The organism is Janthinobacterium amylolyticum (assembly GCF_051380655.1).
Classification (GTDB): domain Bacteria; phylum Pseudomonadota; class Gammaproteobacteria; order Burkholderiales; family Burkholderiaceae_D; genus Janthinobacterium.
Genome location: NZ_JBNYXL010000008.1, coordinates 113,311 through 168,705, shown reverse-complemented (window position 1 = coordinate 168,705; position 55,395 = coordinate 113,311). Strand labels below are relative to the sequence as shown.

Annotated in this window: 54 protein-coding genes and 2 tRNA genes (2 of these 56 cut by a window edge); 36 read left to right on the top strand and 20 right to left on the bottom strand. The window is 63.9% G+C overall.

The annotated features are described in order from the left end of the window. The 10 genes from ACQ4WR_RS18275 to ACQ4WR_RS18230 form a co-directional block, all read left to right on the top strand. Positions 1-858, top strand: the 3' end of a protein-coding gene (locus ACQ4WR_RS18275) for an EAL domain-containing response regulator (RefSeq protein ID WP_102299268.1). The gene continues 1,347 nt to the left of window position 1, outside the view; 858 of the gene's 2,205 nt are visible here — the last part of the coding sequence; its start codon lies beyond the left edge, outside the window; its stop codon occupies positions 856-858. Positions 859-897: 39 nt separating this feature from the next. Beyond that, entirely contained in the window at positions 898-2,688 is a 1,791-nt protein-coding gene (locus ACQ4WR_RS18270; protein WP_436488995.1) for a DUF885 domain-containing protein, read from the top strand. 224 nt (positions 2,689-2,912) lie between these two features. Further along, entirely contained in the window at positions 2,913-3,779 is an 867-nt protein-coding gene (locus ACQ4WR_RS18265) for an urease accessory protein UreD (RefSeq protein WP_436488993.1), read from the top strand. A gap of 30 nt (positions 3,780-3,809) precedes the next feature. Then, positions 3,810-4,112 carry an urease subunit gamma gene (locus ACQ4WR_RS18260; RefSeq protein ID WP_102294313.1) on the top strand — a complete coding sequence of 101 codons (303 nt, stop codon included), beginning with the start codon at positions 3,810-3,812 and terminating at the stop codon, positions 4,110-4,112. Positions 4,113-4,205: 93 nt separating this feature from the next. After that, positions 4,206-4,535 (top strand): urease subunit beta, encoded by a 330-nt coding sequence (locus tag ACQ4WR_RS18255; protein ID WP_102294314.1) that lies wholly within the window; start codon positions 4,206-4,208, stop codon positions 4,533-4,535. Between the two features lies 1 nt (position 4,536). Further along, entirely contained in the window at positions 4,537-6,237 is a 1,701-nt protein-coding gene (ureC, locus tag ACQ4WR_RS18250; RefSeq protein ID WP_436488990.1) for an urease subunit alpha, read from the top strand. 13 nt (positions 6,238-6,250) lie between these two features. Beyond that, positions 6,251-6,775: an urease accessory protein UreE gene (ureE, locus tag ACQ4WR_RS18245; RefSeq protein ID WP_102294316.1), complete on the top strand. Its 525-nt coding sequence runs from the start codon at positions 6,251-6,253 to the stop codon at positions 6,773-6,775. Next, positions 6,775-7,455 carry an urease accessory protein UreF gene (locus ACQ4WR_RS18240; protein WP_436488988.1) on the top strand — a complete coding sequence of 227 codons (681 nt, stop codon included), beginning with the start codon at positions 6,775-6,777 and terminating at the stop codon, positions 7,453-7,455. Before ureE ends, ACQ4WR_RS18240 begins: the two co-directional genes overlap by 1 nt. A gap of 22 nt (positions 7,456-7,477) precedes the next feature. Continuing rightward, entirely contained in the window at positions 7,478-8,116 is a 639-nt protein-coding gene (gene ureG, locus ACQ4WR_RS18235) for an urease accessory protein UreG (RefSeq protein WP_102294318.1), read from the top strand. Then, entirely contained in the window at positions 8,113-8,673 is a 561-nt protein-coding gene (locus ACQ4WR_RS18230; protein WP_436488986.1) for a HupE/UreJ family protein, read from the top strand. The genes ureG and ACQ4WR_RS18230 overlap by 4 nt, the downstream gene beginning before the upstream one ends. Here ACQ4WR_RS18230 and ACQ4WR_RS18225 read toward each other — a convergent pair. Continuing rightward, complete coding sequence (locus ACQ4WR_RS18225) at positions 8,670-9,281, bottom strand: 1-acyl-sn-glycerol-3-phosphate acyltransferase (RefSeq protein ID WP_436488984.1); 612 nt, start codon at positions 9,279-9,281, stop codon at positions 8,670-8,672. The genes ACQ4WR_RS18230 and ACQ4WR_RS18225 overlap by 4 nt on opposite strands. A 251-nt stretch (positions 9,282-9,532) precedes the next feature. On the opposite strand from ACQ4WR_RS18225, the gene ACQ4WR_RS18220 reads away from it, so the two are divergent. Further along, a complete protein-coding gene (locus tag ACQ4WR_RS18220) occupies positions 9,533-9,766 on the top strand; it encodes a hypothetical protein (RefSeq protein ID WP_146012369.1) in 234 nt (77 codons plus the stop codon). Positions 9,767-10,080: 314 nt separating this feature from the next. On the opposite strand, the gene ACQ4WR_RS18215 is transcribed toward ACQ4WR_RS18220, so the two are convergent. The 3 genes from ACQ4WR_RS18215 to ACQ4WR_RS18205 form a co-directional block, all read right to left on the bottom strand. Next, complete coding sequence (locus ACQ4WR_RS18215) at positions 10,081-11,145, bottom strand: alkene reductase (protein ID WP_436488982.1); 1,065 nt, start codon at positions 11,143-11,145, stop codon at positions 10,081-10,083. A gap of 49 nt (positions 11,146-11,194) precedes the next feature. Beyond that, positions 11,195-11,491 carry an ArsR/SmtB family transcription factor gene (locus ACQ4WR_RS18210; protein ID WP_436488980.1) on the bottom strand — a complete coding sequence of 99 codons (297 nt, stop codon included), beginning with the start codon at positions 11,489-11,491 and terminating at the stop codon, positions 11,195-11,197. Between the two features lie 160 nt (positions 11,492-11,651). Then, on the bottom strand, positions 11,652-12,011 hold the full coding sequence (locus ACQ4WR_RS18205) for a DUF1304 domain-containing protein (protein WP_102294324.1): 360 nt from the start codon (positions 12,009-12,011) through the stop codon (positions 11,652-11,654). A gap of 213 nt (positions 12,012-12,224) precedes the next feature. Between ACQ4WR_RS18205 and sugE the strand changes: the two genes are divergently transcribed. Further along, the gene (gene sugE / locus ACQ4WR_RS18200) at positions 12,225-12,545 is read left to right on the top strand and encodes a quaternary ammonium compound efflux SMR transporter SugE (protein WP_034783172.1); all 321 of its coding nucleotides are present in this window, start codon (positions 12,225-12,227) and stop codon (positions 12,543-12,545) included. Positions 12,546-12,658: 113 nt separating this feature from the next. Next, on the top strand, positions 12,659-12,988 hold the full coding sequence (locus ACQ4WR_RS18195) for an SMR family transporter (protein WP_070280339.1): 330 nt from the start codon (positions 12,659-12,661) through the stop codon (positions 12,986-12,988). Here ACQ4WR_RS18195 and ACQ4WR_RS18190 read toward each other — a convergent pair whose 3' ends face one another. Next, positions 12,989-13,951, bottom strand: a complete 963-nt coding sequence (locus ACQ4WR_RS18190; protein ID WP_436488977.1) for a M14 family metallopeptidase — start codon at positions 13,949-13,951, stop codon at positions 12,989-12,991. Positions 13,952-14,090: 139 nt separating this feature from the next. On the opposite strand from ACQ4WR_RS18190, the gene ACQ4WR_RS18185 reads away from it, so the two are divergent. Continuing rightward, positions 14,091-15,203 carry an acyltransferase family protein gene (locus ACQ4WR_RS18185; RefSeq protein ID WP_436488975.1) on the top strand — a complete coding sequence of 371 codons (1,113 nt, stop codon included), beginning with the start codon at positions 14,091-14,093 and terminating at the stop codon, positions 15,201-15,203. A 16-nt stretch (positions 15,204-15,219) separates the two neighbouring features. Here the strand turns inward: ACQ4WR_RS18185 and ACQ4WR_RS18180 are convergent, their stop codons facing one another. Next, positions 15,220-15,684 (bottom strand): hypothetical protein, encoded by a 465-nt coding sequence (locus tag ACQ4WR_RS18180; RefSeq protein WP_102294326.1) that lies wholly within the window; start codon positions 15,682-15,684, stop codon positions 15,220-15,222. 136 nt (positions 15,685-15,820) lie between these two features. Here ACQ4WR_RS18180 and ACQ4WR_RS18175 point away from each other — a divergent pair. From ACQ4WR_RS18175 to ACQ4WR_RS18120, 12 genes are all read left to right on the top strand, one after another. Continuing rightward, a tRNA-Val gene (locus tag ACQ4WR_RS18175) sits at positions 15,821-15,897 on the top strand. An 88-nt stretch (positions 15,898-15,985) separates the two neighbouring features. After that, positions 15,986-16,062, top strand: a tRNA-Val gene (locus tag ACQ4WR_RS18170). A gap of 213 nt (positions 16,063-16,275) precedes the next feature. Then, positions 16,276-18,183 carry a threonine--tRNA ligase gene (gene thrS, locus ACQ4WR_RS18165; RefSeq protein WP_436488973.1) on the top strand — a complete coding sequence of 636 codons (1,908 nt, stop codon included), beginning with the start codon at positions 16,276-16,278 and terminating at the stop codon, positions 18,181-18,183. Between the two features lie 12 nt (positions 18,184-18,195). Next, the gene (gene infC / locus ACQ4WR_RS18160) at positions 18,196-18,756 is read left to right on the top strand and encodes a translation initiation factor IF-3 (protein ID WP_374755240.1); all 561 of its coding nucleotides are present in this window, start codon (positions 18,196-18,198) and stop codon (positions 18,754-18,756) included. A 227-nt stretch (positions 18,757-18,983) separates the two neighbouring features. After that, complete coding sequence (gene rpmI, locus ACQ4WR_RS18155) at positions 18,984-19,181, top strand: 50S ribosomal protein L35 (protein ID WP_038493025.1); 198 nt, start codon at positions 18,984-18,986, stop codon at positions 19,179-19,181. A 26-nt stretch (positions 19,182-19,207) separates the two neighbouring features. Beyond that, a complete protein-coding gene (rplT, locus tag ACQ4WR_RS18150; protein WP_010399214.1) occupies positions 19,208-19,567 on the top strand; it encodes a 50S ribosomal protein L20 in 360 nt (119 codons plus the stop codon). Between the two features lie 144 nt (positions 19,568-19,711). Beyond that, entirely contained in the window at positions 19,712-20,728 is a 1,017-nt protein-coding gene (gene pheS, locus ACQ4WR_RS18145; RefSeq protein WP_092794222.1) for a phenylalanine--tRNA ligase subunit alpha, read from the top strand. A 78-nt stretch (positions 20,729-20,806) separates the two neighbouring features. Then, positions 20,807-23,233: a phenylalanine--tRNA ligase subunit beta gene (gene pheT / locus ACQ4WR_RS18140; protein WP_436488971.1), complete on the top strand. Its 2,427-nt coding sequence runs from the start codon at positions 20,807-20,809 to the stop codon at positions 23,231-23,233. 170 nt (positions 23,234-23,403) lie between these two features. Beyond that, positions 23,404-23,751, top strand: a complete 348-nt coding sequence (locus ACQ4WR_RS18135; RefSeq protein ID WP_010399205.1) for an integration host factor subunit alpha — start codon at positions 23,404-23,406, stop codon at positions 23,749-23,751. A gap of 10 nt (positions 23,752-23,761) precedes the next feature. After that, entirely contained in the window at positions 23,762-24,166 is a 405-nt protein-coding gene (locus ACQ4WR_RS18130) for a MerR family transcriptional regulator (protein WP_102294328.1), read from the top strand. 202 nt (positions 24,167-24,368) lie between these two features. Then, on the top strand, positions 24,369-25,001 hold the full coding sequence (locus tag ACQ4WR_RS18125) for a response regulator (RefSeq protein WP_034783185.1): 633 nt from the start codon (positions 24,369-24,371) through the stop codon (positions 24,999-25,001). Between the two features lie 152 nt (positions 25,002-25,153). After that, positions 25,154-26,569 (top strand): sensor histidine kinase, encoded by a 1,416-nt coding sequence (locus ACQ4WR_RS18120; RefSeq protein ID WP_436488969.1) that lies wholly within the window; start codon positions 25,154-25,156, stop codon positions 26,567-26,569. Between the two features lie 85 nt (positions 26,570-26,654). Here ACQ4WR_RS18120 and ACQ4WR_RS18115 read toward each other — a convergent pair whose 3' ends face one another. Continuing rightward, a complete protein-coding gene (locus ACQ4WR_RS18115; RefSeq protein ID WP_436488967.1) occupies positions 26,655-27,464 on the bottom strand; it encodes a Crp/Fnr family transcriptional regulator in 810 nt (269 codons plus the stop codon). A gap of 232 nt (positions 27,465-27,696) precedes the next feature. Then, the gene (locus ACQ4WR_RS18110; RefSeq protein ID WP_436488966.1) at positions 27,697-29,754 is read right to left on the bottom strand and encodes a methyl-accepting chemotaxis protein; all 2,058 of its coding nucleotides are present in this window, start codon (positions 29,752-29,754) and stop codon (positions 27,697-27,699) included. Between the two features lie 185 nt (positions 29,755-29,939). On the opposite strand from ACQ4WR_RS18110, the gene ACQ4WR_RS18105 reads away from it, so the two are divergent. Then, positions 29,940-31,628 (top strand): peptide chain release factor 3, encoded by a 1,689-nt coding sequence (locus ACQ4WR_RS18105; RefSeq protein WP_102298464.1) that lies wholly within the window; start codon positions 29,940-29,942, stop codon positions 31,626-31,628. Positions 31,629-31,872: 244 nt separating this feature from the next. Here the strand turns inward: ACQ4WR_RS18105 and ACQ4WR_RS18100 are convergent, their stop codons facing one another. After that, a complete protein-coding gene (locus tag ACQ4WR_RS18100; RefSeq protein ID WP_436488964.1) occupies positions 31,873-33,765 on the bottom strand; it encodes a putative bifunctional diguanylate cyclase/phosphodiesterase in 1,893 nt (630 codons plus the stop codon). 606 nt (positions 33,766-34,371) lie between these two features. Here ACQ4WR_RS18100 and rnk point away from each other — a divergent pair. After that, positions 34,372-34,779 carry a nucleoside diphosphate kinase regulator gene (gene rnk, locus ACQ4WR_RS18095; RefSeq protein ID WP_436488962.1) on the top strand — a complete coding sequence of 136 codons (408 nt, stop codon included), beginning with the start codon at positions 34,372-34,374 and terminating at the stop codon, positions 34,777-34,779. Positions 34,780-34,839: 60 nt separating this feature from the next. Here the strand turns inward: rnk and ACQ4WR_RS18090 are convergent, their stop codons facing one another. The 3 genes from ACQ4WR_RS18090 to ACQ4WR_RS18080 form a co-directional block, all read right to left on the bottom strand. After that, positions 34,840-35,865, bottom strand: coding sequence for a transporter (locus ACQ4WR_RS18090; protein ID WP_102298456.1), 1,026 nt, complete (start codon positions 35,863-35,865; stop codon positions 34,840-34,842). Between the two features lie 121 nt (positions 35,866-35,986). After that, positions 35,987-36,682 carry a YXWGXW repeat-containing protein gene (locus ACQ4WR_RS18085; protein ID WP_102298462.1) on the bottom strand — a complete coding sequence of 232 codons (696 nt, stop codon included), beginning with the start codon at positions 36,680-36,682 and terminating at the stop codon, positions 35,987-35,989. Between the two features lie 199 nt (positions 36,683-36,881). Beyond that, a complete protein-coding gene (locus ACQ4WR_RS18080) occupies positions 36,882-37,130 on the bottom strand; it encodes a hypothetical protein (RefSeq protein WP_102298455.1) in 249 nt (82 codons plus the stop codon). A 326-nt stretch (positions 37,131-37,456) separates the two neighbouring features. Between ACQ4WR_RS18080 and ACQ4WR_RS18075 the strand changes: the two genes are divergently transcribed. The 5 genes from ACQ4WR_RS18075 to ACQ4WR_RS18055 all read left to right on the top strand — a co-directional run bounded on the left by ACQ4WR_RS18075 (position 37,457) and on the right by ACQ4WR_RS18055 (position 44,266). After that, positions 37,457-39,781, top strand: a complete 2,325-nt coding sequence (locus tag ACQ4WR_RS18075; protein ID WP_436488959.1) for a coiled-coil domain-containing protein — start codon at positions 37,457-37,459, stop codon at positions 39,779-39,781. A 23-nt stretch (positions 39,782-39,804) separates the two neighbouring features. Continuing rightward, complete coding sequence (locus tag ACQ4WR_RS18070; RefSeq protein WP_436488957.1) at positions 39,805-42,123, top strand: SUMF1/EgtB/PvdO family nonheme iron enzyme; 2,319 nt, start codon at positions 39,805-39,807, stop codon at positions 42,121-42,123. 62 nt (positions 42,124-42,185) lie between these two features. Continuing rightward, on the top strand, positions 42,186-42,905 hold the full coding sequence (locus tag ACQ4WR_RS18065) for an SIMPL domain-containing protein (RefSeq protein ID WP_436488955.1): 720 nt from the start codon (positions 42,186-42,188) through the stop codon (positions 42,903-42,905). Positions 42,906-42,983: 78 nt separating this feature from the next. Continuing rightward, positions 42,984-43,382, top strand: coding sequence for an OsmC family protein (locus tag ACQ4WR_RS18060; RefSeq protein ID WP_436488954.1), 399 nt, complete (start codon positions 42,984-42,986; stop codon positions 43,380-43,382). Continuing rightward, positions 43,379-44,266, top strand: coding sequence for a pirin family protein (locus ACQ4WR_RS18055; protein WP_436488952.1), 888 nt, complete (start codon positions 43,379-43,381; stop codon positions 44,264-44,266). Before ACQ4WR_RS18060 ends, ACQ4WR_RS18055 begins: the two co-directional genes overlap by 4 nt. A 9-nt stretch (positions 44,267-44,275) precedes the next feature. Here the strand turns inward: ACQ4WR_RS18055 and ACQ4WR_RS18050 are convergent, their stop codons facing one another. The 5 genes from ACQ4WR_RS18050 to ACQ4WR_RS18030 all read right to left on the bottom strand — a co-directional run bounded on the left by ACQ4WR_RS18050 (position 44,276) and on the right by ACQ4WR_RS18030 (position 51,218). Next, on the bottom strand, positions 44,276-46,756 hold the full coding sequence (locus tag ACQ4WR_RS18050; RefSeq protein ID WP_436488950.1) for a TonB-dependent siderophore receptor: 2,481 nt from the start codon (positions 46,754-46,756) through the stop codon (positions 44,276-44,278). Positions 46,757-46,869: 113 nt separating this feature from the next. Next, on the bottom strand, positions 46,870-47,856 hold the full coding sequence (locus ACQ4WR_RS18045) for a FecR domain-containing protein (protein ID WP_436488948.1): 987 nt from the start codon (positions 47,854-47,856) through the stop codon (positions 46,870-46,872). Then, positions 47,832-48,350, bottom strand: coding sequence for a sigma-70 family RNA polymerase sigma factor (locus ACQ4WR_RS18040; RefSeq protein WP_436488946.1), 519 nt, complete (start codon positions 48,348-48,350; stop codon positions 47,832-47,834). The genes ACQ4WR_RS18045 and ACQ4WR_RS18040 overlap by 25 nt, the downstream gene beginning before the upstream one ends. 108 nt (positions 48,351-48,458) lie before the next feature. Continuing rightward, positions 48,459-49,058, bottom strand: a complete 600-nt coding sequence (locus tag ACQ4WR_RS18035) for a metal-dependent hydrolase (RefSeq protein WP_436488944.1) — start codon at positions 49,056-49,058, stop codon at positions 48,459-48,461. A 465-nt stretch (positions 49,059-49,523) separates the two neighbouring features. Then, the gene (locus tag ACQ4WR_RS18030) at positions 49,524-51,218 is read right to left on the bottom strand and encodes an FHA domain-containing protein (RefSeq protein WP_436488942.1); all 1,695 of its coding nucleotides are present in this window, start codon (positions 51,216-51,218) and stop codon (positions 49,524-49,526) included. Positions 51,219-51,596: 378 nt separating this feature from the next. On the opposite strand from ACQ4WR_RS18030, the gene ACQ4WR_RS18025 reads away from it, so the two are divergent. Continuing rightward, a complete protein-coding gene (locus tag ACQ4WR_RS18025) occupies positions 51,597-52,028 on the top strand; it encodes a DUF2177 family protein (protein WP_102299388.1) in 432 nt (143 codons plus the stop codon). Here ACQ4WR_RS18025 and ACQ4WR_RS18020 read toward each other — a convergent pair. The 3 genes from ACQ4WR_RS18020 to ACQ4WR_RS18010 form a co-directional block, all read right to left on the bottom strand. Beyond that, on the bottom strand, positions 52,018-52,947 hold the full coding sequence (locus tag ACQ4WR_RS18020) for a PP2C family protein-serine/threonine phosphatase (RefSeq protein WP_436488939.1): 930 nt from the start codon (positions 52,945-52,947) through the stop codon (positions 52,018-52,020). The two genes, ACQ4WR_RS18025 and ACQ4WR_RS18020, sit on opposite strands and share 11 nt — an antisense overlap. A 140-nt stretch (positions 52,948-53,087) precedes the next feature. Next, positions 53,088-53,537: a glycine zipper 2TM domain-containing protein gene (locus ACQ4WR_RS18015; protein ID WP_102299394.1), complete on the bottom strand. Its 450-nt coding sequence runs from the start codon at positions 53,535-53,537 to the stop codon at positions 53,088-53,090. Between the two features lie 128 nt (positions 53,538-53,665). After that, positions 53,666-54,196, bottom strand: a complete 531-nt coding sequence (locus tag ACQ4WR_RS18010) for a GNAT family N-acetyltransferase (protein WP_436488938.1) — start codon at positions 54,194-54,196, stop codon at positions 53,666-53,668. 174 nt (positions 54,197-54,370) lie between these two features. Here ACQ4WR_RS18010 and ACQ4WR_RS18005 point away from each other — a divergent pair, with 174 nt between their 5' ends. Together ACQ4WR_RS18005 and ACQ4WR_RS18000 are read left to right on the top strand one after the other, a co-directional pair. After that, positions 54,371-54,724: a hypothetical protein gene (locus ACQ4WR_RS18005; protein WP_436488937.1), complete on the top strand. Its 354-nt coding sequence runs from the start codon at positions 54,371-54,373 to the stop codon at positions 54,722-54,724. Between the two features lie 15 nt (positions 54,725-54,739). Then, positions 54,740-55,395, top strand: partial view of a M20/M25/M40 family metallo-hydrolase gene (locus tag ACQ4WR_RS18000; protein WP_436488935.1) — the 5' portion only. 424 nt of this gene lie beyond the right edge of the window; 656 of the gene's 1,080 nt are visible here — the first part of the coding sequence; the start codon lies at positions 54,740-54,742; the stop codon falls past the right edge of the window.

Sequence of the window (55,395 nt, the reverse complement as noted above, 5' to 3'; positions counted from 1 at the left end):
CTGGTGCGCGCCAAGGAAATGGGGCGCGACCATTACGCGTTTTTCACCGAGCGCATGGGCAGCGACATCCGCGCCCGCCTGGCCATGCAGCAGCAGCTGCGCGGCGCCATCGCCCGCGATGAATTCGAAGTGCATTACCAGCCGCAGATGTGCTTGCGCACGGGCGCCATGCTGGGCGCCGAAGCCCTGCTGCGCTGGGATAATCCCGTGCTGGGCAAGGTGCCGCCCGGCCTGTTCATCGCCCTGGCCGAGGAATATGGTTCCATCACGGCCATCGGCGAGTGGGTGCTGGAAAGCGTCTGCGCGCAGATCCGCGCCTGGCACGATGCGGGCCTGGGCAGCATCAAGGTGGCCGTCAACCTGTCCGGCAAGCAGTTCGCGCAGGACCGCACGGTGCCGTTCGTCGAGGCGGCCTTGCGCAAGTACGGCATTGCGCCCGCCTGCCTTGGCATCGAGATCACGGAAAGCACGGTGATGGGCGATCCGGACAAGGCCGTGGCGGCCCTCACGCGCCTGAAGGATATCGGCGTCGGCATTTCGCTCGACGACTTCGGCACCGGCTATTCCAGCCTCGGCTACCTGAAGCGCTTCCCCATCGACGTGCTGAAAATCGACAAGTCCTTCGTCGATGATGTGACCACCAGCAGCAGCGACGCCGCCATCGCCCGCTCCGTCATCTCGCTGGCGCATAATCTGAACATGCGCGTGATCGCCGAGGGCGTGGAAACGCGCGCCCAGGTCGACTTTTTGACGGAGCATGGCTGCGACGAGATGCAGGGCTATTACTTCAGCCGCCCCGTGCCGGCTCCCGCCTTCACGGCGCTGCTGCGCGAAAAAAGGATGCTGGCGCTGGCGTGAGCGGGTATGCTGGCTCTTTTTCTTTTGAGCAACTGCCCCGTGAAAAAACTCCTCCCCGCCCTGTTTGGCGTGTTTGGCGCCTGTGTGTTGCTGCATGGCGCCGGCGCCGCCGCGCCCGTTACTGCGTCCGCTCCTGCTCCCGCGCCTGCCGCCACGCCACCCGCCGCCAACCGTGCCATCGGTGCCAGCGCGCAGTTCCAGCAGATTTACAGCGCCGAATGGCAGTGGCGCCAGCAGCAGAAGGCGCAGGCCGGCCTGCCGCGCGTGGACGCCGCCACGCAGGAGGCGCGCCGCGCCTACTGGCAGCGGATGCTGGCGCAGCTCGATGCGCTCGACTCGGCCAGCCTGGCCGGCGAGGATGGCGTCAACTTTGCCGTCTACCGCGCGCAGGTGGCTGCCTTGCTGGCCGAGCAGCAGTTCCGCGAATACGAGCGGCCTCTGAATGCCGATACGGCGTTCTGGAACGAGCTGGCGTACGCGGCCCGCAAGCCGCGCCGCACCAGCGCCGATTACCGCGCCTACATCGCGCTGCTGAATGACGTGCCGCGCTATTTCGGCGAACAGACGGAGAACATGCGGGCCGGCCTGCGGCGCGGCTTCACACCGCCGCGCGTGACCTTGGCGGGGCGCGAGCGGGCGCTGGCCGAGGTGGCCGAAGCAGCCGATGCGCGCGCCACCCTGTACTACCAGCCGTTGCGCCAGCTGCCCGCCGGCATGCCGGCGCAGGAGCAGGCGGCCTTGCGCGCCGCCGCCGTGCAAGCCATCCGCGAGTCCGTCATGCCCGCGTTCGGCGAACTGCTGACCTTCATGCGCGACGTGTATATTCCAGGCGCGGGCACGACCCTGGCGGCCGAGCGCCTGCCCGACGGCAAGGCGTATTACCAGTCGAAGATCACGGAATTTACCACCACGGCCATGAGCGCGGCGCAGATCCACGCCATCGGCCTGCAAGAAATGGCGAAGATCCGCGCCGAGATGGACGCGACCATCGCACAGACGGGCTTCAAGGGCGACTTTGCCGCGTTCCTGCAGTTTTTGCGCAGCGATCCGCAGTTCTATGCGCGCACGCCGGACGAACTGCTGATGCGCTCGGCCTGGGTGGCGAAGAAATTCGACGCCAAGGCGGCGCAGTATTTCGGCTACCTGCCGCGCCAGCGCTTTGCCATCATTCCCGTGCCGGACGAGCAGGCGCCCCATTACACGTCGGGGCGCGGCGGGCCGGGCGTGTATCTGGTCAACACGCATGACCTGCCGTCGCGGCCCTTGTACAGCATGCCGGCGCTGACCCTGCATGAATCGGCGCCCGGCCATGCCTTCCAGATGCCGGTGGCGCTGGAGCAGAAGGGCCGCCCGGCCTTCCGCCGCGCGTATATTTCAGCGTATGGCGAAGGCTGGGCCCTGTACTGCGAGCGCCTGGGCGCGGAAATGGGCATCTACGAGACGGCGTATGAAACCTTCGGCATGCTCAGCTACCAGGCCTGGCGCGCGGCGCGCCTGGTGGTCGACACGGGCATCCATGCGCAGGGCTGGACGCGCGCCCAGGCGCAGGCCTACCTGCACGCAAACACGGCCCTGTCGGCGCATGAAATCGAGACGGAAGTGGACCGCTATATCTCCTGGCCGGGCCAGGCGTTGTCGTACTACCTGGGCGAGATGGCCATCCTGAATGGCCGCCGCAAGGCGGAAACGGCGCTGGGCGAACAGTTCGACATCCGCGCCTTCCACGACATGGTGCTGGAAATGGGGTCGGTGCCGCTGCCCGTGCTGGAGCGGCGTATCGACAGCTTCATCGCCGACGGCGGCAAGAGCCCGTATCTGGCGGCGCCGTGATGGCGTAGCACGCCCCCGCCGCAGCCGGTGCACCAGCGTGGTGCGCCGGCGGCGCGCTTGCCCCCGCTTGTCACGCGCATGTGACTTTACAGTGCACGATTCTCACTTTCCCTTGCCCTGGCGGTGCGGCGCAGCGGCAAACGCTGGTCGCCATCGTGCAACTGTACCTGCCGTAATTGGCACGCTTCCTGCTTTGGTAATCGTTATTTACACGATTGCAGTGCATGCCAGACAGCCCTCATTTCGCAACGCCCCTTGATACCGGCGCGCACAGCGCCTGGCAGGCGCATTTGCGCCTGGGCTTTGCCCTGCACGATGGCGTCAGCCGCCTGGTCGAACGCACGCACAGCGGCCCGCTGCGCGTGCAAAAGCCCCTGTATCCGGAAGGCGCTGCCGTCTGCCACGCCATCATCATCCACCCGCCGGGCGGCGTGGTGGGCGGCGACCAGCTGGCCGTCGATGCCACCGTCGGCGATGGCGCGCACGCTTTCCTTACGTCGCCGGGCGCGGCCAAGTGGTACCGCGCCAACGGCCACGTCTCTGGCCAGCACATCGTGCTGCGCGCAGGCAGCGGCGCGGCCATCGAGTGGCTGCCGCAGGAGAGCATCTTCTTCGACCAGGCCTGCGTGCGCCTGCGCCACGCGGTGGAACTGGCGCCGGACGCCAGCTACATCGGCTGCGACATCGTCTGCCTGGGCCGCAGCGCCTCGGGCGAGACTTTCAACAGCGGCAGCATCAGCCAGCAGGTGCAGGTTCGCCGCGGCGGCAAACTGCTGTGGTGGGAAGAGGGCGTGCTGGCGGCCGGCGGCGCGCTGATGGCCAGCCCGCTGGGCCTGGCGGGCCACACGGTGTGCGCCACCCTGATCGCCGTCGGCACGCCCGTTTCGGCCGACGTGCTGGCGGCCGTGCGCGGGATCGATGTGCCGGCCGGCGCCATGTTTGGCGCCACGCAGATGAAATCCCTGGTGGTGGTGCGTTTGCTGTGCGGCGACAGCGAGGCGGCGCGCCGCGTCATGCTGGCCGCCTGGCAGCTGCTGCGTCCCGCCATGCTGGGGCGCGACGCCGTGGTGCCGCGCAGCTGGAATACCTGACCTCACAAGGAAAGCATCACAAGGAAAAACATGGACCTGACTCCCCGCGAAAAAGACAAACTGCTGATTTTTACCGCCGCCCTGCTGGCCGAACGGCGCCTGGCGCGCGGCTTGAAACTGAACTATCCGGAAGCCGTGGCCCTGATCAGCGCGGCCATCATGGAAGGCGCGCGCGATGGCAAGTCGGTGGCGCAGCTGATGTCGGACGGTACGCAGATACTCTCGCGTGCCGACGTCATGGACGGCATCGCCGAAATGATCCCCGACATCCAGGTGGAAGCGACCTTCCCCGATGGCAGCAAGCTGGTGACCGTGCACCACCCGATACCGTAAGTTGATTGCAGGGCAGGGCGCCATCCGCGCCTTGCCCGCGTGGCGCCGGCGATCCGCCGGCCAGTGTAGAGCGCTTTGACGAAGGAAACCATCATGACACCAGGCGAATACAGATTGGAAGAAGGCGAAATCAGCATCAATGCGGGCCGCGCCACGGCCACCGTGGTGGTGGCCAACCGGGGCGACCGGCCGATCCAGGTGGGCTCGCATTTCCATTTTTTCGAGGTCAACCCGGCGCTGTCGTTCGAGCGCTGGCGCGCCTATGGCATGCGCCTCAATATCACGGCCGGCACGGCCGTGCGCTTCGAGCCGGGCCAGCAGCGCACGGTGGAACTGGTGGCGCTGGCGGGCGAGCGCAAGGTCTTCGGCTTCAATGGCGAAGTGATGGGCGAACTGCAAGACACTCCACCGCGAAAGGATTGAGATGGCCAGTATTCCCCGCAGCGCGTATGCCGAAATGTTCGGCCCCACCAGGGGCGACCGCATCCGCCTGGCCGACACCGAATTGTTCATCGAGATCGAGCATGACTATGCGATCTACGGCGAAGAGGTGAAGTTCGGCGGCGGCAAGGTGATCCGCGACGGCATGGGCCAGTCGCAGCGCTGCGCGGCCGAGGTGATGGACACCGTCATCACGAACGCCGTCATCCTCGACCACTGGGGCATCGTGAAAGCCGATATCGGCCTGAAAAATGGCCTGATCTTCGGCATCGGCAAGGCGGGCAATCCGGACATCCAGCCTGGCGTCACGCTGGCCATCGGCGGCGCCACCGAGATCATTGCCGGCGAAGGCATGATCGTCACGGCGGGCGGCGTCGACACGCACATCCACTTCATTTGCCCGCAGCAGATCGAGGAAGCCCTGATGAGCGGCGTGACCACCATGCTGGGCGGCGGCACGGGGCCGGCCGTCGGCACGGCCGCCACCACCTGCACGCCGGGACCATGGCATCTGCACGCCATGCTGGCGGCCGCCGACGCCTTTCCCATGAACCTGGGCTTCATGGGCAAAGGTAATGTGAGCCTGCCGCTGCCGCTGGAAGAGCAGGTGCGCGCCGGTGCCATCGGCCTCAAATTGCACGAGGACTGGGGCAGCACGCCGGCCGCCATCGACAATTGCCTGTCCGTTGCCGACCGCATGGATATCCAGGTGGCGCTGCACAGCGATACCCTCAACGAGGGCGGCTTCCTGGAGCATACCCTGGCCGCCTTCAAGGACCGCACCATCCACACTTTTCATACGGAAGGGGCGGGCGGCGGCCATGCGCCGGACATCATCGCCGCCGTCGGCCAGGCCAACGTGCTGCCCTCGTCGACCAACCCCACGCGCCCGTTCACCGTCAACACGCTCGACGAGCACCTGGACATGCTGATGGTGTGCCACCACCTGGACCCGGCGATCGCCGAAGACGTGGCCTTTGCGGAGTCGCGCATCCGCCGCGAAACCATCGCCGCCGAAGATATCCTGCACGATATCGGCGCCATCTCGATGATGTCGTCCGACTCGCAAGCCATGGGCCGCGTCGGCGAAGTGATCATGCGCACCTGGCAGACGGCGCACAAGATGAAGGTGCAGCGCGGCGCGCTGGCGCCCGACACGGCGCGCAGCGACAACTTCCGCGCCAAGCGCTACATCGCCAAGTACACGATCAACCCGGCCATCACGCACGGGATATCGCACGTTGTCGGCTCCATCGAAGCGGGCAAGATCGCCGACATCGTGCTGTGGAAGCCTGCCTTTTTCGGCGTCAAGCCATCGATGATCTTAAAAGGCGGCATGATCGCCGCCGCGCAGATGGGCGACCCGAACGCCTCGATTCCCACGCCGCAGCCCGTGCACTACCGCATGATGTTCGGCGCCTTTGGCGGCGGCCTGAAAAAGTCGTTTACGTTTGTCTCGCAGGCCGCTTACGACCTCGATATCGGACACCAGCTGAAACTGAACAAATCCGTCATCGCCGTGAAAAACATGCGCGGCTTGCGCAAGCACGACATGATCCACAACAGCGCCACGCCGAACATGGAAGTGGATCCGGAAACCTACGCCGTGCGCGCGGACGGCCAGTTGCTGGTGTGCGAAGCGGCCAGCGTGCTGCCGATGGCGCAGCGCTATTTTCTATTCTAGGCAGGAGACAAGCATGCTCACTTTACATACCAAGCTGGGAGCGGACGATGAGCGCATCCCGTTTGCACAACTGGTGCTGCCCTACGACCAGCGCGAAAAGTGCCGGCTGCGCGCCGTGCTGTCGAACGGCGATGACGTGGCCGTATTCACCGTGCGCGGCACGGTGCTGCGCGACGGCGAGCGCATGACGGGCCCCGATGGCCAGGTGGTGCGGATCGTCGCCGCGCGCGAACCGACCTACCTGGTGCGCTGCGCGGATGCGCACACCCTGCTGCGCTGCGCTTTCCACCTGGGCAACCGCCATACGCAGGCGCAGGTGGGCGATGGCTTTTTGCGCATCCGCAAGGACGTGGTGCTCAAGGAAATGCTGGAAGGCTTGCAGGCCACCGTGACGGAGGAAAGCGCGCCGTTCGAGCCGGAGGCGGGCGCGTATGGCGGCGGCCATGGCCACCACGACGGCCACGGCCAGCACTTGCTGGCGCCCGTGCCGCTGCGGCAGAAAATCCACCGTCCCGGCGATGTGCCAGGCGCTGCGTGATGCAGGCGTCGGCCCTGCTGCATCTGCTGCAGTTCGCCAGCCCGGCCCTGCCGATCGGCGCCTACAGCTATTCGCAGGGGCTGGAAGCGGCGCTCGAGTCTAGCCTGGTGCATGACGCGGCCACGGCGCGCGCGTGGATCGCCGAGCATCTGGCGCAGGTGGTGGCGCGCTGGGAAGCGCCGCTGTGCTGGCGCTTGATGCAGGCGTTTGAAGAACAGGACCTGCGCGCCGTGGAACGCTGGAGCGAGCGTTTCATCGCCTCGCGCGACACGGCGGAATTTCGCGCAGAAACCATCCAGATGGGCTATTCGCTGACCAAGTTGCTGGCCGAACTGGGCGTGGCAGACGGCGTGCTGATCGACATGCTGCAAGGGCAGCCGGAAGTGGCCTTGCCCACGGCGTATGCCTGCGCCGTGGCGGCGCTGGCCATTCCGCGCGAGGAAGCGCTGCTGGCCATGCTGTTCGCCTGGGCGGAAAACCAGGTGCTGGTGTGCGTGAAATCCGTGCCGCTGGGGCAGGTGGCGGGCCAGCGCCTGCTGCTGTCCTTGCGGCCCGAACTGGAGGCGGCGGCCCTGACGGCGCAAACGCTGGCAGACGACGAGATGGGCAACTGGGCGCCCGGCCTGTCGCTGCTGTCGATGCGGCACGAAGTGCAGTACAGCCGCCTGTACCGTTCCTGAATCATTCTATGAGAGAACAACAATGACATCGATTACCTCCAATCCGCTGCGCGTGGGCATCGGCGGCCCCGTCGGCTCGGGCAAGACGGCCTTGTGCGAAATGCTGTGCAAGGGCATGCGCGAGCGCTACGACATGGCCGTCATCACGAACGACATCTACACCAAGGAAGACATGGAAATCCTGCTGCGCGCGGATGCCTTGCCGGCCGAGCGCCTGATGGGCGTGGAGACGGGCGGCTGCCCGCACACGGCCATCCGCGAGGACGCCTCCATCAACCTGGAAGCGATCGCGCGCATGCAGGCCGATTTTCCCGAGCTTGACTTGATCCTGGTCGAATCGGGCGGGGATAACCTGGCGGCCACCTTCAGCCCGGAATTGTCGGACCTGACGATTTACGTGATCGACGTGGCCGGCGGCGAAAAGATCCCGCGCAAGGGCGGCCCCGGCATCACGCGCTCCGATTTGCTGATTATCAACAAGACGGACCTGGCACCATACGTGGGCGCCAACCTGGACATCATGGCGCAGGACGCCAAACGCATGCGCGGGGAGCGGCCCTTTGTCTTCACCAACCTGCGCAGCGGCGACGGCGTGCAGGTGGTCATTGATTTCATCCGCGAGCAAGGTTTGCTCGATCAACCAGGCAAGGAGCTGCAATGAGCGCAACACCGATGAAGAAAACCGCCGCCGTGGCCGCACTGTGCCTGCTGGCCGCGCCCGCCATGGCCCATCCCGGCCATGGCGAGAGCGCGGGCTTCCTGGCCGGCCTGGCCCATCCGTTCACGGGCATCGACCATTTGCTGGCCATGCTGGGCGTGGGTCTGTGGGGCGGCCAGCAGCGCCATGGCCTGGCGCAGCCGGCCACGTTCCTGGGCATGATGCTGTTCGGTGCGCTGGCCGGCATGGCGGGATTGACGGTACCCGGGTTGGAAACGGGCATCGCCGCCACGGTGGCGCTGATGGGACTGGCCATCGCGCTGGCGCTGGCCTTGCCGAACTGGCTGGGCATGGGACTGGTGGGCCTGTTTGCGCTGGCGCATGGCAATGCGCACGGCCAGGAGTTGCCGGCCGTCTCGGCCGCGTGCGGCTTCATGCTGGCCTCGGCCATTCTGCTGTTTGCGGGGCGGTTTATCGGCCAGGTCCTGGCCGAGCGCATGCTGCGCGTGGCCGGCGTGGCCTTGACGGCCGCCGGCGTGGTGCTGATGGGAATGAATTAAGGGGCGGGGCGCTTGTCGGACAACACGATGGGCGCCGCGTTTTCCGGGTGCAAGCCCTGGTGGCCCGCATACACGGCGGCAATGGCGGCCATGTCGGCATCCTTGTCGCCCGTCAGGTACAGGTGGTCGACGACGCCCAGCACCTTGTTCGGGTAGTCGATATAGACCAGCAGCAAGGGCACCTTGGCCGCCACGGCCAGGTGATAAAAGCCGCTTTTCCAGTTGGGGCGGTAGCTGCGCGTGGCTTCCGGCGTGATGGCCAGCCAGTACCAGTCGGCCGCCAGCATGCGTTCGGCCTGGCGCTGTATCGTGCCGCTGGTGGTGCTGCGGTCGACGGGTTCGCCGCCCAGGTAGCGCAGCACCTTGCCCAGCGGGCCGCGGAACAGCGAATCCTTGGCCAGCCAGCGGAACGGCAGCGCCAGCGCCCATTTGCCGAACAGGCCGATCGGAAAGTCCCAGTTCGAGGTGTGCGGGTAGACGACGGCGATGCCGCGCGGTCCCGGCAAAGGGCGAAAGCGCATGCGCCAGCCGAACAGATGCAGCACCCGCAGCGCACAGCGCTGGTGCCAGGTCGGCAAATCGCTTGCTTGTACAAATAAATCGTCCATTGATACCCTTCAGTGACACTGTTCTTGATGGGATGGCGCTGGTGGCCATTTTCCGTGAGGCAAAAATTTCTGCGCAGGCATTCTATACGGGGTGGGCGGTGGCGACAAGCAGCCAAGGCCGCTGGCCATGCGGGGCCGAGGCGGATGCTGCCGCCATTTTAACCATGCTTTGACCCGTACTCGGGCACTAAATGCGCGTCATGTGGTCAAAACTTGATGCAGTGTTGATCCACCAGACATGGAGCCATGGCATGAAAAACAACATCGAACAGCACACCGATCAATTAAATGGGGACAATGTCAGGACAGACAAGGCGACAGCCGAGCTGGTCGAGCGTGGCGTTGCTTTCCATCACACCCTGGGACGGACGGTGGCCACGGCTTACCTGCGCGAACATGCCGTGCCGTCCGACGTGATTTACCGTGTTTTCAGCGGGTCGCAGGCGCGCCGGCCGGCGCGGCCGGCACGGCGCCGATGGCGATAGTGGTACTGGCATGTCGGAACAACCGCATGACGGAAAAACGCGCCCGATCAAGAAGCGGGCAAGGCGAAAAAACGGCGGGCGCCACGGTTGTCACGCAGTGTTGCGCTGAACGCGTTGCGCCCGCCGTCGGAGTGGGCTGCTCAGTACGTGCAGGGCTGTGCGTACCGCCGTGCCCCGGTCCGGGGCGGGCGCTTGAAGGCGCCTGATAAAACCGTGGCGGGCGACTGGGTCGTGGTTGAGAAGCGCAACCGTGCACCGGCACAGTGAGCATGGCAAACCGCGACCCGCGTCGGGCTGCAGGTTTTGATCCGTGTTTACGCTTGTGCCGCCAGCGCCGGGTAATCCGTGTAGCCGGTGGCATCGGGCGCGTACAGGGTGTCGGCGTTCAGCGAATTCAAGGGCGCGTCCTTGCGCAGGCGGATCGGCAAGTCCGGATTGGCGATGAACCACAGGCCAAAGGCCACGGCATCGGCTTCGCCCTTGGCCAGCAAGGCTTCGGCCGCCGCCTTGTCCATTTTTTCATTCGCGATGTAGACGCCGCCGAATTCCTGTTTCAAATACGGGCCGAGGCGGTCGTCGCCAAGCGCTTCGCGCGCGCAGATGAAGGCGATGCCGCGCTTGCCCAGTTCGCGGGCCACGTAGCCAAAGGTGGCGCGCGGATCGGAATCGCCCATGTCGTGCGAATCGCGGCGCGGCGCCAGATGCATGCCGACCTTGTCCGCGCCCCACACGGCTATGCAGGCATCCGTCACTTCCAGCATCAAGCGGGCGCGGTTTTCAACCGGGCCGCCGTAGTTGTCGGTGCGCTGGTTGGTGCTGTCTTGCAGGAACTGGTCGAGCAAATAGCCGTTGGCGCCGTGGATTTCCACGCCATCGAAGCCGGCTTTTTTCGCATTCTCGGCGCCCAGGCGGTAAGCGGCCACGATGCCGGGAATTTCTTCCGTGTCCAGCGCGCGTGGCGTGACGAATTCCTGTTTCGGGCGCACCAGGCTCACATGGCCGGCCGGCTTGATGGCACTGGGTGCCACGGGCAAGTCGCCGTCGAGGAACAGGGGCGCGGAAATGCGGCCGACGTGCCACAGTTGCAGCACGATCAGGCCGCCGGCGTCGTGCACTGCCTTCGTGATGTGTTTCCAGCCTTCCACCTGTTCATCGGACCAGATGCCTGGCGTGTCGGCATAGCCCACGCCTTGTGGCGTGACGGCCGTCGCTTCCGAAATGATCATGCCGGCCGAGGCCCGCTGCGTGTAGTACTCGGCCATCAGGGCGTTGGGCACGCGGCCCGGGTTGCCGGCGCGCGAACGCGTCAGCGGCGCCATGATGATGCGGTTTTTCAGTTGCAGGCTGCCGATGGTGATGGGGTCGAATAAGGTTGCCATGGTTGTCCTTGTGTGTGCGGATGAGACGGGTGGTTGTGACGGAATAGACTTACAAACCTTGTTGCATGTGATCGAGGAAAGCCTGGATGGTGTCTTCATTGCGCTTGAAGAAACTCCATTGCCCGACTTTTCTGGCGGAAATCAAACCAGCCTTTTGCAAGCTGGCCAGGTGGGCGGAGACTGTCGATTGCGACAGCCCCAGCTTGCGGTCGATCAGTCCCGCACAGACGCCGAAGTCGAGCGGATGGTCCTGCTGTGCGAAGTGCAGCTGCGGTTCCTTCAGCCATTGCAGGATCTGCCGCCGCACGGGATTGGCCAGCGCCTTGTGGATGGCGTCGATATCCATGGTGTTTCTCCTGATCGATGTTCGTCTGTAGGCGATATATGTATCGTCTTTTTTGAATTTCAATATCGAGATATTACGATATAAGAAAAAAACCTGCAGGCCGCGTGAATTTCACAGTGAGAGCGGGAATGGGGCGGCCGCCAGGGCCGCCCGGCAGGGATCAGGCGAAGTGGAACAGCAGCAGGGCGATCACGGCGGGCACCGTTTGCAGGTACAGGATGCGCGTCATGACGGTGGCCGCGCCCCACAGGCCGGCCACGGCGATGCACGCGAGGCCGAACACGGTGAAGGCGTGCGCGATGGCGGCATCCGGATAAAAAAAGCCCAGTGCCAGCGCGGCGACGAGGAAACCGTTGTAGCAACCCTGGTTGGACATCGCAGGGCGCACGATGTCCGCTTTTTCCTTGCTCAGGCCAAATACCTTGCGTCCGCGAGAGTTGAAGAGAACGGTTTCCAGCAGCACGATATACACGTGCAGCAACAGGATGATGGCGGTAAGGGCTTGGGCCAGGATAAGCATCGTCGCTCCAGAGTGTGTATGGAAACAGCAATTATGCTGCCTTTGGCGTGTTTGTCGGCAACTTTTGATTAGAGCGCTGGTACTAGCGAAAGATGTGCTTCCGGCAAGGGTTTCCGGCCGATGGTATACTTGCGCTTTTGCTCCTGTGGGGACGACCCCGCTCGATGATGGGGCTGTCTGGCGGGGACGACCCTGCCGCCTCAGGAGAAGAAGATGGCGTGGATCATTTTGGTATTGGCGGGTTTGCTGGAAATCGGCTGGGCCATCGGCCTCAAGTACAGTGCCGGATTTACCCGCCTCGTGCCATCCGTGCTGACGGCCATTTCCATGCTGGGCAGCGTGGTGATGCTGGGCCTGGCACTGCGCACCCTGCCGCTGGGGACCGCGTACGCGATCTGGACGGGCATCGGCACCGTCGGTACGGCCATTTTCGGCATCATGGTGCTGGGAGAGCCGGCCAGTGCCGCGCGTATCGCCTGCATCGCGCTGATCGTCTCCGGCATCCTGGGCTTGAAATTGCTCAGCCCGCAATAAACGTATTGGCTGACGCGCCCTGCGCCGTCGCGTTGCCTGCCCGGGCGGGCGGCGCACGGGCAGGGCGCGGTTGTCTCCGCCCTCTTTGAAAGGATGCAAGCATGAGCCTTGCCATGACCTATTTCTACCTGGCCATTGCCATCATCGCCGAAGTCATCGCCACCAGCGCCTTGAAGGCGTCCGAGGGTTTCAGCCGCTTGTGGCCCAGCGTCATCACGGTGATCGGCTACAGCATCGCCTTCTGGTGCTTGTCGCTGACCTTGAAGGTCATTCCTACTGGCATCGTGTACGCGATCTGGTCCGGTGTCGGCATCGTGCTCATTTCCGCCGTCGGCTGGTTCTGGTTCAAGCAAAGCCTCGATACGCCGGCGCTGATCGGCCTGGGCCTGATCATTGCCGGCGTGCTGGTGATTAACCTGTTTTCAAAGTCCGTCGGGCATTGATCAAAAGCTGCTGGCCACCCGCGCCAGGTAATACCACTCGGCATTGGCTTGCGCGTTGACGTCCGGGAAGAGGATGTAGGCGTCGAATTCGGCCGTCACGGGCGTGCCTTCCGCGCGCACGCCGATCTGCTCGCCCTCTTGCACCTTGTCAAAGCTGGACCAGGTCTTGATGAAGCGGTCATCCGCGTGCAGCTTGTCATGCACCACCACCATGTTCAGCGCTTCCATGTCGGCGTCGGCGATGGCTTCCGGCTGCGGCGCATCGATGAAGCCGAGGAAGGCGAGGGTGTTCATGATGGCGCGGTAGGCCACGTCCGGCGCGGCAGGGTCCGCATGCTGGCCGCATTCCAGGGTCAGCGCGTAGCCGCCCGTGGAGCGCATGTATTCGGTCGTGCCCACGCCGTAGCGCAAGACCATGCCGACCTGGTCGCTGCTGCCCAGCCGGCGCTGCACGCCGGCGCCATACGTTTGCAGCCAGCCATCGACGAAGCGGCGCACGCCCAGGCGGCGTGCCAGCGCGCGTTCCTTTTCTTCATGTTGAAATGGTTGCAGCGGGCCGTCGTTGTTGCGCGGGCCCACCATGACGAAAGGCTGGCTGTCGGCATTGAACGAGTGCAAGTCGAGCAGCACGTCATGCTGGCCCAGCAGCGGGCACAGCCAGTTGGCGATGCGGTCTTCGAAGTCCTGTGGATTGTCGTTCGGGAACAGGTTGCGGTTCAGGTTGCGGTCGCCGCTGCGCACGCCCTTGGCGTAGGCCAGGGGGTTGGTAATGGGCACAAAAGTGACGCTGCCGGCCACGATGGAGAGGGCGCCGCTGTCGAGTTCAGCCATCACGCGTTGAATACCCTTGGTGCCGCAGGTTTCATTGCCGTGCACGGCGCCGGTGACGATCAGGCGGGGGCCGCTGCCCTGGCCCGTGTAGTTGATGGACTTGAAGGGGAGTGCGCTGCTCATGCTGGACATATCCTATGCTGTATCAGGGAAGGGAAAGCGGGGTCGGCATATTTTAGCGGGATTCGCCACAGGCTCCCGTAAAAATGTGCGCAGGGCCGCGCCCGGCATGGCATGATCGGCGCCACCGTTGTTTTTCCTAGCCGATGCCATGCCCAGTACCTCCCATCCTTCCCGCCTGTACGGCCTCGATACCTTGCGTGCGCTGGCCATCGTGCTCGTGTTCATGAACCATTATTTGCTGTTCGTCAGCGATGGCGGCGCGTTTGGTTTCTGGGGTGAGATCGGCTGGACGGGCGTGGACCTGTTCTTTGCCCTTAGCGGCTACCTGATCGGCAACCAGATTTTTGCGGCCCTGCGCAGCGAGCACGGCTTTTCCTTGCCGCGTTTCTATGCGCGTCGCTTCCTGCGCACCCTGCCCAATTTTTATGTGGTGCTGGCCCTGTATTATCTGTGGCCCACGTTTCGCGGCGACAGCGCGCTGCTGCCGCTGTGGAAATTCCTGACGTTTACGCAAAACATCAATTTGACGCCGGGCACGGCGTTCTCGCATGCCTGGTCCTTGTGCGTGGAAGAGCAATTCTATGTGTTGCTGCCAGCCGTGGCCCTGGCGATCGCCGCCTGCCGCCGGTCCCTGCTATGGGCCTGGGTGGCCGTGGCCGCCAGCTTGATCACCGGCATGCTGGTGCGCGCCTACCTGTGGGATGAATATGTGCAGGTGCCGCGCGGCGGCCTCGGCTATTACAAGTACATCTACTATGCCTCGTGGTGCCGTTTCGACGAGCTGGTGGCGGGCGTGGCGCTGGCGCTGCTGAAAAATTACCACCCAGGCCCCTGGTCGCGCCTGACGTCGCATGGCAACCGTACCTTGCTGGCGGGAATGGCCGGCACGGCGCTGATGTTTTATGTGTTTCTCACCGATCATTATGGCTACTGGGTAACGGTGTTCGGCTACCCGGCCCTGGCTGCCAGTTTTACTTTATTGCTGATTGCGGCCCTCAGTCCCGGCAGTGCTCTATATACATTGCGGGTGCCCGGCGCGGCCAGTCTGGCCCTGTGGTCGTATGCGATCTATCTGCTGCACAAGCAGCTGTGCATTCTGCTGCGGCCGCTGTTGCAGGATATGGGCTACGGGCCGGACAGTGTGCCGGCGATGCTGGCGATGATTATCCTCAGCATCGCCACGGGATGGCTTTTATATAGAGTGGTGGAAACGCCGTTCATGGCTTTGCGGGCGCGCTATGTTCCCGCCAATCACGCCTGATCGACACAGCGATCAATTACATGTCGATCACATCGAGTCCCCGTGGCGTGCCCACCAGTAATTCCAGTATCGCATGCACGCGCAAATTCGTTTCTTCGTGTTCCGTGTTGAAGATCAGGGTGCGCAGGCCGGGTACGGCTTCCGTGATGTGGTCGCTGGCGTAGGCGTTGATCAATAACAAGACCAGGTCGGTGGCCCCCGCGCCCGGCTGGCGCCGCAACCGGTCGTGGATCACGTTCAGCAGCGCGCGCTGCATGCGCGGCGTGGGATTGGTGATGTAGGCGAAGACGCTCGGCGTGTTGGCGATGGCCGCGCAGATGCGCCGCTCGATCTCGTCCGGCTTCACGTCGGAGGCGATATCGAAATAAGCGGCTTCCCAGCGCGTGCGCGCATATGGGTGTCCGGGCGGGAAGGAGTCGGCCGTTTCAAAACCGCAGATGCGGCTCAGGGTTTTCAGCCAGGCTAATATGGTGGAGTTCATGCCCCGATTCTAGCGGCATTCCGCGCGCGCAGGGCCGTCTCCATATAAAGGCGGCTGACGCCCGGAGAATGATTAAAGTTTCCTGCAAAAGAGCCCTTGTCATTCTGGGAAAGCCTCTCTATAATGCTGGTCTTCGGGGCGGTTAGTTCAGCTGGTTAGAATACTTGGTCGACATCCAAGGGGTCGGGGATTCGAATTCCTCACCGCCCACCAGAATTTAGCAGTAAGTGGTTTTCAAGAGTTTCAAGCTGGCGCAAGCCGCAAGCGACCATGTGAAATAAAATGGTCAAACAAGTTTTACGGGCGGTTAGTTCAGCTGGTTAGAATACTTGGTCGACATCCAAGGGGTCGGGGATTCGAATTCCTCACCGCCCACCAGAATGCAGTTAGAGAGAAAGGTAAAACCGGTTATGACACCGCGAACTACTACCAAGCTTTGGGAGTGACGCTAGTCGAACGGGTTTCCTTTGTCTCAAAAAAGTGAAAAACGCGGCTAGTCCGCGTTTTTTTGCGTCTGCGTTTTCCTTTCAGTTTTTCAGTCCACACCACATTGCAGTTTTACCTGGCGCCAGCGCCGATATGGAGATCAATATGCTTACAATCCGACTTCCCGATGGTTCCGCCCGTCAATTTGACGGCCCGGTCACCGTGGCCCAGGTTGCGGCCAATATTGGTGCCGGCCTGGCCAAGGCTGCCCTGGCCGGCAAGGTCGATGGCAAGCTGGTCGATACTTCCTATCTGGTCGAGCAAGATGCCGAACTGGCGATTGTGACGGACAAGGATGCCGATGGCCTGGAAGTGATCCGCCACTCGACGGCCCACTTGCTGGCGTATGCCGTCAAGGAATTGTTCCCGGAAGCGCAAGTGACCATCGGTCCCGTGATCGACAACGGTTTTTACTATGACTTCGCCTACAAGCGTCCGTTCACGCCGGAAGATCTGGTGGCGATCGAAAAGAAAATGGCCGAGCTGGCCAAGAAGGACGAGCAAGTCACGCGCAAGGTGGTCGCACGCGACGAAGCCATCGAGTACTTCAAGGGTATCGGCGAAGCCTACAAGGCGGAGCTGATCGGCTCGATTCCCGCCGACCAGGAAGTGTCGCTGTATTCCGAAGGCAAGTTCACGGACTTGTGCCGTGGCCCGCACGTACCGTCGACGGGCAAGCTGAAGGTGTTCAAGCTGATGAAGCTGGCTGGCGCCTACTGGCGCGGCGACTCGAAAAACGAGATGTTGCAGCGTATCTATGGCACGGCTTGGGCGAAAAAGGAAGATCAGGAACTGTACTTGCACAACCTGGAAGAGGCGGAAAAGCGCGATCACCGCAAGTTGGGCAAGCAGCTCGATTTCTTCCATTTCCAGGAAGAAGCGCCGGGCCTGATCTTCTGGCATCCGAAAGGCTGGTCGATCTGGCAACAGGTCGAGCAATACATGCGCAATGTGTACCAGGTCAACGGCTATCAGGAAGTCAAGGCGCCGCAAATCCTCGATCGCGGCCTGTGGGAAAAAACCGGTCACTGGGATAACTACCGTGAAAACATGTTCATCACGGAATCGGAAAACCGCGCCTATGCGTTGAAGCCGATGAATTGCCCTGGCCATATCCAGATTTTCAACAATGGCATGCGCAGCTACCGCGACTTGCCATTGCGCTACGGCGAATTCGGCCAGTGCCACCGCAATGAGCCGTCGGGCGCCTTGCACGGCATGATGCGCGTGCGCGGCTTTACGCAGGATGATGGCCACATCTTCTGCCTGGAAGAGCAGATCGCCGGCGAAGTGACGGCCTTCCACCAGCAGGCAATGGATGTGTACACGGCATTCGGCTTCACGAATATCGATGTGAAACTGGCCTTGCGCCCGGATAACCGCATCGGTACGGAAGAGTCCTGGGATTTCGCCGAGGAATCCCTGCGTTCGGCTCTGCGTGCCTGTGGCGTGGAATGGACGGAGTTGCCGGGCGAGGGCGCGTTCTACGGTCCGAAGATCGAGTACCACCTGAAGGATAGCCTGGGCCGCGCATGGCAAGTGGGTACCGTGCAGATCGATCCGTCGATGCCGGGTCGCCTGGGCGCGGAATACGTGGCCGTGGACAATACGCGCCAGGTGCCGATCATGCTGCACCGCGCGATCGTCGGTTCGCTGGAACGTTTCATCGGCATCCTGATCGAACACTATGCGGGCGCCATGCCGTTGTGGTTGTCGCCGGTGCAGGTGTCGGTGTTGAATATTTCCGACGCTCAAGCCGATTATGTACAAGAAGTAACAACAAAACTGCGCAAAGCGGGGCTGCGCGTACAGGCTGATTTGCGTAACGAGAAGATTACCTATAAAATACGTGAACATTCCGTACAAAAATTGCCTTACATCTTAGTGATTGGCGACAAAGAACGGGATGCCAATACAGTGGCCGTGCGGGCGCGGGGCAATGTCGATCTGGGCGTGATGTCCGTCGATGCCCTGATAGAGCGACTCAAACATGAAGTCGACACCAAGGCCTGACGAGGAAACTCGCTGCACGACCGTTCTACAAGATTTTTAAAGGAAATTACAATAGCTACTGACAAGTCACATCGCATCAATGGCGAAATCACTGCCCCTGAAATGCGTTTAAGCGGGGTCGATAACGAGCCACTCGGTATCGTAAGTTTGGCTGAAGCCTTCCGCCTGGCGGAAGAGGCAAACGTCGACCTGGTGGAAATTGCGCCTACCGCGCAGCCACCGGTGTGCCGTTTGATGGACTACGGCAAATTTAAGTATTCGGAGCAGAAGAAAGCTCACGAAGCCAAATTGAAGCAAAAGATCATCCTCGTGAAGGAAGTCAAATTCCGTCCGGGGACTGATGATGGTGACTACAATATCAAGTTGCGTAATCTCATCAAGTTCCTCGAGGATGGCGATAAAACCAAAATCACGCTGCGTTTCCGCGGCCGTGAGATGGCGCATCAGGATATTGGCTTCCGCATGCTGGAACGTCTGAAAGCCGATCTGGAGCCGTACGGCCAGGTCGAGCAGTTCCCGAAGATGGAAGGCCGCCAAATGATCATGGTTCTTTCGCCTAAGAAGAAGAAGTAAGATACAATAGCGTTTTACTGTGGGTGGAAACTGCGCGTGCCAGCATTAGCGCGGCGTCAAACCCCAGGCAGAATTTGCGCGGCCCGGTCAGCAATGCCCGGGCCGCGTGAACTGTAGTGGACTCGCATCCGCTGCACAACATGTGAAAGCAGGCATCTAAGCGCAGCGTCGTGTTGCCACCTGCAATCCTGTTATAAATGGAGCTGTCCGTAAGAGGACAGATTGCTATGCCTAAAATGAAGACCAAAAGCTCCGCGAAAAAACGTTTTCGCGTGCGTCCAGGTGGAACAGTCAAGTCGGGTCACGCGTTCAAACGCCACATCCTGACCAAGAAAACCACCAAAAACAAACGTCAGTTGCGCGGTACCCGTAACATCAACGCATCGGATGTCACCTCCGTCATGCGCATGATGCCGACTGCTTAATCTCACACTCAATTTAAGGAGTTACTATGCCTAGAGTAAAACGTGGGGTTACAGCTCGTGCCCGTCATAAGAAGATTCTTGTTCAAGCTAAAGGCTACCGTGGTCGCCGCAGCCGTGTATACCGTGTTGCCAAGCAAGCAGTTATGCGCGCTGGCCAATACGCTTACCGCGATCGCCGCAACAAGAAGCGCGTTTTCCGCCGCCTGTGGATCGCCCGTATCAACGCTGCTTCCCGTGAGCATGGCGTAACGTACAGCGTATTCATGAACGGCTTGAAAAAAGCAAATATCGAACTGGACCGTAAAGTCCTGGCCGATATGGCTGTGATGGACAAGCCAGCATTCGCTGCGATTGTCAACGCAGTTAAAGCAAAAATCGCTGCGTAAGCACGGTCATTGCACAACGTCATCCGTAGGGTGACGTCATAAAGAGCGGGGCAGGGGTGTGAACCTTATGCCCCGTTTCCGTTTTTGATTGTTGGACTTTTGATAAGCAAGTCCAGAATTGATGTCCAAAACAGGAAATGCCGCATGAACTCCCTAGAAGAACTCGTCGTCTCGGCCCAGGCTGACTTTATCGCCGCCGCAGACGCTGCCGCACTTGAAAACGCCAAAGCCCGCTACCTGGGCAAGACTGGCCAGATTACTGAAATGATGAAGGGCCTGGGCAAGCTGGACCCGGACGCGCGCAAGGCGCAGGGCGCCCTGATCAATGCCGTCAAAGTGCAGATCGAAGACGCGCTGACGGCGCGCCGTGACGCACTGGCCGATGCCCAGATGCAAGGCCGTTTGAACGCCGAAGCGATCGACGTGACCTTGCCAGGCCGTGGCCGCATGCCTGGCGGCATCCATCCCGTGATGCGCACGTGGGAGCGGGTCGAGGAAATATTCCGTTCGATCGGTTTTGACGTGGCCGACGGCCCCGAGATCGAAAACGACTGGACCAATTTCACGGCATTGAACAGCCCGGAAAACCATCCAGCCCGTTCCATGCAAGACACGTTCTACATCGATGGCAACGATACCGATGGCAAGCCCTTGCTGCTGCGCACGCACACCAGCCCCATGCAGGTACGCTATGCGCGCACGCACACGCCGCCGATCAAGGTCATCGCGCCGGGCCGCACTTACCGCGTCGACAGCGATGCCACCCATTCGCCGATGTTCCACCAGGTCGAAGGCCTGTGGATCGCCGAAGACATCAGCTTTGCCGACCTGAAGGGCATCTACCTGAACTTCGTCAAGGCCTTCTTTGAAACGGACGACCTGCAGGTGCGCTTCCGTCCGTCGTACTTCCCGTTCACGGAACCGTCGGCCGAGATCGACATCGCCTTTGGCTCCGGTCCGTTGAAGGGCCGCTGGCTGGAAGTGTCGGGCGCCGGCCAGGTGCATCCGACCGTGGTGAAGAACTTCGGCCTGGATCCCGAGAAATTCATCGGCTTTGCTTTCGGCTCCGGCCTGGAACGCCTGACGATGCTGCGTTACGGCATCAACGACCTGCGCCTGTTCTATGAAGGCGACCTGCGTTTCCTGAAGCAGTTCAACTAAGCATTGTTCTGTTTGATTCATGGCGCTTGAGCGCCTGTGCGCTCGCGCTGTGAGCTTTGACCCTTTGAAGGCTTGATTATGCAATTTTCCGAAAACTGGCTCCGTACCATGGTCGATCCGAAGATGACTTCGGACGAACTGGCCCATCTGCTGACCATGTCCGGTCTCGAAGTCGAGGACGTCGATCCTGTCGCGCCCCCGTTCTCGAACGTGGTGGTGGGCCTGGTCCTGGAGATGGAGAAACATCCGAACGCGGACCGCCTGAACGTGTGCCAGGTCGATGTCGGCACCGGCACCATGCTCAACATCGTTTGCGGCGCGCCCAACGTGCGCCCCGGCTTGAAAGTCGTGTGCGCCATGGCTGGCGCCGTGCTGCCGCCTGGCGCCGATGGCAAGCCGTTTGAAATCAAGGTAGGCCAGCTGCGCGGCGTCGAGTCGCAAGGCATGCTGTGCTCCGCGCGCGAACTGAAATTGTCGGAAGAAAACGCCGGCCTGATGGAATTGCCGGACGACGCGCCGATCGGCCAGAATTTCCGCGACTACTTTGCCCTCAACGACTTGAAATTCACCATCAAGCTGACGCCGAACAAGGCGGACTGCCTGTCCGTGCTGGGCGTGGCGCGCGAAGTGTCGGCCTTGACGGGCGTGCCCCTGAATGCGCCGCAATTTGGCACCGTGCCGGTGACCAGCGATGAAATCCTGCCCGTCAAAGTGAGCGCGCCCGACCTGTGCGGCCGTTTCACGGGCCGCGTCATCCGCGGCCTGAACGCCAGGGCGGCCACGCCGGACTGGATGAAGCAGCGCCTCGAGCGCAGCGGCCAGCGTCCGCTGTCGGCCCTGGTCGACATTTCCAACTATGTCATGCTGGAACTGGGCCGTCCCAGCCACGTGTTTGACCTGGCCAAGATCCATGGCAGCCTCGACGTGCGTTGGGGCAAGGCTGGCGAATCCGTCAAGCTGTTGAATGGCAACACCGTCGCCGTCGACGAGTGGATCGGCGTCATTGCCGACGAGCAGGAAATCGAATCGCTGGCCGGCATCATGGGCGGCGACGCCAGCTCGGTATCGGACGATACGGACAGCATCTACCTGGAAGCGGCATTCTGGTGGCCGAACGCCATTCAAGGCCGCGCGCGCCGCTTGAATTTCTCCACCGATGCGGCGCACCGTTTTGAACGCGGCGTCGATTTCGCCACCACCGTCGAGCATATCGAGCGCATCACGGCATTGATCGTGGAAATCTGCGGCACGCCGGCGACCACCGTCGGCCCCGTCGACGACCACGTGGTGAACCTGCCGCAGCGCCAGCCTGTGTCGATGCGCACGGCGCGCGCGCAAAAAGTCATCGGCGTGCCGCTCAATGACGAGCTGATCGCCGACATCTTCACGCGCCTGGCGCTGCCGTTCACGCTGCTTGACGGCGTGTTTTCCGTGACCTCGCCCAGCTACCGTTTCGACATCGAGATCGAGGAAGACCTGATCGAGGAAGTGGCGCGCGTGTACGGCTTTGAAAACATCCCGACCTTGCCGCCCGTGGCCGCGAACGTGATGCAGATCGCGCCGGAAAATACCCGCTCGCTGTTTGCGGTGCGTCATGTACTGGCCGACCTGGGCTTCCAGGAAGTGGTTAACATGAGCTTTGTCGATACGGCATGGGAACGCGATTTCTCGGGCAACAGCAAGCCGATCAAATTGCAGAATCCGATCGCCAGCCAGATGAGCGTGATGCGCTCCTCGCTGATCGGCAGCCTGATCGCCAACGTGCGCTACAACCTGAACCGCAAGACGAACCGCGTACGCATCTTCGAAGTGGGCGCCATCTTCCAGCGCGACGACAGCGTGGAAAACGGCCCCTTGTCGGTGGCCGGCTACGCGCAGCCAAAGCGCGTCGCTGCCATGGCCTACGGCGCCGTGGCGGACGAGCAGTGGGGCCAGCCATCGCGCACGGTCGACTTCTTCGACGTCAAGGCGGACCTGGAAGCGCTGTTCGCGCCGCTGGTCCTGCGTTTCACCAAGGCCGAGCATCCGGCCCTGCATCCGGGCCGTTCGGCCAACGTGGAGCTCGATGGCAAGGTCATCGGTTTCATCGGCGAATTGCACCCGCGCTGGATGCAAAAATACGACTTGCCGCTGGCCCCCGTGCTGTTCGAAGTCGACGCCGCCGCCCTGACGCAGCGCATCGTGCCCGCGTACCAGGAAATCTCGAAATTCCCTGGCGCCAGCCGCGACCTGGCCGTGGTCGTCAAGCAATCGGTGGCCGTGCAGGATCTGCTCGACAGCTTCCACGCGGCAGCCGAGGCCAGCCCGGCAGCGCGTATCGTGCAAGCCATTGTTTTATTTGATGAATATCGTGGAAAAGGTCTGGAAGCGGATGAAAAAAGCCTTGCTTTCCGGATTAGCTTGCAAGATACTCAAAACACCCTGCAAGACGATGTCGTCGATGGCCTGATGGCTGTCCTGATCGATGCCGCCAAGCAGGGCCACGACGCGAAACTGCGTTCGTAATTACCGGATTGGCCGTCGCCCAGCGCGACGGCCTTTCCGTCGTCAACCGTAGACGAGCTTGCCATTTGGCGGGCCCGGGCGCACATAAAAGGCAGGGCAGGAAAATTAATAATAGCGACGTTGATTCCGCCGTACTGCAATCCGCACTGGCCGCCGATCTGCATCGGGCCATGCTGGTTGCCAAAGTGCGCCAGGAAGCGGAAAAAGATTTACCCACCTTGACCAAGGCGGAGCTGGCCGAACTGCTGTTCGAGCAAGTGGGCCTGAACAAGCGCGAAGCGAAGGATATGGTCGAGACGTTCTTTGACGAAATCCGCAATGCGCTCGAGCGGGGCGAAGCCGTCAAGTTGTCGGGCTTCGGCAATTTCCAGTTGCGCGACAAGCCGCAACGACCGGGCCGCAACCCGAAAACAGGCGAAGAAATTCCCATCACGGCACGCCGTGTCGTGACCTTTCATGCCAGCCAGAAGCTGAAGAGCATGGTCGAAGAGACCAGTCCGCTGGCCCGTGCTGCCTGAGTGAGTGGCGATGAACGAGCGCATCAGTAAAACTGAATTGATCGCCTTGCCGCCCATTCCGGCCAAGCGCTACTTCACGATCGGCGAGGTGAGCGAGCTGTGCGGCGTCAAGCCCCATGTGCTGCGCTACTGGGAACAGGAATTTTCCCAGCTCAAGCCCGTGAAGCGGCGCGGCAACCGCCGCTATTACCAGCACCATGAAGTGCTGCTGATACGGCGCATCCGCGAACTGCTGTATGAGCAGGGTTTTACCATCAGCGGTGCGCGCAACAAGCTCGACAGCCGTGGCGCGGCGCATGCCGTGATCGACGAGTTGCCGCTGCTGCCAGCCATGCCCACGCTGCCGCAGGAAGCGCCGCTGGACCGCGCATGGATACGTAATGAATTAATAGCGATTTTAAACTTGCTAAAATAAGATTTGCACCAATATAGGTCGGGTTGTCCCGATATGGACAGACTATACTGACATGGCTGCCGCTCTGGCGCACTACGCGTGCCGTGCGCGCGCCATATTTTGAATATAATGTTAATGTTGCGTTTTTGTTAGTAACGCTGAACCGGAGCAGCGTTCAGGTTCCGGTAGTCTTTCCCAGGCCAGGAAAATTTAAGGGGAAACAATGATACGCGTTGCCATTTGTGATGATCACCAAATAGTACGAGCTGGATTCAAACAGATTTTTTCGTCGTCAAGCGATTTCAGTGTGGTGGCGGAAGCCGGTACGGGGCGCGAGGCGCTCGATATCGCCCGCCGCGAAATATGTGACGTGCTGCTGCTCGACATCGCCATGCCCGATCAAAGCGGCATCGATACCTTGCGCACCATCCGCCAGGGCCAGCCGGAATTGCCCGTGCTGATCCTCAGCGGCTATCCGGCGCAGCAGTACGCGCTGAACCTGTTCAAGATGGGCGCAAACGGCTATCTGAACAAGGAATGCGAGGCGGACGAGCTGATGACGGCCGTGCGCACCGTGTTCCAGGGCCGCCGCTATGTCAGCTCCACCGTGGGCGAACTGCTGGCGCAGTCGTTCGACCGCGACACGAATGCGGCGCTGCATACGGAATTGTCGGACCGCGAGTTCCAGGTCTTCCTGCGCCTGGCGCGCGGCGCCACCGTGTCCGACATCGGCGTGGCCTTGTCGCTGAGCATCAAGACCGTGAGTACCTACCGTACGCGCATCATGGAAAAAATGGGCTTGCAATCCAACAGCGACTTGACCTATTACGCAATGAAAAACAATTTGCTTGACTAGCGCTGCGGTGCGATCATGGAACCATGATCGCTCAGCTAAGCTGGCCAGGCACGACTTGATGTTGTGCAGTGCAGCAGTTTGTGGCGAGGACTATAATTGGCCGGCGCTGGCCCTCTCTGCCGCGCCGAACCTTGCTAAGGATGCACATCAGGATGTATTTCACCGCTGACCCGGCCCCGAATCACCGCCTGCCCCTGTACAAGACGATCCTGTGCGTGACGTGCGCCTTGCTGCTTGTACTCAATGGCTTCAGCCTCTTCCATAATCTGCAGTCGCTGAAGGGCACCAATGCCTTGCTCAGCCAGAGTGCCCGCGTGGCCGACCGCCTGCAGTATCTGAACGTGCTCGTGCTCGATGCGGAAAGCAGCTTGCGCGGCTACTTCATTTCCGGCTCCGAAACCTATATGGGGCCGTCGAAGACGGCGTCCGCCGAAATCGAACACGAATTCAACGAGCTGCAGACCTTGCTGGCAGGCAGCCCCACGCAGCTGAAGAACCTGGCCCAGCTGAAAACCTTGATCCGCCGTAAGATGTCGATGCTGCAACAATCGATCGACGTCTACAGGCAGGGCGGGCTGGCCGAGATCGTCAATATCTCGCGCGTGACGGATGACCGCGCCACCATGGACGAGATTCGCCTGCAGGTGGTGATCATGACGCGCGAACAGAATGAAGCGCTGAGCACCGGCAGCGCCGCCTTTTACCATGAGTACCAGAAGGCCGTGCTGCTCGGCATCGGCATCAATGCGCTGGCCATCCTCGTGCTGATCATGTTCTACCAGCTGGTGCGGCGCAGCTTCCAGAACCGCGCGGCCGTCGAGTATGCCTTGCAAAATGCCAATGACACCCTGGAATCGACGGTGACCCGGCGTACCGAGCAATTGTCGGTGCTGTCGCGGCATTTGATCAGCGTCAATGAAGTGGAGAAGGCGCGCCTGGCGCGCGAGCTGCATGATGAGCTGGGCGCCAATCTGACGTCGATCAGCATGGACCTGGGCGCCGTCACGCAGCAACTGGCGCACACACAGCCGGAACTGGCCGCGCAATTGCGGCGCGCCAAGGCGACCTTGCTGGAAACGGTGGAACTGAAGCGCCGCATCGTCGAGGACTTGCGCCCCAGCCTGCTGGACAACCTGGGACTGTGCGCCGCCATCGAGAGCTATTGCGAGGATTTTACGCGCATGAGTTCGGTGCGCTGCGATACGGACGTGGCCATCAATATCGACAACCGCGAAGCGACGCTGACGATTGCCCTGTTCCGTATCGTGCAGGAATCGCTGACGAATATTTTGAAATATGCGCGCGCCGGCATGGTCAGCGTGACCTTGAAGCGCAATGAGCACGGCCTGGTGCTGCGCGTCATCGACGACGGTATCGGCATCACGGAAGATGCGCTGCAAAAACCCATGTCGCATGGCTTGCTGGGCATGCGCGAGCGGGCCCTGCTGTTGGGTGGGACGCTAACTGTGCGCTCGGGGCCGGACGGCAAGGGCACGTGCGTGGAAGCCATCATTCCCTTGCCGCTGACGCCGGAGCTGGAAGACATCGATGCGGATGCTGAAGCGTAATTTTTCTTGAGATAAAAAAATGGCCGGGCATGCAGCCCGGCCATTTTTTTGCCTGCCGCCCGCTTGCCGGCAGCAGTGCATGCGCTTAGCAGCGCGACACGTCGCGCAGCAAACGGTCATATTCCGTCTTTGCCACTTTATAACATTCGCCCGCATAGCATTCCAGGCCGGCCCGGTCCAGCACCGTGATATTGCCACGGCGATAGTGGATCAAGCCTTCGTCCTGCAGCTTGCCGGCGGCGGCCGTGATGCTTTCGCGGCGCACGCCCAGCATGATGGAAATCAGCTCCTGCGTCACTTTCAATTCATTCGATGGCGACCGGTCCAGGCGGTCGAGCAGCCAGCGGCACAGTTTTTGTTCGATCGAGCTGTGGCGGCCACCGACGGCGTTCTGCGCCATTTGCGCGAACAGGGCGTTGGTGTAGCGCATCAGCAACTGGGGCAGGGCGCCGCCCTGGTTAAAGGCGTCGCGCAGGCTTTGCGTTTTCAAGCGGTAGCCGTAGCCGGCGCTTTGCACGACGGCCGTGCACATGGCGCGTTCGCCTGCCAGCAGCGAGGCACCAGCCACGCCTTCATGGCCGACAACGGCGATTTCCGTGGTGGCGCCATCTTCCATAACATACAGCAGGGAAATGATGGCAGTGGTGGGGAAGTAGCTGTATTCCAGGTTGTTACCGTAGGCATACAGTTCTTTGCCAAACGGCAACTCCACCAGTTCCAGGTCTTCGAACAGCGATTCGAGCGCGGCGCGTGGCAGCGCAGCCAGCAGCTCGTTCTGTTGTGCACTGCTGAGGCTAACCCGCGACGCAAGCTTGATCTCCCGGCCCGCCGCCGGCATGGCGCGTGGCAGCAACTGGTTCTTCTGGACCGGGGTGCTAAGTTGAGTATGGTTCATATTATTCCTCACAGGCTTTTTTTTTACATCGGAGTGCGACTGCCGCGTTGCTGGTCAAATAAATCATGCCGCCCACATCTGGTAACAGCGTTTTTTTTCGACCGCGCGGTGCAGATCGCGATGTAGTTACTTTAAAAGCTTATGTTAGTGGCGAACATAAGATTAGCAGTCGCCACTTTGTAGTCTATTTTGAGGCGAAATTGTAGTCCTTGTCCTACGTGCACACTTTTGACTAACTAGCCTTGCGCCGTATCGCGCGATTTTGTGATATGACGCGCGGTTTATTCGCGCTCCACAAGCCTGCCGGACGCACGCTGGGCAAGCCGTCGCGCATGGCTGGCGCCGCCGCCTGGCGCGTGCCGGCCTCGTCGTTTTCGCCCAGGCGGAAGCGGCTGACGGCCTGCGTCAGCGCCTCGCCTTCCTGATGCAGACGCTGCGAACCGGCGCGCGCCTCGTCGACCAGGCCCGCGTTCTGGCGCGTCATGTCGTCAATGCGCGCCAGCGCCACGTTGATTTGCGCGATCTCGCCGTTCTGTTCGGCGCCCGCGCTGCTGATGCGCCCGATCACCACGGCCACCTGCTGCACCGCGTCGACCACTTGCCGCATGGTGCTGCCGGCCGCGTTGACCAGCTCGCCTCCCGCGTCCACCGTGGCCACCGAATCGCCGATCAGGCGCTTGATCTGCTGTGCCGCCTCGCTGGAGCGCTGCGCCAGGCTGCGCACCTCGGCGGCCACGACGGCGAAGCCGCGCCCCTGTTCGCCCGCGCGCGCCGCTTCCACGGCCGCATTCAGGGCCAGGATATTCGTCTGGAAGGCGATGCCGTTGATGACGCCGATGATGTCGACGATCTTGTGCGAGCTGGCCTTGATCGAGGCCATGGTCTCGACGACGGCGCTGACGGTTGCGCCGCCGCGCAAGGCTACCTCGGCCGCCGACGCCACCAGGCTACGGCCCTGTCCTACGTCGGCCTCGTTGCGGCCCACGGTGGCCGTCAGCTCGCGCATCGAGTCCACCGTCGCCCCCAGCGCTTCCGACTGCGTGGCCGTGTGGCCGGACAGGGCCAGGTTGCCCTGCGCGATATCGGCGCCGGCGGCGGCGATGACGGCCGCGCCGCCACGGATTTCCTGCACCAGCCGGGCCAGACCATGCGTCATGGCGCCAAAGTCGCGTACCAGGTCGCCGATTTCGTCATGCGCCTGCGAGCTGATGCGCTGCGACAGGTCGCCCGCCGCCGCCGCGCCCACGGCCACGCGCAGTTGCGTGACGTCGCGCGCGAAGGCGGCATAGAAGCCGGCGCACAGGTAGGCGGCGGCCAGCAGCACCAGCAGCATGGCGGCCAGGATCAGCGCGCGGCGCGCCTGGTCGCGGGCGATGCGCTCAAGCAGCAAGCCGTCCAGGGCGCTGGCCGATGCGCCGGACAGCGCCTGCAGGGCGTCGATCGCCTGCATGCCGGCCGCGTGGAATTGCGCGCCCGAGGTCTGGTCGTAGGAATTCGTCACTTCGTTTTTCGTGCGTTCCAGGAAGGCCAGCGCGGCTGGCACGGCTTTCAGGGATGGCTGCAGGCTCGCTTGCAAGGCCGGCTTGGCGGCGAGGATTTCGTCGAAGCGGGCCGGCAGGCGTTCCAGTTCGTGGCGCGCGATCAGGGCGTTGGCGTTGACGAGCTGGTCCTCGTTGGCCTCGAACAGGCCCGTGTCGATGTAGGCGGCGCCGCGCCCGGCGATGTCGGCCAGGCCTTCGGCCAGGTCGGGCAGGGTGGCCGTCAATACGGCGCTCAGGTGGTTGGCGCCCGCGTCCGGGTCAAGGCTCAGGTGCGAACGGTCGGCCACCAGCTGGCCCAGTCTGGCCGCCTGGCGCAGCAGCGCCGTGTGCGCCGCATAGCTGTCGCGCGCCGCGATGCCGCCCTGGCGTCCCAGCAGGGCTTGCCACTGCTTGTTCAGCTCAGCGGCCTGCGCCAGCCCGGCGCCGGCCGGCAGGCGCGCCAGGGCCGCCAGCACGGCCGTGATGCGCGGGTTCAGGGCGGTATTGTCCATGCCCGCCTTGCCGCTCAGGCGCAGGTGCTCCAGGCCGCGCCGCTGCTGCAGCAGGCGCGTGCCTTCCTGCAACTGGCGCACATAGGCAATGCCCTGCTGCGCATCCTGCGCCTGCGCCAGCGACTTGCCCAGCTCCGAGATCAGCAAGGTGGTTGCCAGCGCCAGGGGCAGCAGGAACACGAGGCAGACGAGCATGAATTTGGGGAGCAGGCGCAAGCGCTGCATGAGGCGGATGGCGGGGGTGAGGAGCATTTTCATCGGATTTCCAGGGAAGAGTGGCAACATTTCTGCAGTGCAATGTTGCCAGCGGATTGTGACCCCTTGATGAAGTGCGCAGCGGCAAGCCGGTTTTGCCGTTCGCCAGAGTGAAGCAGTTCACACGGAAGGCCGATCCTTCTGTAAAATCGAGGGTTTTTTGCGAGGGCCATATTATGGTCACCAATATGGCCAACGAGAACGACATCCACACCCCCGATTCCAGCGACAATGCGGACAATGCCGCCGATACCGCCACCGCCGCCACGGGCAGCAAGGCGCCGGCCGTGATCGCGCGCGAAGTCAAGCGCCGCCGCACCTTCGGCATCATTTCCCACCCGGATGCAGGTAAAACCACGCTGACGGAAAAACTGCTGCTGTTCTCGGGCGCGATCCAGATGGCCGGTACCGTCAAGGCGCGTAAATCGGGCCGCCATGCGACGTCGGACTGGATGGAGATCGAGAAGCAGCGCGGCATTTCCGTCGCTTCCTCGGTGATGCAGTTCGAATTCCGCGACCACGTCGTCAACCTGCTCGACACCCCGGGGCACCAGGACTTCTCGGAAGATACCTACCGCGTGCTGACGGCCGTCGACTCGGCGCTGATGGTGATCGATGCGGCCAAGGGCGTGGAAGCGCAGACGATCAAGCTGCTGGCCGTGTGCCGCATGCGCAATACGCCGATCGTCACCTTCATGAACAAGATGGACCGCGAGACGCGCGATCCGCTGGAACTGCTCGACGAACTCGAATCGGTGCTGAAGATCCAGTGCGCGCCCGTCACCTGGCCTATCGGCATGGGCAAGAACTTCCGCGGCGTGTACCACCTGCTGAACGACGAGATCATGCTGTTCAAGGCCGGCGAGGAAAAGGCCGACGGCGCCTTCGAGATCATCAAGGGCATCGACAATCCGCGCCTGCAGGAGATGTTCCCGCTGGAGATGGATCAATTGCGCATGGAAGTGGAGCTGGTGCACGGTGCCTCGCATCCGTTCAACCTGGAAGAATTCCTCTCCGGCGTGCAGACTCCCGTGTTCTTCGGCTCGGCCATCAACAACTTCGGCGTGCGCGAGATCCTGTCCGCGCTGGTCGACTGGGCGCCGGCGCCGCGCGAGCGCGATGCCACAGTGCGTTCCGTCGATCCGACCGAGCAGCCGTTCACCGGCTTCGTCTTCAAGATCCAGGCGAACATGGACCCGGCGCACCGCGACCGCATCGCCTTCTTGCGCGTGTGCTCGGGACGTTTCGAGCGCGGCATGAAGGTCAAGCATTTGCGCCTGGGTCGCGAGATCAAGGTATCGAACGTGGTGACCTTCATGGCTTCCTCGCGCGAACAGGTGGAAGAAGCGTACGCCGGCGACATCATCGGCTTGCCGAACCATGGCAACATGCAGATCGGCGACAGTTTTTCCGAAGGCGAGATGCTGACGTTTACGGGCATCCCGTACTTCGCGCCGGACTTCTTCCGCTCGGTGCGCATCCGCAACCCGCTGAAGATCAAGCAGCTGCACAAGGGCTTGCAGCAGCTGGGCGAAGAGGGCGCGGTACAGGTCTTCAAGCCGGTGCAGGGCGGTGAACTGATCCTCGGCGCCGTCGGCGTGCTGCAGTTCGAAGTGGTGGCCAGCCGTCTGCTCAACGAATATGGCGTCGACGCCGTGTTCGAAGGCACCAGCATCAGCAGCGCGCGCTGGGTCAGCTGCGACGACAAGCGCATCCTGAACGACTTCGAAAACGCGCTGGGCCACAACGTGGCCTACGATGCGGCCGGCAACATGGCCTACCTGGCGACGTCCGGCGTGAACCTGCGCCTGACGGAAGAGCGCTGGCCGAAGCTGACATTCCACGCCACGCGCGAGCATTCGGCCAAGCTGGCTTGATGTGGTGCTAGTGTCGGGTTACGCGCCATGCGCTAACCCGACCTATGCCCATGCTTTGAGGCGCTGGTGGTGTCGGCTTACGCGCTCTGCGCTAACCCGACCTACGCCGATGGCGCGGGCATGCGGTAGCTCGGATCAGGCCAACGGCCCTTATCCGACAACATTCAATATTCCGAGCATCATCTGCGGTAGGTCGGATTAACGCGGCAACGCCGCGCGTAATCCGACGCCATCGTTGGCGCCATCAAGCCGGCATGCTCGTGCGGGTGCTCCAGTCGCGCCGCTCGAGCAGCAATGCCGTCAGCTGCGCCGCCGTCATCGGGCGCGCGAAGAAAAAGCCCTGCGCATTGTCGCAACCCGCCTTGCGCAAGAATTCTACCTGCTGCAAGGTTTCCACGCCTTCTGCCACCACTTTCAAATGCAGGCTGTGCGCCATGGCGATGATGGCCGTGACGATGGCTTCGCCCTCGCCGGGCAGGTCGTGCACGAAGCTGCGGTCGATTTTGAGCTGGTCGATGGGCAGGCGCTTCAGGTAGGACATCGAGGAATAGCCGGTGCCGAAATCGTCGACCGACAGGTGGATGCCCGTTTCCTGCAGGCGCCGCATCAGTTCCACGTTGGCGTGCACATTGTCCATCAGCACGCCTTCCGTGATTTCCAGCTCCAGCAAGCCATGCGGCAGCTGGGTCTCGTGCAGGATGGCGCGGATATCATCCATCAGTCCCGGGTCGCGCGCCTGGCAGGCCGACAGGTTGACGGCCACGTGTTCCAGCGAATCGAGCAGGCCCGCCTTGCACCAGACGGCCGCCTGGCGGCACGCGCTTTGCAGCACCCAGCGCCCGAGGTCGACGATGATCCCGCTTTCCTCGGCCACGGGGATGAATTCGGCGGGGCTCAGCTGGCCCATCTCGCGGCAGTTCCAGCGTATCAGCGCTTCCACGCCGACGATGCGGCCGCTGCGCAAGTCGATCTGCGGCTGGTAGTGCAGATACAGTTCCTCGTTTTGCAGCGCGCGGCGCAGGTTCGCTTCCATGCGCAGGCGGCGCTGGGCGCGCAGTTCCATTTCCGGCTGGAAGACGGCGTAGCGGTTCTTGCCCTGGTGCTTGGCGTGGTACATGGCCGTATCGGCATTGCGCGTCAGGGTCGCCACGTCCTGCGCGTCGAACGGATACAGGCTCACGCCGATGCTGGCGCTGACATACAGCTGGTGGCCTTCGAGGGCGAACGGTTCGGCCAGCACGGCGAGGATCTTGCGCGCCACGCTGGCCATCTCCGAGCTGTCGTCGGCCGGTTCGACGATGACGACGAATTCGTCGCCGCCGATGCGGCAGATGATGTCGGTGGTGCGCAGGATGGCCACCAGACGCTCGGAAACGAGCTTGAGCAGCTGGTCGCCGCAATGGTGGCCCAGGGTGTCGTTGACGACCTTGAAGTTGTCCAGGTCCAGCAGCAGCAGGCCCACGCTGCTGTCCTGGCGGTCGGCGCGCGCCAGCGCGTAGGCCAGCGCATCGTTGAATTCATGCCGGTTTGGCAGCTGCGTGACAGGGTCGACGTGGGCCAGGTAGTGCAAATGGTTTTCCGCGTGCTGGGCGGCGATGCGCGTGCGGCGCACCATCAGCACCGTCAGGCCGAACGCGCACAGGATCACCAGCAGGGTGAAGGCGGCAAACTGCGCCAGGCTGCGGTACTGTGCAGCCAGGCTGGTGCGCAGGAGCAGGGCGCCGCCGCCCGGCAAGGGCTTGAGGATGGTGGCGTTGCCCGCGAGGAAGCTGACCTGCGTACCCGTGCGCGGCGCGGCCGGTGCCGCGTCGGCGCCGCTGCGCGCAAAGCGGGCGAACGGTGCGCCATAGGGATTGTAGAGCAGTGCCTGCTGCACATGCGGCGCCGCCACGAGGGGGACGAGAACTTGCTCTGCTGCAATGGGATTGTTCTGGCGCAAGGCCACGGTGGCGGCGGGGGCCAGCATGTCGGCCTGGATCTGCAGGCTGCGCTGCAACGAGGCCTGCAGGGAAAACCACTGGAACAGCACCAGCAGCAGGCCGGCACCGGCCAGCATGGCCGCCGCCGCCATCAAGTTCAGCCTGGCTATCCGGTCGCCGCGCAACTGCGCCGACGGCAGCGTCAGTGGCGCCATCATGACCCCGTTCCCTGCCGGCCCCGCCCGCTGCCGCCCCGTGTATATCCGCCTCGCCCTGCCATGCTATACGTTCCAGTCTGATGAAAACCGAAGTGAGCCGGAACTCTCAACGTGTTGTTAAGGCCGACATATTGTCATTTTGTAGCGTGAAAGTACAGGGCGCCTGGAAATTCATGCCCGCGCCACGGTGTATTTACTGCAAGTAGTAACTGTTGCAGCACAGTCTGACAAATGCACGGCACGTGGTGTGGGCGTGTCTTTCTAATAATAATCCAGGATTGATTTTAATCCTTTTTTTGCTCGGCGGTTTTTTCTGGCCAAAGACATGCCGGTTGTCAATACAATGCCATGCGGAATAATTTGCAGCGGCCTGCTAAATGGGGCGCGGCCTGCGGTTTTTATTGCGCGTGTAAATATTACATTGCAAGTCATTGATTTTAATAAATTTTAAGGGGGAATGCGCGAACGCTATGGCCTTGCTGCGCGAGTTCGTCCATAATCCGCTGATGATGGACGTTCTGATGCTGTTTGTTTTGTCTCGCGCGGCCACGCAAGATGCCGCCAGCAAAACCAGACGCCGCCCTAATGATAATCAGTGAGGATATCTTGGAAAAAAAACCAAAAATTATTTTGTCGTCACAAGACCTGGAACGACTGGAAGCGTTGTTGTATGCCTTGGGAAATAACCTGTCGCCGGACAAGGCCGCCTTGCTCGATGAGCTGGGCCGCGCCGAGGTGCTGGAGCCGCAAGAAATTCCGCCCACCGTCGTGACGATGAATTCCACCGTGCGCTTCACGGTGGAGAACAAGGAAGAATTCTGCATGACGCTTGTGTATCCGAAGGATGTGGAAGGCCAGTCCGACCGTATTTCCGTGCTGGCGCCCGTCGGCAGCGCACTGCTGGGGCTGTCCGTTGGCGACAGCATCGCCTGGCCCATGCCCGGCGGCGTGGTCAAGGTCAAGATCGAGGAAATCGTCTATCAGCCTGAACGGGCCGGCGAATACCACCGCTAAGCGCGGCAAGCACCATGGCGGACGGCGCCCGCCGTTCGCCCGCCAGGCCGTGCCTAGCAATCATCCGCTATTGCGTTGCACGCGCACCACCAGCCATCCGGCCACGACCGTAAACGTGACGATGATGGCGACGATGATCCAGAATCCCTGCGGATGCTGGGCCAGCGGAATCCCTCCCACATTCATGCCCAGCATGCCGGCGATGATATTGATCGGCAAGGCCAGCACGGTGACGATGGTCAGCACGAACAGGCTGCGGCTGTTTTCCTCGTTGACGCGGGCGGCAATTTCCTCCTGCAGCAGCTTGATGCGTTCCTGCAAGGATGACATGTCGCTGAGCACGACGGAAAACTCCTCCGTCGACTGGCGCAATTCCAGGCTGTCGAGCTCCGATATCCACGAAGGCGGGCGTTGCAGCAGGCGGAACAGGGCCGCCGGTTCCGGTGCCAGCAGGCGCTGCAGCCGCACCAGCACGCGCCGCATGGCGCCCAGGTCTTCGCGTTTCGGTACCAGCCGCCCGGCCAGCAAGTGATCCTCGATATCGTCGACCCTGGCCACGGCGTCGCGCACGATGTTGACCAGCACGTCGGCCTGGTCGCGCAGCAGGTGGATCAGCAGTTCCACCGACGAGCGGATCGGCTCATGGTTCTTGATGACGGCCTGGCGCAGGCGCTCGATCGACTGCAGCGGCGCGCGGCGCGCCGTGATGACGAGGTTTTGCGCCACGCTGGCCCACATGGTGGAAATGTCGGACGCCTCGAACGAGAAATTGTGCACCACATCGTTGACCACGGCGATCAGGGTGTTTTCCGCCTGTTCGATGCGCGTCGAGCGCGAACCCTGGTGCAGGGTTTCATAGAATTCGCCGGCCAGCTGCGTGTGCGCCATCAGCCATTTTTCGCTGGCCGCGTGCGACAGGTTGAAATGCAGCCAGACGAATTCGTGCGCCGGGTGCGCCGCGCCCGGGGCCAGCCAGGCCAGCGCGGCGGTCGAGTCCAGCGCCAGCGGCTGTGCTGCGCGGCCAAACAGGAAACCCCAGACGAGGCCCGAGGTGTCCGAGCCATAGGTAAAGCCGGCATTGTCCATCGCCATCGTGAATCTTTCTCGCGCAGTGTCATTGATCGTCGCGCGATTCTAATACATGGATGTGTCGGGATAATGACAAGGCCACCGCGATGGGTGGCCTTGTGCTGACTACGGCCGCGTTTTAACTGCGGCGCGGATTATCTGGGCGGCGGTCGTCGCGGTTCGGCACGCCGTCATGGTCGCGGTCGTGGCGGTTGCCATTGTCGCGGTCATAGCGGTTCGGGATGCCGTCGCGGTCACGGTCGCCGTTCGGGCCGCGCGACCAGCGGCCTTGCTCCATCTGCCAGCGGCCATCGCGCTGGTTCCAGGCCGGTGGCGCATACACATAGCCGGGGCGTTCTGCGATCCACACGCCCGGGGTCCAGGCGTAGCGCTGGCTGCGCCATTCCCAGTGGCCGGGGGCCCAGACGTAGCCATGGCGGGCGCGCGGGATGGCTTCGCGGCGCGGTGGCGGCGGGGCGATGCGGATCTCGTCATAGCGCACGGGCTGCACCTGCGCCGCGATCCAGCCGCCCCGGTCCAGGCGCCAGCGGTTGTTTTCCTGCACCCAGGCGGCGCGGCGGTACTGGTTGCCGTTGCGTTCGCGCAGCCATTCGCCGCCCGTCCAGACGTGGCGCTGGCCGTCCCAGTTCCAGTAGCCCGGTGCCCAGACATAGCCGCGGCGGGGCGCGGGCACGCTTTCAAACCGGGGCGGAGGCGGGGCGTTGCCGATGACAATGCTGACGCCGACCTGGCTTTGCGCCATCGCTTGCGCGGGCAGGAAAGCCGCGGTGCTGATGGCAAGCATGGCTGCTGCGTAGAGTGTGATGGGTTTCATGTTGTGCTCCATTTCGGTGATTGCGTGAAATGGACTATAGCGACTTGCCGGCGGCGTTTTCGCCTTTGATTCAACTTATTACAATTGACACAATACTGTGTGTCCGTGTATCCGTGGCCGATACAAATGCGCTGACATGGCGGCCTGGCGCGGCGTGCGTCCATCCTGCGCCAGGCGGCGTGGGGTCAGCATGCATGGCTCACAGGGTGCTGGCGGTGGCATTGCCCAGCATGGCCTGGCGTTCCTCGAGCAGCGAGAGGTGTTTTTCCTGCGCCGTCAGGCGCTTGGCGCTGACCACCACCACGGGGATGGCACCAGCCTGCGCCACCTCGGCCGTTCTGGCTGCCGATGGCTGCATGAAGCTGGCATAGCTGGCGGCGCAGGCGATGGCGACGGCGACGGTGAAGATGGCTTCCATGTTTTTCAGGGCTTTTTTTGGCGTGTTCATGATGTTTTCCTTTCGGGGGGGGGCGGGTGGGTATGCATGCACTGTAGCCATGCCCGCGGCGCATCGCCATGGCCTTGCGACCGGACGCGGTTTTGGCGGGATGGCCGGTAAAAAAGCGGCGCTGAAATGCCTACGCATGGGGTCGGCAAGCCGACCGCTTGAATTGAGGCCTAAATCACCCTGTATCCGGCCATATGAATGCAATTGCCGCGTGGCATTATTTGACGCTGCACACTGCCGCGCGCGGCAAGTGCAGGGCCAGCTGTCCTGCTAGAATCGGCATGGCGGCCCCGTCGCGCGGATAAAAATATCATCAGGAGTCTCACATGTTCCAATTGTTTGGTTTTGGCGGCGCCCGCTGTCCCCGTTGCGAGCACAGGAACGGCGCCGCCGCCGGCTATTGCGCGCAATGCGGCCTGTCGCTGGGCGCGCCCGGCAGCGACGCCGTGCTGCATGCCAATCAATGGCGCCTGTCCGAGGAACAGCTGGCCCTGTTCTTCGGCGTGCGCGAACTGTCCTCGCTGTTTGGCGGCGCCGCGCGCCGGCTGCAGGTGCCCGCCGAGTCGCGGGCCTGGATCGTCCAGTCGGACGCTTTCACCTTGATACCCGCCGGCGAGTACGACAGCACGGCCTTCTTCGCCCGCCTGCCGGCGCTGCTGCCGGCGCGTCCGGCCGAAGTGCTGATCGCCCGCGCCGATGCCTTGTCCCTGGAATTCGACCTGCCCGACCTGGCCAGCACGGAACTGCTGGGTGTTGCCGCCTCCCTGCGCATCGACATTGCGCTGGGCCAGCCCGACGCCTTCGCGCGCCAGTTCATGCGCGCGCCGGGCGCCGTCACGCGCGCCCACCTGCACGCCTTGCTGCTGCCGTCCGTGCGCCAGATCGCGCTGGAATTCATCGGCAGCCGCGCGCTGCGCGACATGGATGCGAATGCCGACTTGCGGCCCGAATTGAACGAACGCCTGCAATCGGCGTTGACGCAGCGCCTGGCGCCCAGCGGCCTGGCCGTGGCGCGCGTGGAGACCATCAGCCTGCGGCACGACAAGCGGGCCGGCGGCGATGCGGGCGACGCTTGCATCGGCACGCTGTGGCTGGGCGGCTTGCCGGCGCAGGAACTGGAGCAACACAGCCTGGAGCGCATGAAACAGCTCGACCAGCTGTATGACGAGGACGAGTGGCAGCGCATCCGGCGCGAGGAAATGGCCGCGCGCCATGCGTACCGCCGCGCGGAACTGCGGCAGGATGCGACCCTGGAAAAGGCCGAACTGGGCCACCAGGAAGCGGAACGCCTGCAGGCCCTGCGCGGGCGCCAGATCGACCTGTATGGGCGTATCCTGGAAGCGAAGTCGCGGCGCCAGGCGCTCGACCATGGCGCGGCGCTGGCGCTTGGCGAACTGGAGCAGGAACTGGCGCAGAAGGGCGCGCAGCGCGCCGACGAGGCGGCCAACTGGGAACATGTGCGCGCGCTGGCCGCCATCAAGATGCGCAGCGAGCTGGAACTGTCGCAGCTGAACGGTCGCGAACAGATCCAGCTTGCGCAGCAGCGCTTTACGCACCAGGTGCATTTGCAGTCGATCGCGCAGCAAATAGAGAGCGCGCTGCTGATCGATGACGAAGCGGGCCGCCGCGCCCAGCTGGCGCGCTTGCGCCAGGCCGAGACGGAGGCGGCGCAGCGCGAAGCACAGCTGGAAGCGGAACAGCACAAGGCCGCCTGGCAGGGCCTGATGCTGGCCAACGCGGCGCGCAAGCGCGAAGCGGAGCGGGTGCAGGAATGGGAAGAGCAGATGCAGCTGGCGCGCCAGCGCGAACTGCTGCGCGCCGAGGCGCACAAGGATGAAGCGGCGCAGGTGCAGGCGGCGGAAATCGCCGAAAAGCTGGCGGCGCTGCGGCGCGGCGGGGCGCGCGAGGACGCCATCGCGCAGCAGGAAAAGCTGCTGCGCACCATCGAGGCGGACGGCGTGCATGCACGCCAGCTGCAGCAGCAATCGCAGCTGGCGCAGCTCGATGCGCTGACCATCGAGGAACAGCGCCAGCAGCTGCGCCAGCTGGAACAGGAAGCGCAATGGCAGCGCGACTTGCTGGCCATGGCGCAGCAGCGCGAGAGCGACTATGCGCGCTGGAAGGGCGAGTATGAATCGCTGCTGGCGCAGCAGGCGCATGCGGCCGAACTGGCGCGCATCGACATCGACCGCGCCGAGAAGATCGGCTCCCTCAGCGACACGGGCAAGCTGGCCATGGCGGCCGGGCCGAACGCGGCCGCGCTGGCGCAAGTGCTCAAGGTGCAGCTGCAGGCGGGCATGAGCGCCGAGCAGATACACGCGCTGGCGGCCCTGGCGGCGGCCGAGAACAGCATCGCGCCGCTGGAGGCCATGCGCATGGCGCAGGACAGCGTGGCGCAGGAACGCGGCTACCTGGAAGGCCAGTTTGATCGCGACCGGCGCCAGCAGCTCGACCTGATCAACCTGCAGAACGCGGCGCACGCGCATGGCCTGTCGGCGCAGGCCCAGCTCGGTGTGGCCGTGGCGCAGGCGCTGCAGCCGCAGCCTGGTGGCGGGTCCGCGCCGCTGCGCTGCAAGAACGGCCATGCGCAACGCGCCGGCCACCCGGAAGACAAATTTTGCGCCGCCTGTGGCGCCGCCCTGCAGCCCTGATTGGAAGCGTTTCACCATAGATGATGCAAAAAGCACGAGACAAGCTGCGGGAACTGCGCGCCCTGCATGACGACGGGCTGCTCAGCGAGCAGGAATTTGAACGCCGCAAGAACGCCATCCTCGACGCCGAATATGCGCCGCCGGGCGCCGCGCCCGTGTCCGCGCCGCTGCCGGTGCGCCAGGGAACGGAACTGGGCTTCATGACTGGCCAGGAAATCGGTCCGCAAAACCGCCGCTACCGGCTCGAACGCCTGATCGGCACGGGCGGCATGGGCCAGGTGTGGCAAGCCACGGACCTGGCCACGCACGCTGAGCTGGGCAGCAGCGAAATGGTGGCGCTGAAGATTCTGCCGCCGCAGCTGACGCAAAGCCCCACGCACGCCAAGCTGCTGATCGAGGAAGCCACGCAGGCGCGGAAACTGGCGCATGAAAACATCGTGCGCGTCTACGAATGGGCGCAGGACCCGGCCACGGCCAGTTATTTCATCATCATGGAATGCCTCGATGGCGAAGACCTCGAGCACTATCTGGGGCGCCAGGGCGCGCTGCCGCTGGCCACGGTGCAGGAACTGCTGCATCCGGTGGCCGAGGCCCTGTCGTATGCGTGGGAAAAGCACAAGCTGGTGCACCGCGATCTGAAGCCGGGCAATGTCTTCCTGACGGCCAAGGGCGACATCAAGCTGCTCGACTACGGCATCGCTTCGCGCGTGCGCAACGCGGGCAGCAGCCTGGGGCTGGAAACGCCGAACGCCGGCACGCAGGGCTACCGCGCGCCCGAGGCGGGCACCTACCAGCGCCAGCCCAGCCCGCGCCTCGACGTGTATGCGGTGGCCGTGATGATCTACCAGATGCTCGAAGGGCGCATGCCGTTCGACGACACGCGCAGCGCCAGCCATTTGCCGTCCGCACCGCAGGCCCTCAACGCGCAGCAGTGGCAAGTGCTGCAGAACGGCTTTTCGCTGACGGCCGAACTGCGCCCGCAATCCGTGCAAGCCCTGCTCGAAGGACTGGAGCGGGCCGCCGGCCCGTCGCCCGAGGAACTGGCGGAGCTGGCGCGCCAGGAGCAGGCGCGCCTGGCGCAGCAGCAAAAGCAGGCGGCCCTGGCGGCCGAACAGGCGCGCGAGGAAGAACTCAAACAGGCGCGTGTGCGGCAGGAAGAACTGGACCAGCGCCGCAAGGCCGAGATCCAGGCAGCCGCGCTGGAAAAGCAGCGCCAGGACAAGCTGCGCCGCGAGCAGGAGGCACAGCGCCATTTCGAGGCCGAAGAGGCGCGCAAGCTGCGCAAGGAAGCGCTGCGCGGCCAGCTGCGCGCGCGCCGCGAAGCCGATGCGGCCACCGCCCTGCAGGAACACCAGGAGTTGCAGCGCAAGGCCATCGTCGCCAAGGCGGAAGCGGCGTACCGCGCCGAGCAGGAACGGGCGCGCCGTGAAGAAGCCAGCCGCGCCGCAGCCGCGCCGGCCGTGCCGCCGGCGTCAGCCGCCGTGCCAGCCGCGCCGGCGGAAGCCGTGCAGACGGTCGCCAATGCCGAGGGCGTGCTGCGCGACGATTTCCTCGACGGCACGGGGCAGGGGCCGGAACTGGTGCTGATCCCCAGCGGCCGCTTCCAGATGGGCGCGCACGAGACGGAACACAAGGCCGCTCTCCAGGCTGGCTCGCAGCAGACCTGGCTGGACCGCGAAAAACCGCAGCACTGGGTCGGCATCGAGCGGCCGTTCGCGCTGGCGCGCCACCCCGTCAGCGTGGGCGAATGGCGCGCGTTCGTGAAAGCGACGGGATGGGAAGGCGGCGGCGCCGAGACGGACTGGGACAATCCGGGCTTCGTGCAGAACGAGCAGCATCCCGTCGTCGGCGTGAGCTGGAATGACGCGCAGCTGTACCTGGCCTGGCTGCGCGAGCGCACGGGCCGGCAGTACCGCCTGCCCAGCGAAGCGGAATGGGAATATGCATGCCGCGCCGGCACGCGCACGGCCTTCAACGTGGGCGATACCATCAGCACGGAGCAAGCCAACTACGACGGCCTGTATGTTTACAACGGCGGCCCGCGCGGCGTGTACCGCGGCGGCACCAGTCCCCTTGGCACGTTTGCGCCTAACCCGTGGGGCCTGTACGACATGCATGGCAATGTGTGGGAATGGGTGCAGGACGTGGTGCATGACAATTACGAAGGCGCGCCCGTCGACGCCAGCGCGTGGGAAACGGATGGCGATACCAGCCGGCGCATCCTGCGCGGCGGCTCCTGGCTGTACCACCCGCGCTATCTGCGCTCGGCCCTGCGCAACGGTTTTTCCACCGTGCTGTCGAACGACATCGTCGGCTTCCGGGTGGCGCGCACGCTCGACTGAATCATTGTCCTATTGGTCATCTTGACGGATGCTTCATGCACCTCAACTATGCTGGAGTGTCCGTGTTCAAACGCCGCCTGCTGTCCCTCGTCTTCGCTTGCCTGCCCATCTCCGCCCTGGCTGGTGATTTGCCGTCCTATCCCTTTATCCATGCGACGGGAACGGCCTACAGCTTCTTCACGCCGGACCTGGGCGAGAGCGATTTCGACGTCAGTGCCTTCGACCCGGCGCCGGACGTGGCCACCGCGCAGGTAGCGGCGCGCATCGGGGAAATCAGGGCGCTGCTGGCCGAGCAGGGCTTGCCGCAAGCGGCGGCCGGCATCGAGGTGCGTGACCTGCGCAAGGAAATCCGCAAGGGCGCGGAACAGGACCCGGCCCATCCGCAATACCAGATCAAGGCCAGCGTGCATATCAACGTGACGGATTTGTCGAAATGGCTCGCCGTCATGGGGCCGCTGCTGGCCATGCCCAACCTCGATGCGTTTGCCGTCACCGTCGGCGCCACGCAGCGCGTGCGGCTGGAAGAAGAGCTGATGGGCGAGGCCGTCAAGGATGCGCAGCGCAAGGCCGACGCCATGGCGCGCGGCTTCGGCAAGCGCGTGGGCGCCGTGGCCGGCATCTCGTCGGAGCAGCTGAAAAACCTGGGCAATGCGGTGGGCCTCGTGCCGTCCGACCGCTACCACCGGGAAGGGAGCCGCGAGCGGCAAAATCCCGACGACATGCTGATGGTCACCGCCCTCAGGATGGGGCAGACGGTCGATGCCGTATTCCGTATCAAATGACCAGTTAGCCGGGCAGCTGGCTGCGCAAAGCGGGCAAACGGTGTAAATTGTGGCTTTCCAAACGCATCAAGGAACGCCATGACCATCAAAGCCATCCGCGACCAGTCGCAACCCATGCGCCACATCGTGCACGTGCGCGACCACATCCTTTCCGCCGACGCCTCGGTGGCCGAAGGGGGCGGCGATGCCGGCCCGTCGCCGCACGACCTGTACGACGCTGCCCTGTCGGCCTGCAAGGCCCTCACCGTGGTCTGGTACGCGAAGCACAAGGGTATCCCGCTGGAACACGTGGAAGTGTCGACCGAGCGCGATGCCAGCGAAGAACGCAAGGGCGTGTATCGCCTGGCCACCACCTTGCACCTGACGGGCGAGCTGACGGAGGCGCAGCGCCAGGAACTGCTGTCGGCCGCCGGCAAGTGCCCGATCCACAAGCTGATGACGGCCGTGACGACCGAAGTGACGACGGTGCTGGCATGAGCGCGGCCATCCTGAAAAGCCACGAGAAGGACCTGGGCGGCGGCTTTGTCGTGCGCCGCCTGCTGCCGTCCGCCGTGAAACAGGCCGTCGGTCCCTTCATCTTCTTTGACCATTTCGGCCCCATCGACGTGGCGCCCGACGCCAACCACGACGTGCGCCCGCATCCGCATATCGGCCTGGCCACCGTCACCTATCTGTTCGAGGGCGCGATCGACCATCGCGACAGCATCGGTTCCTGCCAGCGCATCGAGCCGGGCGCCATCAACTGGATGACGGCCGGGCGCGGCATCGTGCATTCCGAACGCACGCCGCAGGACCTGGCGGGCCAGCCGCACCGCACGCACGGCTTGCAGCTGTGGGCCGCGCTGCCGAAGGCGCACGAGGAAGACGAACCGAGCTTCACGCACACGCCGCAGGCCGACATTCCCGTCGTGCCGCTCGATGGCGCCGTGGTGAAGGTGTTGATCGGCACGGCCTTTGGCCAGACCTCGCCCGTGCGCACCTACATGCAGACGGTGTACCTGGACGTGGCGCTGCAGGCGGGGCGCGAGCTGCGCCTGGAAGGCTTGCCGGCGGAAGCGGCGATTTATCCGGTCAGCGGGGAAGTGCTGGTCGATGGCGTGGCGCTCGCGCCGCACACCATGGCCTTGCTGGAGGCGGGCACGGTGCCTGTCGTGACGGCAGGCGGCGGCGCGGTGCAGTTCGTCGTCATCGGCGGCGAGCCGCTGGACGGCCACCGCTACCTGTTCTGGAATTTCGTCTCGTCGAGCAAGGAGCGCCTGGCGCAGGCGGCCGACGACTGGAGCGCCCAGCGCATGGGGCAGGTGCCGGGCGAGACGGAATTTATTCCGCTGCCGAAGGCGCCTATGCGTCCTCCGGCATAAGCGTTTCGTTTAGAAACGCGCGCGCAAGGTCAGTTGCGCCTTGCGCGGCTCGCCATAGAAATTGCCCCAGGCAGGCGCGCCCACCGTCTGGTAGTAGCGCTTGTCGAGCAGGTTCGTCACGGACAGCGACGCCGTCCAGTTGCGGTCGATCTGGTAGGCGCCGCGCGCGCTCCACAGCGCATACGCGCCTTGCGCCACCGTGACGTTCTGCGTCACGCGCGAGCTCTCCGTCTGGAAGTTCACGCCGCCGCCCACGCTCCACTTCTGCAGGGCGCCTGGCAGGCGGTAGTCGCTCCACGCGCGCAGCATGTGGCGCGGCGAGTAGGTGCTGGCGAACATCACGCCCGCGTTCGACGTCTGCTCCAGATATTTGAAATTGTTCAGCGTGTAGCCGGCGAACAGCTGCCAGCCCGGCGCCACTTCGCCGCTGATTTCCGCATCGACGCCTTCGCTGCGCACCTTGCCCGCCGAGAAATAGCACTCCGTGCCACTGGAACAGGTATTGACCAGGTCGAGCTCCGCGCGGTTGCGCTGCTCGATACGGAACAGCGCCAGCGAGGCATTCACCTTGCCGTCGAACAGTTCACCCTTCACGCCTGCTTCCAGGTTGCGGCCCTTGAGCGGATCGAGCAGGGCGCCTTCGGCCGTGCGCTGGTTTTGCGGCTGGAAGATGTCGGACACGCTGGCATAGCCGGACCAGCGCTTGTCGAACGCATAGATCACGCCGCCATATGGCGTGACGACGCCGTTTTCGCGGTACGGGTCGATGTACACCTCGCCCGTGTCGCGGTACACGCTGCTCGATTTGTAGTTCGACACGCGCGCGCCGGCCACCACGGTGAGCGGGTCGCTGACGCTGAAGCGGGCCACGCCATACGCGCCCGTCTGCGTCATCTTTGTGATGCTGGGATCGCCCCGGTAGCTGTTTTCACGGAACCACGCATCACTCGGTTCGGCCACGCCGTGATTGGGCCGCAGCGGGTTGTTCGCCCGCTGCAGCAAGGCCAGGCTGAAATCGCTGTCGCTTTCCAGCCGGTTCGTATTCATGCCGGCGCTGAAGCCGTGGCGGCGGCCGAAGGCATTGAATTTGCCGTCCAGCGACAGGTCGATGCCCTTGTTGGTGGTGCCGTAGTCGAACACGCCGCCATACATCATCATGCCGGCCAGGGTGGCGGGATCGAGCGCGCCCTGGCTGAACATGTATTTCACGTCGTGCCGCTCGCGCGTGTAGTTGGCGCTGGCTTTCAACGACCAGTCGGCGTCGAAACGGTGCTCGAATTCGGCGAAGACGGCCGTCTGTTTGCTATCCCAGCGGTTCCAGTCGGCGCCCAGGAAGGTCGAACGGGGCAGGTGCGGGTCGCTGCCGTCGCGGAAGCGCGGCATGCCGGAAAAGAACGGCGTCGAATGCAGTTTTTCGTAGCTGGCGCCCGTCGTCAGCTTGCTGCCCGGCGCCAGGTCGAATTCCAGCACGCCATACAGCACGTCCGTGCGGCTGTCGGCCACGTCATAGAAATAATCGCGCTGGTCATGCGCGGCCACGGCGCGGCCACGGATGCTGCCCGACTCGTTCAAGGGGCCGGTGACGTCCACTTCGCCGCGCACGTCGTTCCAGCGGCCCGCGCTGAGCGCCAGCTGCACCTGCTTTTCCGCCAGCGGGCGCTTGCGCACCATGTTGATGGCGGCGCCGGGCGAACCGGTGCCCTGCAGCAGGCCCGTGGCGCCGCGCACGATTTCCACCCGGTCCAGCATGGCCGTATTGCTGGTAAAGCTGTTCGCCTGCGGGTAGTACATGGCGCGGTTCACGCCGTCGAACTGGTACGTGTCGACCATGAAGCCGCGCGAATACACATAGCGTCCACCCATGGGGCTGTCGTACATGGTGATGCCGGTGGTATTGGCCAGCACGGCGTCGATGGTGTTGAGGTTCTGGTCATCCATCTTCTGGCGCGTGACGACGCTGACGGACTGGGGAATTTCGCGCAGGGTTTGCACGCCCTTGCCGACGGTGACGGCGCGCGCCGCATACGAGTTGCTGTGCTCACTGACGGGGTCGCGCTCCATGCTGGCGCTGACCGTTACGGGCGCCATGGTCTTTTCCACGCCGGCCGCCGCTGCGGAGGATGGCGCCGCCTGGCGCAGCACGTAGGCGCCGTTGGGCAGCTGCACCGCTTCCAGGCCGCTGCCGGCCAGCACCTGGGCAAAGCCCTGCGCCACGCCAAAGCTGCCGCGCACGCCGGGCGAACGCAGGCCGCGCGTCTGCGCGGGATCGGTCGACAGGCTGACGCCGGCGGCGACGGCAAAATCGTTCAGGGCCGTGGCCAGCGGGCCGGCCGCAACAGCATAGGCTTGCGGGGCGGCGGTCGCGGCGGCCTGGCCTTGCGCCAGCGCGGGGGCGGCGACAAAGGCGGCAGGGGCGGCGCACGCCATGGCGAGGAGGGCCAGGCGGATGGCGCGCGCGGCGGGATGGAGGACGGGGGTGGTCAGCTGCATGCTCGGTCTTTCTGCTCAGAGGGATAGGAATTGGCTTGTGAATCGGCTACTTACCTGTGAAGCCGAAGCAGCACGCCGAAACACCAACCCCTGGCGCAAAAAAATCAACATATTTATATCTGCCGTGCCGCCACCGTGGCCCAGTAGCGCGTGAAATAGGTCACTTGCAGCCCGTGCGAGGCGCACAGGCTTTCCAGCACGGCGTCGATGTCGTCGAGGCGATAGGTGCCCGTGACGGGGTGGCGCGCCACGGCGGCGTCGCACACGAGGCGTCCGCGCCGGTAGCGCGCCAGTTCGGCCACCAGTTGTTGCAGCGGCCAGTCGGCGGCCACCAGCATGCCGCGCAGCCAGCTGTCCTGGTGTGCGGGCACGGCTTGCACGGCATCGGCGGCGCTTGCGGTAAAACTGAGCTGCTGGCCCGCTTCCAGGCGCCGCGCGGCATCGGCGCGCGCCGCGCAGCGCACTTCCACCGCGTGTTCGTAGACGCTGACGGTGCTGCCGCCGTCGTCGCAGCGCACGCCAAAGCGCGTGCCCAGCGCGCGGATCACGCCATGCGGGGTATCGACCAGGAAGGGGCGCGGATCGGGCGCGGTGCGCAGCATGATTTCGCCATGGTGCAAACGGATGCGGCGGTGCGTGGCGCTGTAGTGCACGTCGGCGGCGCTGTCCGTGTTCATTTCCATGCGCCCGCCATCGGCCAAGCTGACGTGGCGGCGCTGGCCAGGCGCCGTGCGCAGCGCCGCCGTCCACGCCTGCCACGGCGCGGACTGCAGGCCAGCCTGGCCCAGCACGATGCCGCCGCCGGCCGCCACCAGCACGGCGAGGATCTTGGCGGCCGCGCGCCGGCGCTGCTGCGCCGCCTGCAGGGCAGGAAGCGCCAGCGATGGCGGTATCGTGCCCAGCTGGCCGTCCATGCGCTGCAGTAAAGCCCAGGCACGTTCGTGCTCGGTGCTGGCGTCGCGCCACGCCTGCAGGGCAGCCGGGTCGGCGCTGCCGCACTTGACTTCCACGTGCCAGTGGGCGGCCGCCGCCAGTATCTTGCGGGCGATGGCCGGGGAAGGGAACGCGCCGACCATCAGCCGGCCGCCAGCATCAGGCATTCCGTGTAGGCGCGCACCAGGTGCTTTTTCACGGTCGGCAGCGAGACGCCGAGGCGCTGGCTGATGTCCACGTAGCTGAGTTCTTCGATCTGCGCCAGCAGGAAGATGGCCCGCGTGCGCGCGCCCAGGCTGTCGAGCAGGCGGTCGATGGCCAGCAGGGTTTCGATGATGATGGCATGCGTTTCGGCGCTGATCGTCGTCGGTTCGGCTTGCTGCGCCAGCGCTTCCAGGTAGGCGTGTTCCAGCGCCTGGCGCCGGTAGCGGTCGATCAGCAAGCCGCGCGCGATGGTGGCCAGGTAGCCGCGCGGTTCGCGCAGGGGCGCCAGCGGTGTCACCTCGCGCTTGCCCAGCAGGCGTAAAAACGTGTCCTGCGCCAGGTCGGCCGCCTCGGCGCGGTTGCCCAGCTTGCCGCGCAGCCAGGCAAGCAGCCAGCCGTGATGTTCGCTGTACAGGGTAGTGAGGTGGGCGGCATGGATGGGACTGACGGTGCTCACTGCGGACTCCAGGCAAAGGATGGGCTGGGCTGACGGAACGCGCGGTGCCGGCTGGCTAGGCTATTGAGAATGATACTCATTATCACATTGCCATGCGGGCGGCGTCAATTACTGCTGCTTGCCTAGGCGCCAGCGCTCCTGCCACTGTTGCAGATCCGCCCATGCCTGCTGTAAGGCCGAGGCGGACCAGTGCAGCAGGCTGTCGAAGGCCAGCACGCTGCGGTGCCAGTGGATGCCATCGAAAAACACGTGGTCGGCGACCACCGTGGCGGCCAGCCAGGCGGCGAGGATGACGATGATGTCGTGGCGCCCGCTCTTCCACCAGCGCAAGGAATGGCGGCGGAAGATCCATGGCACGCCCAGCGGATTGGGCCAGTCGGCCAGCAGATGCATGATGCCGCCCGCCGCAAAGCCGAACAGGGGCGGCGCCCAGAGATGGTGCGGCAATTGCAGATATGTGTAGACGAGCAGGGCGATCCAGGCCAGGCCCCAGTGGGTCCAGGTGCGGTGCGTGATCCACAGCCGGTGCGTGCGCGCCCACCAGGCCACTTCCAGCCAGTCCGGCGCCGTGCCGCCCAGCGCGCCCGTGACAAAGGCGAGCACGCTCAGCACTTGATACGGGCCGCCGGCGCCAGCGTGCGCGACCAGGGCCGCGGCGATCACGCCGGCAGCCCAACCGGTCGCATGATGCGCTTTGTTGGAAGCCATAGGAAATGTAAAACGCCACGCAGGCGCATTGTGAAACGTCGCGGATATTAACTGGATAAATATACAGTATGCAAGGGCGGCAGGCGAGGATATTGCAGAATATCTGTCAAATATTTGTTAAATTGTGTATCGGGAGGTGGATCATGGCGAACCGGGCAGGCGATGCCGGCCGGTCAAGTGTGTTGTGCGGCTGATAATGCATTCCGCGCGCCGCGCGCTATGCTGCAAGCAGGTGTCCGTTTTGAGGAGGTGTTGCCATGAAAATCCCGCGCGAATTGCAAATCCCCGCCATCGTGTTTTCGCTGGAAGCGGTGTTCATTATCGGCCTGTCGCTGATTTTTCTCGTGCTCGTCCCGCGTTAGTGTCGGGTGGCGGCAAGCTTGTCAGGCGGTCACGGCGCCGCGCGCGTAGGGCGGGTACCGCAGGGGGCCTGTACCGGCGTGCGGCAGCGCAGCGTCGCTATTGCTAGGCGGTCAGCGCGCCGCTGTCGCACAGCGCCGCGCCTTCGGTGCGGATGATCCAGCATTCCGGATACGGTTCGCTGGCGAAACGGTTGTGCCGCGCGAAGCCGCTGAGTTTATCCAGCGCCGTGGCGGGCGCCAGCGGCGTTTCCTTGCCGCTGGCAGCGTCCAGGTGCCAGAAGCCGCCGTTGCGGTGGAAAAGGACGGGCAGTGCGGCAGCCTGTGGCGTAGCAAGGTGACTGGATGGCGTGGGCCGTGCTTCGGGCAGCAGCAGGTAAAAACATTCGGCGCGGGCGCCGTGGTCGATGCGGTGCAGGATCACGCCATGCGCAAGCAGGGCCGTGACGCTGAGCACGACGATGCCCTTGATGCTGGCGGACAATTCGATGCGCATGCCCAGGCGCAGGGCGACGGGCTTGTGCTTGCCGGGCCAGACGCCGTCGAGCAGCAGGCCATAGCGCGACACGTCCTCAATTTCAAAGCCTTGCTGGCCGCGCCGGATGATGGCGTGGCGGCCCGACAGGCGGCGCGTCAAGCCATTGTTGTCCTGGCCGTCTGGGCTGAAATGGCTGAGCAGTACATCCGCTTCCGGGTCCACCAGTTCGAAGCGGCCCAGCATGCATTCTTCCAGCGCGAACAGGCGGATCTGGCGCTGTTCGCCCGCTTCCGGCGCCGCGTTCACGAGGCAGGCGGCCTGGCTCGGGTGCGGGTGGCAGTGGCTGGCGGCGGGCAGGTCGACCTCGATCAATTCCTCGTCCCAGGCGATAGTGGTAAAGCCCATGTCGATCTTGCCCTGCGGCGCGGACAGATCCACGTGGGCGATGCCGGCATTGCGCGCCGTGACATCGAGATTGCAGCCGTCGCCGCCCGTCACGCGGGCGATCGAGGCGTCGTCAGCCATCACGCGCACGTTCTTGTGCGTGCTGAGGAAAATCTGGTGGATTTCCGTCAGGGTCGCATCGCGGCGCGGCACCAGGATGACGAAGGTGCACACCCATTTCTGCGCCACGGCGCCGTCGACATGGCTGTGCACTTCCACCTCGATCTGGTACTGGCCATGTTCCTTGTTGCGGGAGGAAAATTCGACAAACACGGGGCGCCAGTCGCCGCGCGTGGTGCGCACGAAATCATGCTGGACGGCGCCGCGGGGGATCAGGTCCGAGCGCAGGCGCACGGTCAGCTGCGGCGCGCAGGCGGCGGCCATGCCGCGCAATTCCATTTTCAGGGTTTGCCGTCCGCCTGCCGCGCGCGGATCGAAGCCGCTGATGTGCAAATGGGCTTGCACCGGCTGGTAGGCGGCACGGGCCACGCTGGCCGGCGCAGCGCCAGGCATGGCGGCGGACGCCAGCGCCGGCGCATGGGCCTTGGACGCCAGGGGCGTGCCAGCGGACATTGCCGTGCCCGTATGCATGGCAACGGCGACGGCAGGGCCAGGCAAGGTGTGTCTGGAGATGTCAGCAGCAGTGTCTGCAGCAGCAGCAACTGGCGCAGCAGCTGAAGCGGCAACTGGCGCGGCAACTGCAGGGGCGTGCGAAGGCGCCGTTGCCGATGGCTCGGAACGGGCGCTGCGCAGTGCGGTCAACAGGTCGTAGCTGCTGGGAGCAATCGTCGCTTGCGGGTGGTTGGCCGCGCAGACGTTTTCCCCAGGCAAGACCCAGAACGTACAGTGCGGGTGCTCCGGGTTGCTGCATTTTTTCATGACATTCTGACTCGAATCGAGCGGGGGCATTTTGCCCTCTGTTATACATGAGAGCTTACGCGCTTTTGCGCCCGCTTGGCAACCTTCACATCAAGCGCACACGCTCTTTTTGCCCGATTTCATGCCAATCGTCACACGCTGCCATAATCACGATGGAAACTATTGCCTAAAATCATATTCCGTGACTTTTTGAATATGTGCTTTTGATAACAGTCGTGTCAAGGCGGGCGCGCGCGATGATGACACGTCCGGTATGCGGCTGTTACCGCACACCGTATGTGCGCCGGCAACATTGGCGTGGTGGGGCAGCGTGCCGCCCCCGGCGGCATTTTGCTTTATGCTGGAGCAACATTCACCTTGCCAACCCGGAGGACCCCCATGCCCGCCCCACGCCCGCTCCAGCTTGCCGTTGCCTATGGCGCAGCCCTGCTTGCTTTCCTTGCCATCGATGCGCTGTGGCTGGCCGTGCTGATGCAGGAAACCTACGCGCAGGCGCTGGGGCCCTTGCTGGCCGCGCAGCCGCGCTGGACTCCGGCCGTGCTGTTCTATGTCTTGTACCTGCTGGGGCTGCTGGTGTTTGCCATGGCGCCGGCCCTGCGCGCGGGCAGCGGCCGCAGGGCTGCGGCGCTGGGGGGCTTGCTGGGGCTGGTGGCCTATGGCACCTATGACCTGAGTAACTATGCCACCTTGCAAGCCTGGCCGCTGGCCTTGACGGTGATCGACATGGCGTGGGGCAGCGTGCTGTCCGCCACGGCGGCCACGGCCGGCTACCTGGCCGCCAGCCGCCTCGTGCGCAACGTCAGCGCGTAAAACGCAAGGCCAGCACGGTGAGGTTGTCGCTGTGCAGGCCGGCGGGCGGATGGGCGTGAAAATCATCAAGCAGCGCCGTGACGGCTTGCCCGGCGTTCTTGCCGGCGCACAGCGATGGCCAGCGGGCGGTCAGCGCCAGCGGGTCGGCGCAGGCCCAGAAGCCATCGCTGGCCAGCAAGTAGCAGGCGCCTGGCCGCAACTGCAGCACCCTGCGGTCGCCCAGGTGCGACAGAAAGGACGGTAAATTGCCCGCATCGAGCGCGCGTAGCGGCTTGTCGAGCTGCAAGGTATCGCCGATGGCGTTACCCAGGATAAATGCCTGCGAGATTTGCGGATGGTGGATGCCATGCACGCAAGCGCGCCAGCCGGCTTCGTCCAGCACCCCGCGCATGGCGTGCACGGTCGCCGGCACATGGTCGACGGTGAGGATGCTGGCCGTGCCGTCCGCCACTTCATACAGGCGCGAGTCGCCCACATGGTAGAGCAGCGGCGCCTGGCCGGCCGGTATTTCCAGCAGGGTCAGGGTGGTGCCGGGCTGGCGCGCCGCTGCCGGCGTCTCGCCGGCGAACTGGCTTTGCAGGCGCGTGTGCAACTGGTCGAGCTGGGTTGACAGGCTGCGCGTATCGTGACAGGCGGGCACGGCCAGCAGTCCCTGCACGGCCGCTTCGGCCGCTTCGCGCCCGTGGCCGTGGCCGCCCATGCCATCGAGCACGGCGGCGCGCACATGGCCGGCGGGCCAGCCCGGCACCTGGCAGCGCAGCGGCGCCTGTCCCGACAGGTACACGGCCTGGCCCTGGGCATCGATCAGCAGGAAATTGTCCTGGTTCTCGTGGCGTGGAACGGGGCCGGCGCCCACGCTGCTGCCAGCGGCGGCATCGAGCCAGGGGCCAAAGTCCAGCGCGTCTTTAATGAAATGCATCGTTTGCTGCGGTCCGGGCGGTAAGAATGTTGATCATAGGACACAGCTTAGCTGATATTTCTTGCAGGCGATACGTTGCCTCTCCAATAAAAAAACCTGCGGCAGCAGGCTGGCGCAGGTTTTTTGAAGCAGGGCAAGGCTTAACGGCGATGGCCCCAGCCGTGGCCATGGCCGCGGTCGTTGTCATAGTAGCGGTCGCGGTGGCCATGGCCGCGGTAGTAGCCGCGGCCCGGCTGCACGTACACGACAGCCGGCGGGCCGTAGTAGCGCGGCGGCGGTGCGTAATAGACTGGCTGCGGCGCCGGTGCGTAGTACACAGGCTGTGGCGCAGGCGCATAATAGGTTTCGCGGTAGCCGCCGCGATAGCCGCCACGGTCATAATAGCGGTCATTCGTATTGATGCTGTTGCCAACGGCGGCGCCGATGACGCCACCGACGATCGCGCCGTTACGGCCGCCGGTGCTGTTGCCAATGGCCGCCCCGACAACGGCGCCTGCAACGGTATTGAAGTCGCGGTCGCCGGCGACTGCGGCCGAAGACACAGCCACTGCCGCTACCATTACCGCACCCAGGAGTTTCTTGTTCAACATGGCATTTCCTTCCATTCCGGCGAGATCACAATGATCTGCATGAAGTGGACTATATCTGCTGCACCGCGCTTGTTCCACGTCTAATACAACTTATTACATTCGCGCCCGGCCGGTAACAACTGGGCCTGTCAGCGCGAACGGGCTTGCCATTCCGGGCGCAGCAGGCTGTACATTTTGACATCGCGCATGCTGCCATTGATGAAGAACGCCTGGCGCATCAGTCCCTTCTGCGTAAAACCGTTCTTTTGCGCAATGCGCTCGGACGCCGTGTTCTGCGGGTCCATCAGCAGTTCCAGCCGGTGATACGTGTAGGCATGGAACAGGTAATCGACCAGCAGGCGCGTGGCTTCGCTGGTGTAGCCGCGCCCGCCGCGCTGCGGGTCGAACAGGCGGTAGCCAATTTCGCGCGAGGCTGGCGTGCGGCTCTTGAAATGCGTGATGGTGCCGATGATGTGCTGGTGCTGGTCCTCGATCAGGAACAGTTCGCTGTCTTCCGTGACCAGGCCCGTCTGCATGAATTCGCGGCGTATCACCTCGGGCGACTTGAACTGCATGGAAAAGAATTCGCCGCGCGAAGGCAGGTCGTTGACCAGCGCGATGTAGTTGTTCAGGTCGGCGGCTTGCACGTGCCTGACGGTACACAGTGTTCCCTTGAGCATGGCGGTATCCAGTGGTGGGTGCGAACTGCATGGTAATCCACCTGGGCTGGCGCAGGCAATCGCGCGCGGTAAAAGTTGCTGCAGCGACAGAATAAATGCGTTATCGTAGAACGCTGTGCCATGCCCCTGCGCATGGCGTATCCGCACTGATTTTTTGACTGGAAACCCCATCGTATGACGACCTTCCTGACTGGCGCGCCACTGCGCCGTTCCGCTGTATCCCTGAGCATAGGCTGCCTGCTCAGCGCCGGCGCCTTTGCCGCCGCGCCAGGCAATGCGCCGCAGGCGCTGGCGCAGGTGCGCGACACGGCCCTGCACAGCGACTGGGCATATGCCCGCCTGGCCGACATGACGGACCTGATCGGCCCGCGCCTGTCCGGTTCCGCCGGCGCGGCCGCCGCCGTGCAGCAGGTGGCCGACACCCTGCGCCAGCTGGGCGCGAAAGTCACCTTGCAGCCCGTGAAAGTGCCGCACTGGGTGCGCGGCGTGGAAACGGCGGAGATCGTCGACTACGCGGGCCGCCCGTAAGGCGTCAGCCAGCGCGTGGTGCTCACGGCCCTGGGCGGCTCCGGCGCCACGCCGGCCGCCGGCCTGACGGCGCCCGTGATCCTCGTGAAAAGCTTCGAGGAACTCAAGGCGCGCGCGGCGGAAGTGAAGGGCGCCATCGTGCTGATCGACACGCCGTTCGACCAGGAGATGGCCGAGCGCGGCCTGGCCGGCGTCACGTATGGCCAGGGCTCGCGCTTCCGCTTCAACGGACCGAAGGCGGCCGCCGAACTGGGCGCCGTGGCCGCGCTGGTGCGCTCGGTGGGCGGCGCGGACTTCCGCATCCCGCACGCGGGCGCCACCGGACTGGAAGACGGCAAACGGATTCCCGCCGCCGCCGTCACCGTGGAAGACGCCTTGCTGATCGGCCGCCTGGCCGCGCGCGGTCCGCTGAAAATGCACCTGACCCTGACGCCGCAAAACCTGCCGGACGCCGACAGCTACAACGTCATCGCCGACTGGCCTGGCACGGACAAGGCCGACGAAGTGGTGGTGGTCTCCGGCCACCTCGATTCCTGGGACCTGGCGACGGGCGCGCACGATGATGGCGCCGGCGTGGTGGCGGCCATGGGCGTGGTGGAAACCCTGAAAAAGCTCGACTACCGGCCGCGCCGCACCATCCGCGTGATCGCCTGGATGAACGAGGAAAATGG

Excerpts from the sequence above, each read along its gene's own strand:
- ACQ4WR_RS18265 (WP_436488993.1), top strand. The coding sequence starts at position 2,913 with ATGCCAGACAGCCCTCATTTCGCAACGCCCCTTGATACCGGCGCGCAC.
- ACQ4WR_RS18260 (WP_102294313.1), top strand. The coding sequence starts at position 3,810 with ATGGACCTGACTCCCCGCGAAAAAGACAAACTGCTGATTTTTACCGCC.
- ACQ4WR_RS18255 (WP_102294314.1), top strand. The coding sequence starts at position 4,206 with ATGACACCAGGCGAATACAGATTGGAAGAAGGCGAAATCAGCATCAAT.
- ureC (WP_436488990.1), top strand. The coding sequence starts at position 4,537 with ATGGCCAGTATTCCCCGCAGCGCGTATGCCGAAATGTTCGGCCCCACC.
- ureE (WP_102294316.1), top strand. The coding sequence starts at position 6,251 with ATGCTCACTTTACATACCAAGCTGGGAGCGGACGATGAGCGCATCCCG.
- ACQ4WR_RS18240 (WP_436488988.1), top strand. The coding sequence starts at position 6,775 with ATGCAGGCGTCGGCCCTGCTGCATCTGCTGCAGTTCGCCAGCCCGGCC.
- ureG (WP_102294318.1), top strand. The coding sequence starts at position 7,478 with ATGACATCGATTACCTCCAATCCGCTGCGCGTGGGCATCGGCGGCCCC.
- ACQ4WR_RS18230 (WP_436488986.1), top strand. The coding sequence starts at position 8,113 with ATGAGCGCAACACCGATGAAGAAAACCGCCGCCGTGGCCGCACTGTGC.
- ACQ4WR_RS18225 (WP_436488984.1), bottom strand. The coding sequence starts at position 9,281 with ATGGACGATTTATTTGTACAAGCAAGCGATTTGCCGACCTGGCACCAG.
- ACQ4WR_RS18220 (WP_146012369.1), top strand. The coding sequence starts at position 9,533 with ATGAAAAACAACATCGAACAGCACACCGATCAATTAAATGGGGACAAT.
- ACQ4WR_RS18215 (WP_436488982.1), bottom strand. The coding sequence starts at position 11,145 with ATGGCAACCTTATTCGACCCCATCACCATCGGCAGCCTGCAACTGAAA.
- ACQ4WR_RS18210 (WP_436488980.1), bottom strand. The coding sequence starts at position 11,491 with ATGGATATCGACGCCATCCACAAGGCGCTGGCCAATCCCGTGCGGCGG.
- ACQ4WR_RS18205 (WP_102294324.1), bottom strand. The coding sequence starts at position 12,011 with ATGCTTATCCTGGCCCAAGCCCTTACCGCCATCATCCTGTTGCTGCAC.
- sugE (WP_034783172.1), top strand. The coding sequence starts at position 12,225 with ATGGCGTGGATCATTTTGGTATTGGCGGGTTTGCTGGAAATCGGCTGG.
- ACQ4WR_RS18195 (WP_070280339.1), top strand. The coding sequence starts at position 12,659 with ATGACCTATTTCTACCTGGCCATTGCCATCATCGCCGAAGTCATCGCC.
- ACQ4WR_RS18190 (WP_436488977.1), bottom strand. The coding sequence starts at position 13,951 with ATGTCCAGCATGAGCAGCGCACTCCCCTTCAAGTCCATCAACTACACG.
- ACQ4WR_RS18185 (WP_436488975.1), top strand. The coding sequence starts at position 14,091 with ATGCCCAGTACCTCCCATCCTTCCCGCCTGTACGGCCTCGATACCTTG.
- ACQ4WR_RS18180 (WP_102294326.1), bottom strand. The coding sequence starts at position 15,684 with ATGAACTCCACCATATTAGCCTGGCTGAAAACCCTGAGCCGCATCTGC.
- thrS (WP_436488973.1), top strand. The coding sequence starts at position 16,276 with ATGCTTACAATCCGACTTCCCGATGGTTCCGCCCGTCAATTTGACGGC.
- rpmI (WP_038493025.1), top strand. The coding sequence starts at position 18,984 with ATGCCTAAAATGAAGACCAAAAGCTCCGCGAAAAAACGTTTTCGCGTG.
- rplT (WP_010399214.1), top strand. The coding sequence starts at position 19,208 with ATGCCTAGAGTAAAACGTGGGGTTACAGCTCGTGCCCGTCATAAGAAG.
- pheS (WP_092794222.1), top strand. The coding sequence starts at position 19,712 with ATGAACTCCCTAGAAGAACTCGTCGTCTCGGCCCAGGCTGACTTTATC.
- pheT (WP_436488971.1), top strand. The coding sequence starts at position 20,807 with ATGCAATTTTCCGAAAACTGGCTCCGTACCATGGTCGATCCGAAGATG.
- ACQ4WR_RS18135 (WP_010399205.1), top strand. The coding sequence starts at position 23,404 with ATGCTGGTTGCCAAAGTGCGCCAGGAAGCGGAAAAAGATTTACCCACC.
- ACQ4WR_RS18130 (WP_102294328.1), top strand. The coding sequence starts at position 23,762 with ATGAACGAGCGCATCAGTAAAACTGAATTGATCGCCTTGCCGCCCATT.
- ACQ4WR_RS18125 (WP_034783185.1), top strand. The coding sequence starts at position 24,369 with ATGATACGCGTTGCCATTTGTGATGATCACCAAATAGTACGAGCTGGA.
- ACQ4WR_RS18120 (WP_436488969.1), top strand. The coding sequence starts at position 25,154 with ATGTATTTCACCGCTGACCCGGCCCCGAATCACCGCCTGCCCCTGTAC.
- ACQ4WR_RS18115 (WP_436488967.1), bottom strand. The coding sequence starts at position 27,464 with ATGAACCATACTCAACTTAGCACCCCGGTCCAGAAGAACCAGTTGCTG.
- ACQ4WR_RS18110 (WP_436488966.1), bottom strand. The coding sequence starts at position 29,754 with ATGAAAATGCTCCTCACCCCCGCCATCCGCCTCATGCAGCGCTTGCGC.
- ACQ4WR_RS18105 (WP_102298464.1), top strand. The coding sequence starts at position 29,940 with ATGGCCAACGAGAACGACATCCACACCCCCGATTCCAGCGACAATGCG.
- ACQ4WR_RS18100 (WP_436488964.1), bottom strand. The coding sequence starts at position 33,765 with ATGATGGCGCCACTGACGCTGCCGTCGGCGCAGTTGCGCGGCGACCGG.
- ACQ4WR_RS18090 (WP_102298456.1), bottom strand. The coding sequence starts at position 35,865 with ATGGACAATGCCGGCTTTACCTATGGCTCGGACACCTCGGGCCTCGTC.
- ACQ4WR_RS18085 (WP_102298462.1), bottom strand. The coding sequence starts at position 36,682 with ATGAAACCCATCACACTCTACGCAGCAGCCATGCTTGCCATCAGCACC.
- ACQ4WR_RS18080 (WP_102298455.1), bottom strand. The coding sequence starts at position 37,130 with ATGAACACGCCAAAAAAAGCCCTGAAAAACATGGAAGCCATCTTCACC.
- ACQ4WR_RS18075 (WP_436488959.1), top strand. The coding sequence starts at position 37,457 with ATGTTCCAATTGTTTGGTTTTGGCGGCGCCCGCTGTCCCCGTTGCGAG.
- ACQ4WR_RS18070 (WP_436488957.1), top strand. The coding sequence starts at position 39,805 with ATGCAAAAAGCACGAGACAAGCTGCGGGAACTGCGCGCCCTGCATGAC.
- ACQ4WR_RS18060 (WP_436488954.1), top strand. The coding sequence starts at position 42,984 with ATGACCATCAAAGCCATCCGCGACCAGTCGCAACCCATGCGCCACATC.
- ACQ4WR_RS18055 (WP_436488952.1), top strand. The coding sequence starts at position 43,379 with ATGAGCGCGGCCATCCTGAAAAGCCACGAGAAGGACCTGGGCGGCGGC.
- ACQ4WR_RS18050 (WP_436488950.1), bottom strand. The coding sequence starts at position 46,756 with ATGCAGCTGACCACCCCCGTCCTCCATCCCGCCGCGCGCGCCATCCGC.
- ACQ4WR_RS18045 (WP_436488948.1), bottom strand. The coding sequence starts at position 47,856 with ATGCCTGATGCTGGCGGCCGGCTGATGGTCGGCGCGTTCCCTTCCCCG.
- ACQ4WR_RS18035 (WP_436488944.1), bottom strand. The coding sequence starts at position 49,058 with ATGGCTTCCAACAAAGCGCATCATGCGACCGGTTGGGCTGCCGGCGTG.
- ACQ4WR_RS18030 (WP_436488942.1), bottom strand. The coding sequence starts at position 51,218 with ATGAAAAAATGCAGCAACCCGGAGCACCCGCACTGTACGTTCTGGGTC.
- ACQ4WR_RS18025 (WP_102299388.1), top strand. The coding sequence starts at position 51,597 with ATGCCCGCCCCACGCCCGCTCCAGCTTGCCGTTGCCTATGGCGCAGCC.
- ACQ4WR_RS18020 (WP_436488939.1), bottom strand. The coding sequence starts at position 52,947 with ATGCATTTCATTAAAGACGCGCTGGACTTTGGCCCCTGGCTCGATGCC.
- ACQ4WR_RS18015 (WP_102299394.1), bottom strand. The coding sequence starts at position 53,537 with ATGTTGAACAAGAAACTCCTGGGTGCGGTAATGGTAGCGGCAGTGGCT.
- ACQ4WR_RS18010 (WP_436488938.1), bottom strand. The coding sequence starts at position 54,196 with ATGCTCAAGGGAACACTGTGTACCGTCAGGCACGTGCAAGCCGCCGAC.
- ACQ4WR_RS18005 (WP_436488937.1), top strand. The coding sequence starts at position 54,371 with ATGACGACCTTCCTGACTGGCGCGCCACTGCGCCGTTCCGCTGTATCC.